We start from the raw sequence: 57,671 nt of genomic DNA on the forward strand, positions 1-57,671 counted from the left end.
ATTTCTCATGATTTATTTATCTATTTCAGGAGAATAAAAACTGGGATGCACCCCACTACCACTGACAGAATCAGGCTGAATCGTTAAGGAACCATCAAGACTAATTCCATCGCCCAAGATTGCTTGCAGTTCTAAGAATAAAATATCTAATCTACTACTCAGACTTTGTAGCGGTTGTGGAATACTTTCCGTTTCCCATCCAAGATCGAGTACAAAGGAATAAAAATTTTCTTCAGAAATTAAGGCATTTTTGAGAGGTAGCAATGCCCTGCCAATTTCGACGAGTATATTTTGAAAGGTATCCATAATATTTTAGACGGGGTTTCCTGGGGGTGATCTAAAAGTTTTATTTTCGGGATATTCTTCATCTAATAAATCCAGTAAGTTAGCATTCACTCGGTTAACAATGAGATACTTACAGAGAAAACAAAACTCTCCTTCTCGTGCTGAACTCTCACCAGATGACCTCATCTTACATTGACCAGCAGCACGGTAGACCTTCCCAGTAAATGTTTGTGCGCCCTCATAAATTCCTAGCAATCTATAGGATTTACAGGGAGGTTTAAAGTCAGGAATGCTAACTGGATAATCTACATCTTTGTTAACAATTGAAACATTAGTATCTTCATTTAAAGGGAGATGAGTAATGCTAAGTTGTTGCCTAACTTCTTTTTCTACTATGGATTTGTAATTTCCCGATGCATCTTTAAACGGAACAAATACTAATGTACCCTTTTTAAAGGTATTTTGCTGAGGAGTTTGATTTCGGCTAATTAGTGTAACAATGCCTGTAGTTTCATCTACTCCATTAATTGGTTCAATAATATCGAGATCGAGAAGATAATGAGCATTGTCTTTTTGGAGGGGGAGTTGAATCCCTGAACTGCTTGGAGTCATGTCTCTCAGAGCAGCTTTGAAATTAAGTTCTTTCGCAACTCGCCAGCCACCCAGTTTATTTTTCTCGATATAAACAGTTATTGTGTTGCCACTTACTTTAGCATCTCTAATCAAAATACTAGATGTCTGTACCCTTAGCAGGTCGAACCATTTGATTTTAGCAATATCTATCCGACGGTTTAATTTATCTTTATAGTTACTGTCAAGATTGATCTGACTTAAAGTGGTAGCGTTATCATAATCAGAGTATGTATCCGGTTGATCGCCTACAAAGTCTTCATACTCATCGGCTAGATTAAAGGAATGTCCAAATTCATGAGCAATAGTATCAATAATATTACTCAAATTTTTTCCTGGATTTGGCATTCTCTGCATAATCTTCTTGGTTGGCGTGAATTGAGGTTGAAAGGCTAATGCTGTTCCTTGATCGACAGAGTTTGCTGTCATCGTCCGCTGATTAAAGTTAGTTCCTCCAATCATTCCATCGTTGGTAATAATGGCGATCAAACCCCTGCTTTTGATAAATCGATTCCCAGTTGAATCTGGCAACCATTCTTGACCAACGCTAGCAGCTACCGCATTAGCATCACGAAGGGCACCAATATATTTCAAAATGCTATTACCTAAGTTTTTCTGATTGTACTGGTGAAGCTCGGGAGGGTGTTTCCGTGGATCGGGCGTTAGGTTACGTGACGGCTCTGCTTTAAACCAGCCATAGATTCTCCTAATCAGTTCATGAAGGCTTTGATTAGAGACATTATCGGCTGAAGGTGGGGTAAAGGTTCCATCTCCACGTACACTCAATCGTTCCGTATCAGCATATCGAGAGCCTAAATAAAGACCAAAGAAGGTATTGCGTTCTTCTAAGATTCCAAGGGAAGTTTGCTTCTTCCAAACCTCAATTACCTTATCCGTTGCCTTAGATGGATCGAGATTCTTTGTCAGATCGTCAGGAGCGAAGGGATCGGGAAGCAACTGGCTCGCCCATAATGTTCTAAGGGCTGCGGGAGAGCGTGATTCACCGCGTAAGGGAAGACCGACTACCTCCACCAAAACTTCTACCGTATAGTTGGTTGATGGTTGCTCTCCTGGTAATTCGCCATTGTAAGGAATTGGAAAACCCTTTTGTAACACCGATTGCGAATTAAAGGAAATGTCTTCATCATTGACTTTAAACCCACAAGTGACTGCCTGCTGTTGGGAAGGTTCAAAAATTTTCCAAACATTAAAACTCTCTTTAAGTAAGTTGTAAGGGCTATGGCGTTTGGCATCAAACAATTTGTTGGTGGCTTCGGTTACAATCTCATCAAATTTACTCTTATCAGCGTTGGTAAATCCTTCTGGCAAAAATAAAATGTTGTGCTTCTCTGTGGCATTTCCTTTGTATCTAACTCGTTCAAGATTTCGTTGTTTACCATAATCTACAACTTTGGCCGGGATCGTTTGCGATCCTCCTCGAAAACTTCCTGTAAGACTAACATCGCCTTCTTTTACCCCTCTTAATCGATAGTCTTTACTATTATCTATAAGCAGTGTGGAGGGGTCACTGGAGGTCAAATCGACATAACCATGTCCTGTAATGTCACCCACGCGATCGCACTTACCGCCAACCGCAGCAATAGGAGGATCGTCGCTAAACTGAGCGTAAATCGTGACTTGTGTATGGGGGATTTGATCGTCTTTGGGAACGGTTAAACCTGGTGTACCAAACCACCAACCTTCAAGGCGATCGTGTACTTGAATTCTTGCAACAATGTATAAAGAGTTGACACTTATATGAATAAAAGTAATGCCTAAATCTGTTGGAGTAATTAAGCCATTGGAGGCAATATTAACAACACTATTCAGCCTAGAGCCAACAGAATTATAGGGAGAGAAGTATGTAAAAATACACTGATTTGTAACATCATTCAGATCGTAGCTTAATTTATTTTGGGCAATTTGTCTTTGATAAACTGTAATCTTCAATTGTTTAGTTGGATCGATATTTCTAACTACATGAAGATCGCAGTGCGGGAATATTATAAGGTCTGACATCTTCGTATTGTTTCTCTATCAACTATTATTGGCTTTAAAATTGGCTTTGATCGAGCTTAAAATTCGCTAAACATTAAATCCTTGTAGCTCCGACTTGCATATGAATGTGATCTTGATGGTGCGATCTTAGATTGTCTCCCAGCACATCAATATAATCTGGATGAATCACGAACCCACCAACATCGCCGATATCTTTCGGCGGACATCGATTTGCCGAACCAATGCCATTACACTCACATTCAAAAGTTCCAAACCGAAACACCGTCTGAAATAAACTATAAGCAAGGGGGTCTGCAACAGGATCTAACCATAAAGAGACACCAGATATGACAGGCTTATTACCCCAATCACGAACAACTTTCCGCTCAAACAAGACCCCATCAACAGTCCCATCAATACCAGAAAAATCGATCGCCCGACCTTGATTGTGAGAATCTGTTGGTGGATCACTCTCACTACCAATACCAAGATGTCGAATTGCCTGTATATCGGGCTTTGAGGCATTTACCCAACGAGCCAATCGATAAAGTGCAATCAGCATCCGTTGGTCCACATTGTTAATTAGGACGGCAGTAGCATCATCCTTATAAATAAAATTGATGCCATTAATATTGGCTCGCTTAACTACAACCCTTGTCGTTGGACTAGGAGACGTAATACCTGTTTTCCAACTTCCCACATAGGGAGTCTGCGTAGCACTGAGTGTAGACTTGCCATTCTCAATCAGATACCCCATCACCGAGTTGGCTTGATTCACTGTCAAATCACGAGCAGCCGTCCATATCCCTGACGGCACAAGATCGAGTACTAACTGGCTTATCAACCCGCTCTCATCCACGCGATCGCTTTCCAGATCGTAGCGTCGGTACTCATCACCCTTAAAAAAGTAAGCTTTCGTTCCACCTTGATAGAGAACCCCATCAAGGTCGGCAGGCCAAACACCATTCCAGTTAGAAGCAATGGCTTTGGGATAGTCAGGATCTGCCCGATCAAACGTAATATCGTACCGCAGATACTCAGGACCGCGAAAGAAGTAAACTTTACCATTCCCCCAGTTCACCGCAGCATCAATTTTTGTCGTAGTCCAATCATTAGGTAAACCTGGCCATCTACCTGCAATTTTTGTCGGTGGATTTGGCGGTAAGTACTCAGGCTCGACCTTATTTAGTCCGATATCAAATTTCACATACTCATCGCCATAGAACAAGTAAACCTTCCCAAAACCCCAATTGATTGCTACATCGGGGGCAGTGGCACGCAAACCAGGCCAATTAGTTGGAGCGATTGGTAGCGCAGCTTGGCCCAACGCACCCGACTGGAAATCGTATCGGATGTAATTCGTTCCCTGAAACAGGTACACTTTACCATTTTGCCACGCGAGGGGAGATTTAATAGGCATCTGTAAAACTCCAGGAAGCAACAAATTAAGGAGTACAACAATTTCAGATCAACAACCATACGGCTGCGCGTCGCCAAATAAGCTTCAGCCGGAGTATCGCCTCGCGATCACCAACCACGAGGGCAAGCAATTTGAGTTTGACGCTGGGACTGCCCAAAATCATCTTCACACGCCCTATTTCCGTTTCCGGTATAAAGCAGGTTCAGTTGAGGTTGAAATCCATTGCGCCCTGGCGGAAGGGCGATAGGAACGGTAAAGTTGCTAGTCCCTATGTGCAAATCAGGTGAAAACTTTTCTTTCATGCCGTGAAGCGATCCACCTCCTTTAGGCAAGGAGATAACTTGGCTTGAGACACCTGATTTACCACTCATAAATACCTCATTGGAGCAGTGCTGTGCAAGTTTTAGCCTAAAAAGGCAACTCAGACATATTTAGCCATGAAAAATTTAGCTTGTATAGCCCGAATTTATTACAGTTCTCAAATCTGTAAATTGCTAAAAGCCCAACTCAGCCTAGTTGTTAAATCAATTGAGGGGTTGCGAAAAATTACAGATTTTCTCCCGATACGATTGCTTGTAATTCAGCCTATATAAGCCTTGTGACAAGCTAATAATATCTGTTACTATAAATCCAAATTATAGTAGTTTATTTAACAACAAAGTTAGCTATTTTTGTCAATTAAGTTCAAAAAACGTAATAAAATCTGTTGCCATTCTACCTAGTCTTAAATTCCATACAGAGGTTAAGAAACTTAATTGATGGCTAAGATTAAATTTTAATAACCGTTAATATAAAATGCTTTAATCTTGCTTCAAAGATAAAAAAAGTTTAATTAGTATACAGTAACCCTCATAAGTATTTTTACTTACGCTATAGCTTTTAATGCACTATAACGATTACTCAAGTTTTAGGGTGCTAGCAAAGAAATTTAGTGAACAAATTAATACTTTCAATACTAGTCAAAAGTAAACTTCATATCAAATTAAACTGACGTGATTGTTAAACAAAAGAGCGTCCCAGTTTCTTGCTGATAACATCAATCTTCTGTACTTAGCAGCCCTTGCAGTAGACCCGTCCTAAAACTTGCAAGCCAATATTTACATGGCTTTGAGACCAATCCTTGCAGATTCTCTTTAAACGTAACAATGAGGGTTTGATATCGTTAGTGATAGTTTAGAGCCGAAAAATGAAGTTATGCATTCAAGGCAATCGGTAATTGTTATTAATGATAATTACCTCGTTAAAACTAAAGTACTAATTCGTAGCCTCACCAACCCGCAAACTGTTAAAATTATTTCTTTATAGATATTTGAGTGCAGCCCAAACCTTTGTGAAGTTATTTTAAAAATTCTCACGAGCCTGATTAAATGTTCTATAAATATACGTTTACTTGAGAGAATTTTATTTTCTGTTTTTTGTTGCTCGGTTAGTTGCTGTTTTCTTTTTTTCTTATGAGGAGTCGTAATATTTTGACCACCTTGATATCCTTTATCTCCTGAGAATTTTTGTTCAGAATCAAATTTTTTCTGTTGTTCCCTAAATAAATTGATGTCTGATGTTGGACCAGGAAATCCTACTGCTACATCAATAATATCTTTGCCATTTGGCAGACCTACTAATTGACTTTTTAAAGTATGTTGTTTTTTCTTTCCTGAATAAAACTTTTTTTGTTCTTCCTTGTCAGATGGTCTATCGATAGGCTGTTCTAGGCTATCAACTAAGAGTTGAAAATTCGTCAATATTTCTTGTACAATCAGAAAATCTCCTTCTTGACCCTCCATCTGTTCTAGTAAACTTGATGGCAGAATTCTGCGGATGATTTTTCTCCAGTAATGAAAAGTAACATGGGCTTCACTTTTAGATACACCAAACAACATCCCTAGTATTTCAAAGGTTGGTATCTGTCTTAAATAAAATAGGCATAGACATATTTGCTCGGAAGTTGATAATATTTCTTGCCGTCCTCCCCCAGGATAATTAATCCTGATTTTTTGCTTTTCTTTTTCCTTCTGGATTTTTATATGTTCTTTTAAAGCTAATTGAAGTAACGCTTGAAACTGTTCGTGACTAATGCCCAAAATCTGTTTTGTTCTCGATGGGTATTTTTGGATATAATCGAAGACAATACACATTTTAAATCAGAGTGGTAGACTTCCAATTTTACTTTCTACCACTTTTTTGTGCCTAGATTATATTTTGGACGGGTCTAGTTCTGCCAGCAAAGATTTCAACTTTTCTTGTTTATCAGGATTAGACCACACCTTAGCCTTTTTGACTTTTTTGTAAGTCTTGTCTAAAAGTTTTTGCAAATCTCCACTTTCAGTAGGCGGTTGTAAGGCTTTTACTTGCTCTCGAATTTGGCTTAATGATAATGAATGCTCGATTGTAGCTTCTCAAAGCTCCATGCGTTCAGAATCTGATGAAACCTTATCTATCTCTCTTACTTTGGTATATTCAATTTGCCCAGAGCGGAGAGCCTCTAATATATCAATGGCTTGAATGCTTATTTCAGATAAAGCCTACGCATTGTCAATTTCAACCAGTTCCTTTCTACCTCAACTGCAAACATAACCACAATGGCAAACATAAAAAATATTACTACTGATTCAGAGTTAAGCAATAAACAATCAAAAGTTTTGTATATTTTTTTACTGCTTAAATTTTGAGGCTAGACTAAACTAAGTCTTTAAAAACTATTTTTCAAGTAAAAATTATATTTTAATGTATAAAAAGTTATATTTATTTTGTAGATAGAAATTAGAAATTTGTTGAATAGATTACCGATAAAAAGAAAGTAAAATTAAACTCTACGGGTATTTTAGTGCCAAAAAGCAAAAATTTATATTGAATTTTATAAGTTTAATTGTTTATATATGACAATTCAAGCTAAACATTTTGACACTAGATTAAATCAATGGATTCATACAGATGGTAATACAAATAATCCAGATTCGCTGTTAAAAGAAGAACTTAATAATACTCTACTAGAATATTTCTTTCCTAGTGTAAACTTTTCGTTCGGGCATATGGACGAAAAGTCTACTGTGGAAGAATTAATTAATCACCCTGAAGGTCATAAATTATTACTATCGTCAAAAACTCGATTGTTATATGGCCTCGAAGAATGTCTAGATACAATTAGGCAATTATGCCCTGATAACAAAGATAGAGGTGCTTACGGGTCTATCTTTCTTGGTTCATGTAGAAATGCTGTCAATAAAGAGTTAAACATCCTAATAGTTGATGATAATAATGGTGAAAATGGCGGTATTATCAGTAATGACCAAGCATATCGGTTAACAGGAGACTGTTACGGACAGATATCAAAAGACCTGTATCATGAATTAACTAAGCATCAAAAAGGTGATAAATATCGAGTAATTCAGCACCGCTTCGGTTGGACTGATCGAGACGGAGATGATCGGAAATACCGTTTTGGTAAAGGTACACTACGCCCTGCTAACCTTGAGCAAATCCTCAATTATCAAAACTCGAATAACTCAACTAAAATCGATCTAATTCTTCCCTTATCTGCGTTCAAGGGAACTGATAAAGACAATCCTAATGGCCCGACTAAGCCTCAAATTCAACCTGGATTGTACCGACAAAATATCTGGCTAGGTGAAAAATCACAATCTGAACTCGGCAAGACAGCTATATCGCAGTTACTCGCTTCATTCCCTAACGGACTGAAAGACTTTACTGAACAGCTAGAACTTGAAGCCAAAAAGCTTAAAGAAGCACAGGATGATCCTCGGCAGCTTGCACAACTTTACTGCGAAAAGTACGAGAAACGGAAAGCTTTTTTAGAAGAACAAGCAACCACACTAGAAGAACAAGCAACAGAAGATCCAACAGTAGCAGAAGAATTAGAAACTTTGCACGATCGCATTGCTACTGACTCGTTTATTTACAAACTTATCAAAGCTGACCTGCAAGGAGAGGGACAACTTCTCGAAACTGAGAAAGTACAGCGCGAACTCGCCCGGTTCGTCCAGAACGAGTGGAAAGAAATCGCCATCGGCAAGACGTTAACGTTTGAGCGAGCAATGGTCATCCCCTCCAAAGACCTGCAAAATGGGGAAATTTCCATACCGCATTATCAAGACGGGGAAGAAGTTCTCAACTTCCGCTCCCCTTTCCTCAACTCAAATGGTCTGTGCGTCTCAACTAACAAAATTGTAGAAGATATCCTGGGGCCTGATGGCCAACCTCTCGCTGGTGCGATCGCTGTCTCGGATGAAACAAGCGATCGCATTTACAACCGCCTCAATGAGCAAATTAAATCTATCCTGCCAGAAGCTCAAGGAAAAAATATCCAGTTAGAAGGTATTGAAAACTACTTAAATCAAAGTATCAGTAAGCTCGAAACTCAAGATAAAATCGAGTTTACTAACAAATTTAATCAGTATATTTTAGAGCTAAAATCAGCTGGTTATGAATTAGAGATTCTGCCTCAAGAGTCCGAACAAGAGCGCCAGGCACGCGATTACGATGGTGATTGTATCGGCTTCGAGCGGGCAACCAAGTATCCCAACCTCACCACCGAAGCAAAGGAGCGTAACCTTCCTGAAAACGCCTACGCTCCAACTGTCAAACTTAAAAAACAATCTTTTTATCAAGAAGATGGCAGCCAGCCAGAATTTGAGGAAATCGCCATCCACATGAGCGATGGCATTAGTGTGGGTGTTATCAACAATCACCTTACCTCAATCGAGGCTTTAGAGTCTGAAATTACGATTCTGAAAAACTTTGGTAGCGAGAAAGACTCAATTGAGTACGTACAGCAGGTAGCCAAACACTACGAAGATTTATTCAAAACAGAAGCCTGGGCAAAATCCAAGGGTATTGAAGGGAAGGAGATTCCGAGCAAGTATCGTAGTTACATGGAAGAGTTCATCAAAACTGTTCGACAAGAACCCGCCAATACACTAGTGGCGATGAACATTAATACCCAAATGTACCGTGAAATGATTGCCGAGGCAGCATTTCAAAATCAAATTGCAGTTGACCTTTTTAAGAGTGCCAAAAAACCTGAAATTGAAATTATTCGCAATAATAGTCGGATTCTTCACCGTGAAGTCAACTATATTAAGGATAAGAAGAAAGATGTCTATATTGACAATATAATTCAACCGACGGGATACTCACCTGTTGAGTTACTAATTGCTCAAACCAATCAGTATTTTGAAAAAGCTCGCCTCGAATCGCGTGAAATCGTTCAATTTCAAGCTTTATTTAAAGGGGTTGAATTTTCTCACGAACAGCGATTAAGAGCTACCCTCATCAAAAAAGAATTCGACAAATCATTCAACCGAGCAAGTGAGCTATCTAAACAAAAAGAAACTGAAAAAGGGCCATCTGCAAATATTACCCTTGCTAATGGTAATCAAGTAAGTATAACTAATCTTCTACAGTATGATAATGAATTTATCTGGAAAGCTAACACAGTTACGATAAAAGTATCAGAAATATCCGAAGATAAGCGCAACAATAACCACCCGCATAAATATTTAGTTTATGCTCAAATTAACGATGAAACTGAGAATGGTAAACCCAAGTTTAGAAAATTAGGAACACTGGCAAGGGAGCAAGAAAATAAACTCGAAGAAATAGGAATTACACTTGGGCAAGAAGTAAAATCTAACAAAATATTGTTCCAGCCTGAATTAAGCGAAGGTCAAATTAAACTTCTTTACCAAAAAGCTTACCAGATAGCAGAGGAATTTTATAATTCGATTCCAGAAGACCAAAAGCTAACAATGGCAGCTGCCACCTGGGCAGTATCAACTACTCGTGAGAATAGTAATGATAAAAGTAGCGATCGCCAAAATAAAGTTTCTAATTTCGCCTTTGCTGCCTTTCCTCAAGAGATTATTAGTCAGTTAGATACACTCAAGTTTACCAAGTTTAGTATCACTGGATTTGACCGGGATAGTGAATTTATTAATGAAAAGCAACCTCAGAGTATTCGATTTAATCTAGCTGAAGATGGAAAAAGTGTAATTGAAATCCAGAATCAAGAGGGTAATTACAAATCATTCGGAAATATTGAACAAAGTAATGCCCGGCTACCAATTGGTACTATTGCTATTGGCAGTGTTGAAAAAGGTGAAGTATACACCACCTCTGTTACAACCAAAGTACCCGGATTACCAGAACTCACTTTCAAAGTAGGCGAAGTTAATAAGTTTGGAAATTCCCAAAGGTTTAATAATGAACCTGCAATGTTAACAATCGAAAAGGTTGACCTGATTCGGGAAGACTATACTATCTATCTTCAAAATGGTAATAAACCTGAAAAACTAGGCAATATTGATAAAGAATCAATCAAAGAAGGTATTGCCCAAGGCTGGCTAGCGGAAAAGCCTGGGAATGGGCAACAGTTACATCTTAAAATTCAAACTATTATCACTGGACAAAATGCCTATGCTATAGCAGAAACATCTCAGAGCTATCTGTTACGAATTAATATTACGAATCCAAAATACAAGAAACAGGAGATTAACAACCAAGCATTTCAAGAAACTTTAGTCAGGGCATTTGATAAAAAGCACGTTTATATTGCTAAAATTGGCGGCCAATCACTCGGTATTATTGGTCAGCATAATGAACGTCTCGAAGCTGATTTAAATAAAGGGAATATACAAAAACAGTGGCAAAGGAAAGAAAGTAGCACTGTACAAAAATTAATTGATACGGGCATTATTCGCCCAAACCAACAACGAACCACTATCCCTGTACAGATTACCAGTAATGAAAGTACCTGTAAAATAATTATTAATCCAGAAACAGTACAATATCCCGACAAATGGGTTAAACGCAGTCAGCTTATAAGTAATGAAAAGCCTGTCAGAGAAGAGCAACAAGAAAAACGCAACTAAATACTAAGTAAAATTAACGAACGCCCTACAATCATTTTCCAAGATAAAGAACAAAAATTAGTAGGGCTTTTAGGATTAGCAGTTGATGAAAATATAACCGAAAAAACTAAAAAGTATCTTGAAAAAGTAGGAGTATCATACGAACAGCTTCCTGTATCACAAGCTCAGTTAGAAGCTAAAAAAGGAATGACTGTATTCGTACTTGATGAAACTACTATCAGCAGCGAATTAAGACAAACCTTTATTAACCGTGCTGGTGGTCATATCAAAAGTGCAGATATACCCTCACAACCCACTCCAATTATTGCCCAACAAACTGTATATTTTTATAATCCAAATCAACAATATAGTTCGCCCGATGGATCGCTCTTAGAAACTAAAGAAGCTATTGGGTTAGTAGTTCCCGCACAAGACGCGATCGCTGTAGTCACTTGGTTAAAATCAAAATCTACTGAAAACGATTATTTTATTGAGAGTAACACAGCTACATTTATTTTTAATAAAAATGAAATTAGTGAGAAAATAAATGAAGAATTTAAGAGTTTACTGGGAGAAGCTATTAATATTGGTGAAATTGATGGATTTGACCGCTACGAACAGCTTAGTGCAGAGTTAAATCAAAAAGTTGCAACTGAAGGTAGTCTTTTAAAATTAAACCAAATTCCAGAAAATAGTGAGTACAAAAAAGCTCTACAAGCACTTCCTAACCGTCCAAAAGAACTCAATCAAGAAGATTCTCCAGTACCAATTGTTCCTGCTAAAGCTTTATCAGAAAAGAATATAACTAATATTCAATTGAATACTAACGTCACAGTTGCAGGAATTTCACAAGTCTATCAAAACGCGGGTGAGATACAAGTAGTAAATAATACACAATCAGAAGCTAAGAATCAACCAATATTACTACCCAACTCGCGTCAAGCCGATCCAACTAAAGCTATCGAAATATTGGGTAAGGTAAGCGAGAAAAAAGTAGACCAGCTGCGATCGCATCTTGAAACCCACCTCAAACCCATACTTGAAAATGACAAATCCAACTATGCACCACTGAGACAAGTTGCCTGGGTCGGTGCAAAATGGGATTTGAAGGATAAAGACTTTAAGCCAGGGGTGCAGGACGACTCTTTGATGGAACTTGTCAAACAAGTATATCCTGACGCTGATATTGTGCTGGTAACTTATTCCGAGAACCCCGGTGCTGGCATAAACTATCACCGCGATGACTCCTACGCCGCGACGGAAGCCCGCAACATTAATATCGGAAATTCTGACTGGGGCTATCGCGCTGCTAAGGAACGAATGGCATGGACTAGGGAAGAGAATCAGGACGCACCATACCAAGAGTTTAAACTTGAGTCAGGTACAGTAACCCGCTTCAACTGCAAGAACGAACACGCTGCACTGAATACTGAGGCTGGCAGATGGTCTATCAACATCTGGTCAATTAAAAATGATCTGGGCAGAGAAAACAGCGTTCGCCAAAAATTTGAGAACTTCCTCACCTCAAATCAACCTCCGCGTGCGGTAGTCCAAAGCAACAGCGACCTCACCATCAGAGCTAACGAGTGGACACCAGGGGGAGAAATTAAAGTAGAGCGCAGTTATCCCAGCCTCAGAGAATTCACCCAAAACATACCCTCACACCCTTCAAACCAACCAACTGTCGAAGAAATTATCGCCATTGGCAATTCCACTGCGGCACGCGCTGCTAATCCTCAAATTCCAGATAAACCGACTATATCTGGCAAACCAGTACCAATGGTATATTCGCTGCATCTGCACGGCGAAGCTGCGGCAGTACCAGTTGATACAACCATCGATGCTATGCGCGGACACGGTAGGATACACACTACTAGAGGTGTAGACTACCAAAAAACTTATGGTATCAATGAGGGAGATATTGCGATCGCCCAAGGTAAAAACGGCGAGCAAGTTGCTTTTCGGGTAGGTAAACAATACGAAATTACCACCCAAATGATTCAAGACCCAAGTTACCAGCAAGCCTGGGCGAGATGGGAGAAGCATTCACCAAAAGAACTTACCCAAACTCAAGCGAGTAAGAGTCAGGTATATGGCTTATTCATGGAGCCGCTAGGAGATTATGTCAATGGCAAAATTGTTCCGTTCCCAACCATCCAAAAACAACCTGCAACACCAGTAAATATCAGCCCCGACTCTAAAGATGGGCTGGGAGTAGCACTCAGCCTTGCCACTGCACTTGCCAAAGAACAAGGCAAGCTGCAAAACGATTACCAAGTTTCAGTCAAAAATAATCCAGAAGCCCCCGCCGGGCAGTATGGAATAGAAACCCATGTCCAAAAACCTCAAGGGGTAGCATACGCATCCGCCGAACACGCATTTAATCACCAAAAGCAGTTACATCCATCAGTTGATGAATACCAGCTAATGGTAGAAGTGCTTCAGGCTAAACTCGAACAACACCCCCGGCTAACTGAGGCGATCGCCAAACGTGGAGGAGTCAATTGGTTAGAGAACTGTACAAGCATTACTAATGCCCAGGATCAACAGTGGCAAGGAAAGGGTAAAGAATCCGCATTTATTCAAGCCCTTAGCGAAGCGTATATATATGTAGTTGCAAAATCACAACAAACTACAGTACAAACCCAGCAGGACAAGTCCCAACAGACTGCTCTGCGGCCCACAAATCCACTGTCTCAACTCGAACCTATAAACGCCGCCGTCGCTGAACACATGAAAAAAGACATTGCGATGGCCCAAATAGCTACCCAGTTTATTGGTAAATCAGCTGCACCCCCCGGTACACCTTCAAGCACACGAAGTTACGAGCAAGCATGGGGGGAACGCGCCAATACAGGAAATTACTCAAAAGAAGACATCATTATGGTGTCTGGATCTGGGCCGTGGCGTGGAGTAACAAGCGAGCAAATTGCCCAAACATTTGAAAATCACTATAAACCCTTACTTGATAAGGCAATAGCAGTAAAAAGCTCTTTTCTAGTTGGAAACGCACAAGGAACTGACCAATTAGTTCAAAATTATCTTCAAGAAAAAGGGTACAAAGTAGAACAAACTTCCCAAGGATACGCAGTATTTAATCCTGTAGAAAACACCAAAGTTAGTAGCGATACTATTTCTGTCGATATACAAGTAACAGATAACTCATTAATTGCTAAAGATAAGCGCATTTTTTCATCACAACAAAGCCAACAACCAAATATTGACCAAGCACTCGCATCACCTGCTCAACCCAAAATGCAGCAGGTTGGAGCGATGGATAGCATTATCGAGCGGATGAAAGCTAATACGGTGCAAAATCTTCAAAACTGGTATATGGCAGCTGAAAAACTCGGTAAATCAGACACATATCTCAATAGAATTCAAGAGATAACTAATTTATACATTCAAGAGAATATTAGTCTTGAGAATGCTTTTAAGGCAATGGAACAAGACATTAAAGAATTAGAAAAAGTTAATAAGATGACCAGTCTTGCTCAACGTGTAGTTAAGACAATTGGACAAGAAGATATTAATGGCATTATGTCAGTCCAAACAGAAAAATATCAGATTGCTACTCAAACTCAAAACCAAACTTATCTAGTTAAAGATAAAAACGATAATGTCTTGTTATATGTCAAACAAGGAAAAACTCAAGTAAGTAATGTTAGTGATGAAACATTACAAGATTTTAAAGTTATGAGCGATCGCATCAATAATGCACTCAAAGATGTCAAAAAAGATTTAGTAGAAAGGTAATTTTACTATGAAAGAACTAATCAAGTTTCCAGTAGAAGGTTTAACTCCAGCAATGCAAGCTTGTCTCCTCAGAGAATTAATCGCACAGCTTAATATACCTGATGAGAAATTTGAAGAATCTGCAAAAAATCCTCCAACTGCTGAGGAACGACAAGAGGCTATGTTAAAGTTAAATTCAGAAATGAATATAATCAGTGAAATAGCACAAGAGGAAGTAAAGTTAAGCTCCACAGAAATTGATCCTATCAATTTTGTTAATCCAGCTAGTCCAGAGTCATCTTTAGAACCCGAAGTAAGCCAGTCGAAAGAAAATATAATTGAGCCAGATGTTCTAAAAAACTTTACAAATAAAAATGACGATAATAATGGCAACCTAGTAGAAGAATGTCAACACGATAAAGTACAATCTATTATCGCTAATTTCCAAATTCAAAAATTTGTTATTCCTGTAATTTTAGACTGCTTAAATATATTCGGTAAACCAGACAAAGAGACAGGAAGTATCATTTATAAAGGTGAGGCATATACTGCAAGCCTAAAATCAGAAGAAGATTCACAAACTCTTAGCCTTGATAGAAATTCGCCTGATTCAGAAGCAAGCCAAGAAGCACTCCTAGCATCTCGTAATAATAGCTCAGAGAATTACTCTATTATCATCAATAACCTTACCCATAATGAATTTGAACGGTTGAAGGCTCTGTTCGATGAGCAACAAGCACGCTGCGAACAGAACCAGCAACAATTCAAAAACCAGGATGCTGTTCAAGAGATAGGTTAAATCAACCCAAAGCACACACCATAAGAAAAAGCTATAAACCCCAAAACTAGCTTGTTATTAAAACTCAAGGGAGTTTTGGGGCAAATAACAACCGCAACAGAAAAATAGTAAAAAGACGCAGTAAAATCAAACAAACTCGTCGGGTTAATAGGTAATCTACCTAATCCGACCAAACATAGCATTCCTATTAAAGACCAAACAACAATATTTTCTATCCATCCTAAAAGTTTGTTGTTATTCATAAAAAATTATTTATTAATCCATAAGTTCTAAAAAATATTAAACCCTAGTTTTACCAATAAATTAATCTAGTAAGTATAATATCTGTGGAAAAACCACCTATATAAAGTTAAATTAATTTGCCTACAACTCACTTCAATCCTGCCTTTTAGCTTGTCATAACGATAAATCTTCACACCGACCTACTTAAACTAATTGCTTAATTGAAACTAAACAAACTACCCAATCAGTTTATAAATTTTTAACAAACAACAATAAAGTTTTTAAATAAAGTAATTATTTTATAGTAAGTATAAAGATTAACTAATAGTTAAAATTAAGTGTTATAAGTATTATAATCAGGGACAATACTAAACCAAACAGTATACAATATGAAACCTATTAATGTTGTCATCATTGAAAATGAGAACATATCTAGGGTTGGCGCAGCGACGATATTATCTGAAACTGGTAAAATCCAGGTATGTGGCCTTGCAAAATCCGGCAAAGAAGGAATAGAAATTGTTGACCAACAAAAGCCAGATATCGTGGTGATAAATATTGATTTACCTGATATCAATGGCACTGATGTTATAAGTTTAATTAAATGCAAACACACGTCAATTAAAATAGTGATTATGACTGCAAATAGCAGCAGAGATACCATTAACGCAGCAATTAGTAATGGCGCAGACTGCTACTACTGTAAAAATAATGCCAGAGAAGAAGTAGGAGAAAGATTCATTGAAGCAGTAATGGCTGCATACAATAATGAATCATGGATTGACCCAACTATTAATCGCATTCTAATTGATAATCTTAGGTCAAATGACACAGCCGATAAAAATTCACTAGATTTGTTAAGTGATTTTTCTAATAAAGAAATTACAGTTCTCAAATTAGCAGCTGGTGGCATGAAAAATAATGAAATTGCCAATGTCATGTATGTTTCCGAAGGTACAGTCAGGTCATATTTACATAATTCATTTATCAAGTTAGGAGTCAAAGATAGATTAAACGCTATCCGGGAAGCTATCCGCCTGGGAATCCTCAGCTTTGCAGACATGAAAATTGAAGAAGAAGTTACTCAAGCAACCCACACAAGAGTCAAAACTAACCAAAATAGTCAAAAGGATACAGCTAAAACGAGTAATAAGGGATACAAAGGCTGGGTTGCCTAAAAAATTAATTAACTGCAATTATGCAGCCACCTGAATACTTCTTCTGCTGACGGCAAGTTTTAATGATGGCAGCGTTTCTAACATAAATACTACGTGCTATCTTACCTTCATTAGATTTGGCCCAATCCAGAAGCTTTTTATCTTCGGGTTGTAAAATAGCAGTTCCAGAAGCCGCCTGCTGAAAAGTTACACTTTCAGCAATAGTTTTGTATGTAAAAACACCAATTGCAGATCCCAAAGCCAGTACAAAACCCAACACTCCCGCTACTTGTGCCAATCGCCAATTACTTACGCCCAAGAGAGGCAATGCACCACCAGCTTGCTTAGTCATCTTAATTAAATCCTTAGCGGCTTGGGCGATCGCATTTTTTTGTTGCTGTATTGCCACCTTAGAAGCACTATTTAACTTATCGTCCACCATGTCAGCCCAACCCACCACAAGCGAGTCAAGCCTACCAGGTAGTTGCTGCAACGCAAATTGGGTTGTACCTAGTTCCGCGTATAGGTTAAATAAGGGGTCATCAGGTCTAACACCCAATTTAAGTATCCAATCAGTGACCTCTGCTTTCTTTTCTTCAGAATATTCTGCAATAACTTTTTCAACAACTTTTGCAATATTGGTCATAAAACCTCACGGTATGCGGGAAACTCAGCTTTTCAAAACTGAGAGGGAAGCGACGCGTGCAGCATCTCCACAGGAGAAACGACTTTAGTTGCAGTGATAATTAGTCCGCTTGAGCGTCGTATCAACCTGATTTTGTTTTTACTGAATTGACCAAGGCGTCTCCAGTTCTGGTCAGATACAGAAACTTGTTTTTCAGTATCGCCACTTACCCAACCGCGATAAGTCTTGTTACTTTGGGTAGCTTCAACGTAATCGCCTTTTCTAAAACCATGCCGCGTCATCGTACCGCCGTACTTCCTTCTCACTCCGCTTTTGGCTGGAACCATGAGATGAAGTTGACGGCGCGATACTGGAGGACGGCGAATTACGGTGAATGGCGCAGGTGTTATTTTCACTTCACCCTTCCATCCCATCGTTTGACGGTCAATCATACCGTACTGGATAAATGTGGAGCAAGCTAAAGCAACGCCGTCTACTGCATGGGTTGCGGGTATCGCGTCACTCTTCGAGTGCTTCTGTTTGTGCAACCCTAATTGTTGTCGGATATTTGCGGTTTGCCAGCCTTGAAGCTGGTTTACCTTGCCGTACCCCTCTACGTTTTCTAGTTGCCATTTCTGACCAACCATTACTGGACTGAACCCTTTATTGCCGCGCGCTTTAACTATTTCGTAAGCGACATCACTAATGGGGTAAATCAACGATAGTTCGCCAAGTACCCGTAATTCAAGTTCACGGTTTGCTCGAATACTTGGCGGTATCTTGCACTGCCTGCGATTGTCAAATCTTTTTTGCCGATGAGCGCGTTGATCATAAGGCAGACTGCGATTAATTCTACGACCTCTGCGACCTCTCCGCATCATGGCGCGTTGCTCCATGCGTCCCCGCACTGTTTTAAACGGCAATTGAAGATGTGCCAACCACAAGGTAAACTTAGCAGATTGTACACCAATACCCGTGTACAACTTGCCTGGGTCAATACCAACCGCTATAGGTTGCGTATTGGTAGTTCTAGGGCATCTGATTAACTGAATTTGGAAGATACCAAGGTCGTTGTATACAACCCGCGCTTTTCCTTCCTTTAACCAACGTCTTGCTCTACTGGCTTTTGTTGGCATTAATGGCTTTCCTGATGGCGATAAAACTGGTACTCGCATGGAGATAATCCTTGAGTAAAGTTATGAGTCCCCTCGACCAACACAGACAGAATGGCTTGCCTTTACGCAACACTGTTGACAAAACAGTTTGTAGATAAACCCGACTAGGGAAGCATCGAGTAGTACGTATCAGCCTGTGTCTCAATGGTCTAGTCAAACACGTAAGATTTGCCTCTTACAAGCTCAGTGGCTTTAACCCTGAGTTATTGACAGGTTGTTTAAACAGTTAATTTAAAATCTTACTGTCAATTTGGTAAAGCTAATACTTACCATTCCTCAGATTCAATATCTTCAGTTACATCAAAATTGGAAGGATTTTGTTAATTTGCACCTACAGAAGCTAGTTCTGTACAGTTCTTACTCAGCCCTAAATAATTAGAAGCAATCGCATTAGAAACAATAGAATTATTAAAATTATCCATCCAGTTGAATACTATCGAACGCTGAATAGTATTAAGAGGGGAGTTAGTTTCAATAAGTTGAGCATAGGGTAAACCAGTATCCTCAAGCAACTGGTAAAAGTCGTTATGCAACCCGCCCAAAACTAGCTCCAAGCCATTTAATTTTTTAATATTAGCTTGGAATTTACTACCTTCATAGTATCGAAATTGCTTGCCAAAGTAATAATTTTTGATAACAACATAGTCAACTTGACCACCAAAATGGTCGTATAAATCCTCAAGATAATCTTCAACACAGTCTTTACGATGTGATATCGGGTGCAAGAAAGTAACACGATATCCGAGATGGTTAAGATTTCCTATCAGTGAAACATCTTTATCAAAAAACTTGAACTCTTGGTGGTTTTGACCTGGCATATCCGTCAAAACTACATCAATATTTGGAAACATTTCTAAGTCAAGTAATAATCTATCCGAATCGCCCCTAGACAATCCCAAATGGTTTATTTCAAAACCTTTTGTTTTATACATCGATAGCTTGTTACGATAACCGTGGTAGAAAACACGCGCATTGCATTTACTTTTCAAGTACAATTCCAGCAAGAGCCGAGAAACTGTGGACTTACCCACACGAGCATCACCCGATGTAATTACAAAACGCTTTCCAAACATAAAAACCAAGCAACCTATTCAATTAAGCAGCTATATCTTCAGATGGTAAATTTGCATCTTGGTTTTTAGCTTTTTCTTTTTCTTCGTTTTCTCTAAGCTCTTTAGATTTTTCCACAACTGCTGGATAGTAACAGTCATCTGGTTGTATATCAAAACCCAATAAATTAAATGCTGGCTTAATTTGCGCTTCAAACTCAGCAACCCAAGATTTAATTCTTGACTTAATTACAATATTTGTTTCTTGATGAGTCTGACCTTCATTAAATGTTAAAGCATGGCGGTCAAGAAAGTCATAAGACTTGTAGAATAAATCTGGCATTACAAGTTCTATCAGACCTTCTGCAAGCATATTCTGACGTAGAGAAGAGTCATTATATCGCTCAAACTTTTCTTCTTCACCATGAAATAGATTTTTGACAACAATATAATCTACTTGGTCTTTACAAAGTTCACGAAGTTTTTCTAAAACATTTATAGAGTCAAGAACTCTACTAATCACTGAAACCATTGTCACTCGACAATTAATTTCAGTTTTTAAAACTTCAAAAAATGCAAGCTCTTTGACATAACTTTCAAAGAAACCTCCAGATTGTGCTGGCAAGTCTAATAATGTGATAGGACAATCACTTTCATCTAAATTAATTAATAAATCGTCAGCACCACCTCTATGAAAAATATCAATATAACGTATTATAGGGCGGTAATCTTTTTGAAAATATCTTTCTATCTGAGGATTCCTTAAGTCAGCTTCATAAGCAACACAGGGTAGATTTTTATTAATATAAAGTTGAAAGATTGCTCTTGCAAAGGTACTTTTACCCACGCCACCTTTATCACCTGTTATAATTATCAGCCGCTTTTGAGGCTTACCATTAGTATTGGAGGAAGTATTATTTGACATGGCTGGTTGTTCTTTATTTTTTCGGGTCATAATATTGTTTACAAAGTGACTAAACTTTGTTGTGTTAGGTTAATGTCAATTTAAATTTTTAAATTTGTAAACAAAAATCAATAAATTAAATTAATGCAATAGGTAAATCAGCGACTATATTGCTCAATAAAATTTTCCTAATTTATTTTGAATAAACTACTTTGAGTATGTAACCTATCGCTTAAAAAGCCAAGCAACAAAATTCCACATTAAACCAACATTTGTTGATATGTAAATTAGTCATAAATTTTATGTCGTTTAAAGTAACTTGACTTTCAAGAAAGGCATTATGATATTTTGATCGAAAATAATCTATGAGTGAAGTACGAGCTGATTATGATGGTGCTTGGAAGGAAGGTGTAGAACAATATTTTGAAGCGTTTCTTGCATTCTTCTTTCCAGAGATTCAAGCAGAAATTGATTGGGAACGAGGCTATGATTTTCTCGATCAAGAATTGCAGCAGTTGATGAGAGAATCTGAAATTGGTAAGCAATTTGTCGATAAGCTAATCAAAGTTTGGCTAAAAGATGGAAAGGAAACTTGGTTGCTGATTCACCTGGAAATCCAAAGCCAAGTAGATACCAACTTCCCTAAACGGATGTTTTCCTATCACTACAGAATCTTTGACCGTTATAACCAAGAAGTTGTTAGCTTGGCAATTCTAGGAGATAATCAAGCCAATTGGCGACCGCAAGAATATAGTTATGGACGTTGGGGATGTCGTTTGAGTCTTCAGTTTCCCATTGTCAAGCTACTGGACTATGAATCTCGTTGGTCAGAATTAGAACAAAGTGATAGTCCTTTTGCTGTACTGGTGATGGCGCACCTGCGGACACAAGCGACAACTCAAGATTTAGCAGGCCGTTTGCAGTGGAAGTTGAGCCTAATTAAACGAATGTATGAGTTAGGCTATAGTAGAGATAAAATCCAGCAAATCTTCCGGTTGCTAGATAGATTAATGACTCTACCACCGGAGTTAGACTTAAATTTTCAAGCCGAATTAGAGCGTTTTGAGGCTGAACAGCAAATGACATACATGACAAGCATAGAACGCATAAGTATAGCAAAAGCTACCCAGAAATATATTGCTCAAATCCTAACAATTCGATTTAAAGATGTTCCTACCGAATTAGTAGAAAAACTAAATGAATTATATGACATTGAGTTATTGAATCAATTGTTAGAAAAAGCCGTAACTATCGGTTCAATATCTGAGTTTGGGCAACAATTAAGTCAAGAAAATACAAATACATAGTTTCAAATTTGCACGGAACGCTGACCGTATAATCATAAATTCTAACTACTAGCTAACTTTTTTTGCTTTCAAATACAAATTAATTCCCCGATCAAATCTGCTGCCAGTTCTCCATATTTTTGTTGAATAGCGTCCCTGTACGGCAAGCAATCTTCACTTAAAAAGTCGCGGATAAATAGAGAAAAATTAAATCCTCTTTTCGAGTCCACGTATTCTGTTAATTCAATATTAAACAACGATTTAAATTCATCCTCTCTTTGTTTGAGTGCTGAATATTTAGTTAAATTGTTGGCTTGGAAGATTGGTTCAACTACTTGATTAAACAGTTTTTCCATTAAGATATATTTCATATTTCCTTCTATATTTTTGTACCCAATTTTACTCACAAATATAATAACTTCTGTAAAGCTGAATCACCTCTTTTTGTGCAGTTAAAATCTAAAATACCAAATATCTTACCGCCTGATGTCCCTCATCTTTTCCAAAATTTTTCGCTTTCCAACTCCAAGGAAAACGGTAGACACCCAGGATTGGCAGTCGCCCACTCCTTAGCTTCTGCAATTAGAGTTTCGTTACCGGAATCGAGGTAGAATTGCATTTTGGCACGTTGCTCTAAGCGATCGCGTTCTTGAGTGCTGAGAATATGTCCCGTAATTACGCAGTATTGGCGCATCTTAACCTTAGCTTGGGTTAAAGCCATTAGCCGTAGTTTTGTCACTCGCTTGAGTTCCTCGATGCGGTAGGAAACATCAGCAGTGTCGTCACCAACAGATGTGCCGTGCAAGCCGTTGTTGGCATTTTGAAGTGGTTGTTCTAGTGGAACCGCAGCAGGTATCGAAACTACACCCAGCCCGTTATCCTCCGTGTTAGATAAGTTTTGATTATCAACTTTTGACAACGTGCCGGAGCTACACAGGTATATAAAATCCTGATCAGAACTGAATTGATTTGATTGTAAAATATTTGTATGAACTGAATTCTCTAATTGATTGCTGGTTTTATTTAAATTAGTTTCAGCAGTATTAGAAGAATTTATGAATTCAAGATTTTCCGCAGACTGGATGACAGCTGAGTCTGACTGAGAAACATCAGGTTGTTCAACTACCTCTGCTGACTCCAGCCCTTGGAGGGCTGTAGCAGCAGGAGGTAAACACTTACAAAAAACCTTCATATAGAAAGAATGAACGTAATTACTTATTCCACAAGGATTTTGAGTATCGTGTTTTACAAACGACCTTTGAAATTCGTAAAGTTGCCCGTTCTCGCTTGATTGATAAGGGTTTAAGCTATTTTCTGCCCAAGGGTCTAAAATGTAGCGTGTGGGATGCCACAAATGTAAGTGCTTTTGTAGTGTCTCTTGAGAGACAGTTTTGTTAAAGCGGCGTTTATACTCAGCACGTATAGCTTTTGCCCGTTCAGTAGCCCCTGCTGGTAATCCACTATTCCACTCTATTGCTGTTACTACTATCTTGATTCGTCTTTGGGCTTTTTGGCTGCGTTCCCAGTTCTGTTGGTGGCGACGGTCAAATGAAATTACGTTATCTTTAGGTTGATCAATGCTGCCAACACCTATTGCTATGGCTTCTGCAAATGTGTTGGCGAATGTACCTAACAGCCGTTCGGGATAACTAACGTAGGCACTGTACCATTTATTACGAATTGTGCATTCTACCCAATGCCGTACTCTAGCTTCGATTTCATGTTGGTGTCGGCAATATTGCTTATAGCCAGGGGCGTTAATTGCGGTAGAAAGGCAAAATTCGACTAATTTATCGCCTCTTAAGTCTAGAAAGACGATTCCATAGCCTGCAAAGATTTGTAGTAGGGTGTTTGTTTGTCCTTGTCCCGTCCAACCGATCGCAATTATTTCTTCCCAGTTGGCACGCCACTGTGCAGCATCAGCAGACTCTTGCTTACGATATCTCTCCTGTGCAATTTGTTTTTTGGCTTTGTTTGCTACCCGTTTTAATTTGGTTAAATCTTGCCGACTGGCCGCGCGATCGCAATAGTCGAGGAAGATAGAAACGGAATCGCTAATTGGTTGTAAGTCATCATCAAGTAAAAATGACCCACTACCCGGTTGCATGGGACAACGGATGGCTTTGTAGTTAGTTATTTGTTTGGCACTATATGGTTTAGTGTTGGGGAAGATTTCTAGGTGTCCTTGGCGCAGGATAAAGCCTGCATTTTTCAAGGTAATTTCTAAGGCGCAGGCTATGGCAAAGGTGGGCAGGGGAGATGCAAAGTTTAAAATCAAGTGATAACCACCACTAAAGCTGGACTGGAGAATGACGATATCGACTATGCCAATGTCCTCTAGTGCGGCTTTGATGCGATTTATAGATTCAATGTTATGGTAGTCGCCACAAAAGTCTAAATCGATTGTGCCGTAACGGGTTATGTTGTCAAAACGCAGACCTACTAATTTTGACTTATCTTGGTGCAGCTTCCACAGTTGCGAGGGTTGCAGGTAATAATCGATAGTGCGCCATGCTGGTTTTGCACCTTCTACTAAAGAAGGGGCAACTATCGCCCCAAATGGATGCCAAAAACGCTCTACGTAGCGTTTACCCAATGATTCTGAGGGTAAATGGGGTTTGATTTTCTTTTTTGCAGGCTGTGAAAGACTTAATTGGGGCCTGTTATCAACATCTGCCCCGAAATCTTCTTGGAACATGAGTGACTGTCCTGATGGTTTTAGTGCATCAGGTAGCCTCGCTGTTGGTCAAAATGTGTTAGCCTAAATTTGAAATTTTTGTTTTACTAAGAAGCGGTTGGTTATCCGCTTGTTGGAGACGACTGGTAATCGTCTCGTGGTTGAAAGCAAACAGAGGTTACACTTGTTTAGGCTTAGACATACGTAGGCTTAGGCTAAGATTTAGTCCAACACGCTTCACCAACAACAATGCGGCTACCCAACTTTTTTTTGAGAGCTATTTAAATACGTAAGTTCTAGCGAAGTTGTGACTAAATCTAGAAAATAGTTTTGGAATAAGAATGCAAAGCTAGTAACACCTAAAAGTGTCACCAAAAATTGGCAGAGGTTAGTACAATGGGTGAAGATGAAATTACACTCCACCAACGAATTTAAAAACAAAAAACAGTCAAATATATCCATACGAGTTCGGCACCCAAAATATGAACTCGTACTGCAATCAGTATTGAGATGCTAATCTATTAGGTAACGTTAAATTGTGGGATAAATTCTCTGCTAGATTAACTGCTCACAGCTACCTATGCAGCACGAATATTATCCTTTTTTCTATTTGTAGACATTTCCATTGCTTGCATTTGGCTCTTGTAGTCCTCCCAAGTTTTTTCAAATACGTCAGATTCATACATCCGCAATAAAACCTCCTCTTTATCAGTTAAATTTGGTAGTTTTAACAACTCAGCTAAAGATACCTGAACTGGAAAAACATCCCTAAACTTTTCCATTAAGTGAAGTATTCTTGCTCTCTGTTCAGCAGATGGTTCATCTTGCAACTCTGCATCAATCTGTCGCGGACGTAGATTCACGATTTCTAGGTTCATATTTACTAAATTCCTCAATCCAAACACAACAAATTCATTAGTTATACCAATAACACGCCCCACGATTTCCAACTCTGTCCGCAGTCTTTCCTTAAATTGATATACTTGACCAATTTGGAAACGCCGAAACGGATTGCGTAGGCGTAGCCCGTCGCAGACATCGCCATTCCGCATCCAAGCGATACCATCACTTATACTACCTATCTCGTCTGCTTCAATCAGGTCTATAACCTGGTTACAGATATCTTGATTGCAAACAAACTTGTAAGCTGCATCAATACTCCGGTTAAATTCCGCCTCCAGTGCAACAACTGCCTTAAATTTTTGCAAATCCCGTAATTGAGAAATATATTCAAAAACTTTTTTACCCTTGTGATAACTGCCAACACTTATCCTTAGATTCTCTGATACCTCCCGAATTACAGGTTTGCCCTTATTTAATTGAGAGTTACTCTCATCTATCGAAGTGTTCAAATTTGAATACTTCGATTCATTCAAACGACGAGCGCTTTCCCGTTGTCTTTCTTTCGCTTGGGGACGAAGTACGCTCTCCCAGTACTGCCCTTCGTGAAATTTTTGGTAATGAGTCTTTCCGCCTTCGCGGTGGAGATTAAAATCAAGCACTAATTTCAAATCTTCTTCAGGCGAACTAGACTCGACAAATTCTACTTTCACAGCAGAAATTCCCAACTGGCGGGCTATCTGCAAACGACACTTACCTGCTAAGACTACATTTACACCAGTGCGTGCAGATACCTTTAAAGATTCCAGAATCCCTTTTTCCGAGATACTTTTTTCTAAAGCGGGACGAACCTCATTTTCACCGTATATTTCTATCAGCTTCGGATGAACAACTAACTCCGCAGGAGAAATATATACAATTGCCGGACTATGCACCTCAGACATATTGATACTCCGGGTCACAAATTGCCTAAAAAAGATAAGTTCAATTTTGAAAAGCCTGAGCAGAAAGCAGGAAAACTCAAGCAGCAGGACTGATGGCACTTTCTACAGTGAAAGTGATATTATTAAAAAATAATTAATTTTTGTAAATAATGAACAATTAATTATCAAACAATCTCCCGAAGAGAATTTTTGCAGTAGAAAACTATTATTATTAACCCATTTAAAACCAATTTCATTGAAGAGATATTTTTTGGTGTTATTTTTGGGAAAAATACATCTACCGAAAGAAAGATTTGTAAAACTGGCTAAACTCATGATATGATGTCTCTAGTTAATTAAATTGACAAAACAATGTTCCGCCTTGTTTTACTAACAGGTGGGCTTGTTTTCTCCTCAAAGCCCTGGTGCAAACAGGGCTTTGGGTGGGTTTTTAGAAAAAATGAACGCTACAAAAAGAGTATATCAGGCTTCATTCCATTTGGCAAAATTGTACAGTAAAGAGGGGTAAATTTTTAGATGCCTCATCTTCAGATATTAAATTCTCTTGAAAAACAAGCACTAGAACACATAGCGGCAACGAGCAGCGATGAAGTTAGCAAAAGAGCGAAAATTCTGCTAGGGCTAAACGAAGGCAAAAAATATGTAGCTTTAGCCCAAGAGATTGGTGTAACCGAAAACTCAATAGCAAAGTGGAAGAAAAGATGGACATCAAGTACCATCTTGTCAGAAACCCAGGAGTCAGCGATCGCAAAAGCTAATGAAGTATTAGGTGTCAACGTAGGCAGACCTAAGAAGTGCAAAAGTACAGAGGCAAGCAAAATTGTCGAAATCAGCGAATGGAGCAAGAACCGAAAACCCAGTCGTTCCAAGCACCACTACCATATGCAGGTAGCAGAGGAAGCCGCTAGGAGAGGTTTACCGACACTATCGCCAAGAAGTATAGGACGTATTTTGGAAGCTCAACCTTAATAGAAAGGGTCATCAAGCAAGTATTATCCTAGCCCAAGGGAGTAGTTTTGCAATCCCAGTTTTTACCGAGGCTTTTCACCAAATTTTAATTCTAAGCAAGCATTTCCACACACTCGACCACTTGAGCAGAGGTCACTTGTTGCGCGATCAGAAAGTCAACGAGTCCATCAAGTTTTTTACGGTTGTAGACGGTAGAATAGCCTTGAATTCGGCGTTCTTTGCAGAACTGTCGCAGTTTCCGCACACCTAAATTCAAAAGCTTCTTCCTTTCTTCCTTAACGTCTACCAGCACAAGCTGTCTAGCTTCATCCGCAACCCCAGTTTCAACAACTGGCGGGGCAGTTTCGATAATCGAAGATTCTGGTTTAGAAAATTCTTCCCGATCGGAAACAGCACCAATACCAGTCAAATCCCCATGAGTTTCCAAAACTGGCAACTCTTCAGAAATCACCCCAACGCTATTACTAACTGGAAGTGATACTGATTGAGCAGGGACAAATATCACATAGAAGATTGGGAAGACCATCAAAAACAACTCGATTGGAAACAAAACATCGTTAACAGATTGCACAAAAGGCGATATTGCAAAAGCAGACATAATGTGGTTCCTCCATGAATTACTGATGGGCGGCGTTATAGCGACTTACCACCCAGTAGCGGGGGAAACCCCCGTACTGAGTGAAAGCTTTTATACGTATCCCAACCGATAGCAGGAGGAAGGAGGGTAAATTGCCTTTTTAAGCAATTAGATGAACTAAGTTTTCCAAAATTTGCAGTTGTTAAATTGGAGAAATTACCAGTTCAAGATACAGAAATTGCAAAAATGCGAAATGCGATTTTTCCGGCTTGTACTCGCAGCTTTTAGAAACTTCCTTATTCATCTCAGCACTCCAGATTTTTTACTCTTAAGGTAGTTAACGTAGCTAACCAAGTTGTAGTTATATCTGAGTTCTTGAGGAACAAAAGTTGAGTAAGGATGCAGCGATACACCATCACGGCGAAAGCGATGACAGGGCGCATATATATCAAAAAAGATAGATATTTCATCTCCATCAAATTCGATTTGAGCTATGCCCTTGAGTTCCTTTGCAAACTCTAAAACTCGTCCTGATGCTACATAGTCAAAGACCACTACATTTCGAGTACGGAAATACTGGATGTAAGAAAGAAGTGTTGCTTCCATACCAAGCTCAAGTAGTCTGTCAGAATGTTTAAGCAAGATACCGGAATAGGAAAAAGAAAACCTACGGTTAGCGTATTCATCCCACAAGATAAGATTGCCGTAAAATTTGTAAATATTCGCTTGATTGGACGATATTTCTCTATTCAAATTTTCGACAACAGCATCATCTTCAAATGGAAACAACGCCTTACGTTCATCCCATTGTTTATCTGGACAGCAACTATGTTCTAAACATCCATATGGATGAATCCCACAAACAATATTATTGGCACCATGCAGTAACTTACACCCAGCACATACTAGCAAATAGCAAGAACTAAATTCTTCGCTATTAACTGCATTAATATAGCGTCGGTGTATATCTAAATGCTCCTCTAAAGCTTCACAAGGTAAAGGTTTATATGAGGAGAATGTTTGTCCAATTAATCTGTCTGGATCTGTTTCATCATAGATTACTGCCAAGTCGTCAATTTGGTGAGAACGTAGTTCTTCGTAAAGTACGAATTTCCGATATGCTTTTTCCTCAAACCTACAAATAACCAAGCACTTTGAATCAGGATGTCCCTCAAAATTCATCACCTTGTAAGTGTAAATTGAAGGCAGACAATCAAAATTTTCAAAGCTCTCAGTTTTTGTTAATACAAGCGGTTTTATGTCAGCTATTTTTGCAGTTTTTCTACTCGAATTAGTTTCCTCCGATTCTTCAACAATGCTGAAGAAAGCACCGCCCAAGGAAGCAAAAATAATTCCGGTAAAGCCCAATACAATAGCACCAGTGCCAATATAGGCAATTTGTTCAGAGCGTTCTTCCTCAACTATTGGGAATCCGCTCCTAGCTAAGTACAATAAGCCCAAACCAGAAAAAGTTGCTACAGTGCCTAAAGCAATAGCAGTCAAAGACACCATTCCAAAAGCAGCATTAAAGTTCCTCAAGCAATTAAACGCAAACTTCTTCAACATAATTTATCCCTCCAAAATGCAGGTCACAAGGTTTTTAATTACTCTCGCCCCGGCACAAATTGGGATTTGCTGAGAACTACACTACTAACCTACCCCTTACTCTATTAACAAATTCCACAACTATTTAATAGATATGTACTCGTTAATTTTCAGTCTCAGTAGTAGTTTCATTCCCAATGGTGATAGCAAGAGTCGAACTTGCTTTGTTGCTTAAAACAACAATCTAACCGAATTGGAATATCACCAAAAAACAATATCGAGAAATCACATATCTACTTTCCAAAAGTCCAAGTATTAGTTTCGTTTAATTCCAATTCTTCAAAACAGTTAGCAAAACCCGTAAAATGAAAACATCTTAGCGGCAGCCGAGATATTAATAGTAAAGAAAAATTTTCTAGTTTAGCCAACTGTTGTAATCTCAATAAATCATTGCTAAAACTATCGCTCACAAAGTGCAACCTATCAAAATTATCAATCACAAGTAGTCTATTTAATCCATCAGATAATTCGCTTATTATATTTTGCCAATCCTGCTGGTAGTACAAATCAAAACTCATAGGAATAACATCAAATAGATGAGCCACACTAAAAGGATATTCAAGATTGAGATAGACAGATTCTAAAGTAATATCTTTAAGTAAACAGTTTTTAACAGTAAAAGTCTTGCCTATATCCTGTTTACCCCATAAATTAACATTCTTGCCTGCATTTAGTTTACCAATCAACCAAGTATATTCTTTATAACGTAACATTACTATTATCCTTTATATAAACTACAATTGGCTTGAGATTAAATGTGTGATTTTTTGATTGTGTCTTTCTAAACTTTTTTTAGAAAATTGGTTAGATATAATAAAATTATCTAATAAAAAATCAGGTGATTGTGAAAGTCTTAACAGTACACCATCATCACCACTACTGCGATGATAGTAATGTACAACAGGTGATTGGATAACTGTCAGGTTATCGTTACGAATTGCTCGCCCTGTAACTAGCCCATCCATAATAAATTTAGCGGCAGCAGCTACATTATCACTATCTCGTGCAAAATTTTTGAGATACCAATGGAACTCAATCCACACTGTACTATCTAAACAAAATTCACATTCTCTAACAAATTCACCAATTAAGTTTGTCCAGTACTTCTTAAGTTCAGCACTTGCTTGCCAACTTGACCGTGCCTGGTTAATAATTTCGTTCATACAAGGGGGTAAAGGCATGGTTAGTTCAAATATCATCTTCACTGCCACCTTTCAAGTTATTTAAAAATTCTTCGACAACGTTTCTAAATTTCTTGTATGACCTACCATCTTGACGGGATAAATTGAATACTGCTTTGACAATTTCATCAAGTTGATAGCCCTTTTGATGCAAATTCATAATTGAATTTCTTGCTTCTTCGTCAAGCTGCACCTTAAAACTAAAACTGCCCTCAAAATCAGTCTTAGATTGCTTAGTTTTAGTAGCAGTAGTGGCTTTAGATTTACCATTATCATTACTCTCGCCATACAAACTAGCGACAAATTCATCAAAGTCTAACCCAGATTTCCATGCTGTATAAGGATCGTTCTGGTTTTTTGCTTCCAAGAGTAATTGCTGGAAGTATTCAGGGTCTTCATCGTCAGCAACATATAAAGCTTGGAGTCGTAAAACTTCAGTCGTCTTGTACAAAAAATCACCGTATCCCAGCAAATAAACTGCACGCTTGTCTTTATCGTCGCCCAGGATAATACAACTATCTTCAGGGCGGGTTGTAACAAAGGCTGTCTTGGCCGGAAAGTTTGAGCGAATCAACGGATCTATCACGTTTTTGTCAGGTCGTTGAGTATATAACAATACATGAATACCCGCACCACCCGCTTTTGCAAGCAACTTCATCAGCGCAGTCTCAATGCGATCGCAATAGTTATCATCGGAAAGTAGATCGAAACACTCGTCAATTAGACAAATCACTCGTGGCATGACGCAATCAGGTGCGAACCGTGAATTGTACTGTGCGATCGTTTCAATACTGCTGTGGCGCTCAAATTCCTGGTAGCGCAATTCCATTTCTTCGACCAAGTAATCGAGTAAGTTAGCGGTAGACTCTGCATCACGCGCAACTGGGGCTACAAGATGGGGAAGCCCATCAAATTTACCAAAGGTCACGCGCTTAACATCTGAAAGTGCCAATCGCACAACAGAAGGGGGATATCGTCGCACTAAGTATAAAATTGCGGCTTTCTCAAACTGCGACTTTCCACCCCGCGTCCGCCCACCACCAAGGATATGAGTCACGTTATCGCTATAAAGGGGAATTTCGACATAAGTGCCATCAACATCAACACCACCGGGGATAGACACCGAATAAATGTCAGGTTCGCCCTCAAAAGTAAAGTAATCACGGAAATAAGCAAATTGTCTGTCTAACCTGGGTATGTCAAATACAACTCCCCCAGGCACTACACTCACCATTGGCGCAACTTTTAAGCCTAATTCTTCACCAAGCTGCTGTACTAAGTCATTACCGATATCTTCTACTTTTTTATAACTAACACCCCGTCCCAGTTTTACCCTAATACGGTTAAAAGTAGGGCCATTTTTGGCATCGACATACTTAGCATTAATATTAAAATCTTCTAACGTATCAACTAATAGTTTTCCTGCTTGTCCCATAGTTAAAACATTTGAGCTAACAATCCCATTATTAGCAATTTCACTATTTAAACATTTAGGTTCTTTTAAAAGTATTGAACCATTAACTGTCACTTTTAAATCTAATGGTTTACCTGTGGCACGCGCAACAAGCACTGCCGTTCGACAGCAATAATTTTTAATAATTTTATCTCTCGATTTATTTGCTAAATCAGTAAAATAACCAGTTTCTTTATTGCTCAAAAATAAATTATAAAGATTCTCTTGAACTACTTCGTATCCAATCTGCTTGAGATAAATATTTTTTATAGATTCAATATATTCAAATAAAGATTCTATTGGCGAGATGCTAACTATCTCAATCATTTTTTGATACACGTTATTTTGCTCCCACTGTGAGGGCATTCGATTGAGATGGATATATTCAAGTGCATAACGTACAAATTCATATTGGTTTAAAGTACAGTGTTCTGCACATACTGATAATATTTCATCATCGTTTGTACCTGCAATTACTGATTCATATATTACCTGAAATAAAAATTCCAAATTAAATTTAACAACTGGACGTGATAATTTTGTTCTAAAGTCAATCTGCTTTAAAACAGTTTCAGCATAAGAAACCATTGCATTAGGTAAAGCTTCCCGTACGTTCTCTATAATCTCTTCATTGTCTAAACCATCTTGTTTGGCCTGTATAATTGCAGTCCAAAGCTGTTGTTTTTGAAATTCAAGATTAGTATTAATGTCATTGTATGGTAGTAACATTATTAAGTTTCACTTTCTAGAAATTTCAAACTTCTGTAATTGCTGCTGATAGTAAGTTCTTAATTGAGCAATTGATTTAGGATTTTGATTGTACGAATTGCAAATAAGACTGGCCCATACCCTACCTACTTTACATACAGCAGTATCAAACCTTCCTGCTTCAACATCATTTAAGGCATTATTACGACGAATATATTCAATTGCCATCTTGTCCTGAGAAGCTGGACTAAAATCTTTTAAGTTTAACTTTGGCTGAAGGTCATACCAACTTATATCCAACATTTGATAAGCACCAGCCGCAGTCGAACAAACATTTTTACCATTAATAGGAGCGCACTGTTTCTTTAACGGATGTGTAGAAAAATTATTAAAAGTTCCGTTAAATACTAACTTGCGATAACTTTCTGGCTCACTGGTTCCTGTTTCTGCCCAACGAATTGTTGCTAGAAAAGCACTCAAACGTGGTGAATAAGAACTTGTATTAACTCTTCTTTTTAAACTATTTGACGACAATGAAGAAACACCAGTACTTTGAGAAATTGAAAAATAAATGCCTAACGTAATTAAAGAAGCAGTTGACAAATGAATGGGTTGAAAGCACGATATAAATTGGCGGCGAGGACTCAAAATCAATCCTACTAAACCACCAACAATAAACCCAAATTTCCAACTATCAACTGCCTTACCGAAACTACGCACTTGGCAAACATTATCTGCACCCTTGGATACCAATCCACATGGCAGTGAAGCTACTCCATAGGAAAATGCAACAGAGCAGGCTGCACCAACCACACCTGATATAAAAATCGGTACAATTTGCATTACTACTGCCAATAGCTAAATGACTTTCAACGATTAGCTAAATACTCGTGTAAATAAGGACGGGGGTTCTGCGCTACACCATCAACGTGAACTTCAAAATGTAAATGCGGCCCCGTCGAAAACCCCGTACTACCTACTGCTGCAATCATCTGCCCACGGACAACTTGTTGTCCCTGCTGCACATACAGCTGACTGGCATGACCGTAGAGAGTAGATAAACTTCCCTGATGCTGAATAACAACTGCTTTGCCGTAACCATCCTTGTCACCTGCAAAAATTACTCGACCAGCATCAACCGCATAAATTGGAGTACCCTTGGCTGCGCCAAAATCAATTCCCCTGTGAAACTTGCGATCGCCTGTAATGGGGTGTGTCCGCCAACCAAATTCACTAGTTACAGGAGTACCAGCCGCAGTAGGAAAAGCAATTCGACCGTTATTTAAAAACTTATTACTAACAACAGTTCTAGGTAGTATTAGATTCTGGAGAGATTTAATTAACAGTTGAGATTCAATCCATCCAGAAACCTGGGGAATGACCATAGCTGCAATGACAACTGAGGTGGCGATCGCATATCTCCAACTTTCACTCGAATTAGTATCGGCTGTCTCATCCAAACTAGTTACAGTCGAATTACTAACCTCCTTTTTACCGTCAGTTTCAAAGATTATTCGCATTGCCTCAACGCCTTTTTGCATTAGCAGGAGAAACCTGCCAACAACCAATCTTTGCAGTACTCAATACTTCCTCAAAATCATTCTGAGCTACACGGCAATCAGGAGAATTTAGTCCATCTCCTGATGTTGCAGATTCCTTAACTTTAGGGGAATAGCGAGTAGAGACAGGATTAGAAGATATATTCACACTAGGTGCAGCAGTTGAAACAGCAGCTGGCGATAAAAATTGAAGCTTTTGTGCTAATGCCATAGCATTACGCCAGTTATAAAACTGCAAATACCCCGGTTGCAAGATATCTGTAATCCACACCAGCAGTACGAACCAAAAAATTGCCTTTACCCACATTAATCCAATTGCTTAACCACAGGCAGGGCAAAAGAAGGAACTTCTTTGGGTACAACTTCAATCTTCTTCCCAGCTGCATATCCTGGCCCGGTGTAACTGCCATTAAGGAGAAAATTCAACAGCATTATTAATAACCACACTCCTACAGCAGCGACACCCACAGGAGATTTAATTACATCAGATAAAAAATATACTGGATACCAGCCAAATCTCCAGGGATTTTGCGGGTGTAGCCGATGTGCTTTCCAAGTCTCAATATAGGGAATTTCTATCTGAGGAACTCTCGGCTTATAGGCAGTAGGTGCATTAACATACCTAACTTCTACGGGTTGAGTATCATAAGTGGTCATAGGAGAAACGCTAGGTTGCTGATTTACCATTCCTCCTTGCTGTACCTGCTGTAACATATTTTGCAACCGATTGGCAGGCACAATTGCTCTACCTTCAGAATAATCAACATCAAAATTACGGCGTTGATTTCTACTCATAATATGACCTCAAATTAACTAACTAGCTGGCGGGTTTATTATTTATTTGGGAGTTAGTATCTTCCCAAAAATCTTCATCTTGAAGTTGGGCGTAAAACTCTTCTGGAGATAACATTTCAGGTTGATTTTGCACTCCATCTTCAACAAACTGACTACTATCTACTCGCCCTAATCCAGAAACAGCAGAACGAGGAGAAAATTGAACAACATTTTTAGCAGAAAACTCGTTATTAAATCTCATCCCAGGAGGCGAAACTGGGGGAGGTAAGGAAGGCTGAATATCAGTATTAGAAACACCAACATGAAGTTGTTGATTGCCAGAATTGCCGAAGTTATCAGACACTGCATCTGTTTCTTCAACTGCATTGTTATAGTCAGAAATTCCCCAACCCAAAAAACAAGCAAATCCAGCCAAAAATATAACTGCACTCATCCAATGCACCTCTGAATTGGGAGATGGCATCATCTCAATCGTTGTCCGAGTTGAACCTTCCAGGGTAGTACGAATAGGGGTACGTTTGACTGCCGCTACAACATTGAGCGAACACAAAGCTATGCAAATTATCGCAGCAGCAAACTTGACATACATGACATCACTCCCCTGATTTATTAACAGGCTTTCTATTAGGAATTGGATTAGGTAATTGCTTCTTCATTTGTTGGAGATATATTCGCCTTTCCTCCTCCTTCTGGCGTATTTTCTCGCGGATGTCTGCCACCTGTGCCATCTGCTCTACTGGGTCTAAATACCCCCGCGCCCGTAACAGCTGCGCCTGTGCAAGCGAGTATGGTTCTTGAGCATTCCTAATCTGAATTAGCATTTGATTCAGATCGACCGATGGTTGAGATTCCAAATTCTGGGCGTAATCAATCGCCTCTAATTTACCCAAGATCAAAACAGCAGCAGCCCCGGTTGGTATCTTCTCCTCAACTTTCGTACCATCGGTTTTGCGGTATCCCCAATAAAAACTATTATTTCCAGAAGCCGCTTCTAGTAAAACATCCAGCGAGTTGAACTTAACTATCTCCAGTGCTGGCATATAGTGAAGGCGGTAAAATCCAGATTTCTCATTAGCCTGCATTCTGGATATTTCACCCCGCAATTGCTGTCCCCACAATGCCGCCGCTAACTGTCGCCAGCCTGTAAGAGTAGGCGCACCTTCTACCGAGGAGTAACTGGATAGATGGTCTATATTGTAGTCAGTACGGGAAAGCTTTTCTAAGTACACTTCTCGAATTTGGGCAACTTGCGCCTTTACTTGCTGTACCTCCGATATCTGATTACCTGGAATTTGTTGCTTCCATCCAACCATTAATGCAACCGCCCCTATAACAGACAACGCACTAACAGTCGAACAAACCGTCCACAGGGTGACATTTACCTTTTGTCTTCTTCGATTTGGTTGTTTATTTCGCACAGGTGTAGGAGTAAACATAATTTACCCCTCACGTATTATCAACAACCAACTGCAACTGAGGGCGCTTGTTTAACTCGCGGGCGATCGCAATTCCTGCACCACCCACAACTATCCCGGTTAGTAGTAACAGAGGGTGCAAGGCAAGCGTGGCCCCCACTCCCAATAGTTGTCCTACCATCCCAGAAACACCCAAGTTCATTAACAAACCACCCGCAGTGTTAACCAAAAAGTCAAATGCTGCACTCATACCTACTCCCTGGTAAACCAAATAACTACTAGTGCCAGAATCAAACCAACTAATTCACCTATGCCTACACCTACCAAAATTGGCTGTATGCTGTAAATCTCCTGTTTATCCTGCGTTGGGGGAATCGCTACCCATGTCCCAACCACAGTACCAGTTACTATTGAGAGTAAATTTATACCAACTGCTTGGGTAGATGTTTTTCTCAAATTAAGTAAACTCTCATCCCGTATTCGATAGCAGATGGGTAGCATCTGGCTAACTATTTCTTCGGAGATTGCCCGGTTTTCGGCTGCGAGGACTTCAACTGTCTCGGCTGCGGTGTCGATGTACTGACCAACAGTGGATGAGTCTCTTCCCCCCAGTTCACCTTGCCGAAAAAATCGTTATCAATACGCGAATTGATTCGCTCTTGCGCCTGGTCGTAACCAGATGGAACAGAAGTATTACCTTCAGCCAGCGAACTACTGCCATGAAAAACAAATTCTTCTAGAGCAAGTGTGGAAGATTCAAGCACCACTTTATGGCGTAATTCTCCTAACTGAATTCCCCTATCAGCATCCCGGTAAAGTATTCCTACAAAACTATCAGGGGAAGCTTGTTCTGGATCTACGCCAAATCGCTGTTTAATATACTCGCGCTTGTCGAACTTATGTTCGCCTACTTCTGATTTGCGATCGCGCATTGCAATCAAGTGCTGGGCAGCTTCTTCCAAGGACATACCTTCACGAGAAGCTATCTCTTTAAGTTGAACTAATTGCTGTTCGATTGTTTCGTCAAGCGTATCATTTGGCTGTAAAGCTAAATCTAACAACCGACAGCAGGTACGTACTACATCAGGCGACACCTGCAAAGTCTCTGCTACTTTGTTGATATGCTTCATTGCGCTCAATTCTCCTAATTACTGATTGCACAATTGGGTTGTTTTTTTCTTCATCAGATATATGCTTGGTCAAAAAGTTATAAAGGGTTAAGCCATTAACTTTTTGTAAATAAGCATCTAAACCACCAGCAGGAATTACTTGCTGTAAATATTCCTTATACGTCAACCGCCGAATTTTGGTAGCAACATAGAAAACATCAGCAATCTCAACTGTTGCTGCATCAAAATATCCTCCCCGCTTTCGCGGTTTTACTATACCGGCATAGGGATACCACTTTTGTAAAGCAGAGATTGAAATCCCGTACCTTTCGGCAAGTGTTTTTTGGGTGTAGATAACGTTTTCACATACCATCAAACTCAATTCCAAGTAAAAGACAACATCAATGAGAAGCGAATTAAACTAGCAAATTACTAAACTGTTTGTAAATTAGAAAATAATTTACCAAATATGCCAGTTTAGTACAGGTATAGCTCAACTCAAATACACCTATATTTCAACCTATCTCCAAATAAACTGCACACTAGCCAAGTTACATACTGCCTGTTGATAATGCAAGCACGTTTGTATATATGAGTAAATAAATAGAAAAAATAACTGTTTAGGTAAGAAATTCTTCTTATAGAAACTTATAGCCACTAATAGATTTTATTCCGTACACTTATACCAATAAATAATTAAAAATTCGTAATTTTGTGGCATCAAAGTTGCTAAAATATCTTGTTCATATGGGTAAAGTGGGAGGATAAGCTTTCTAACTTTTGAGAATGCTAAGACTGAAAAAACATGACTGGACGAGTTAAATGGACTACTGATGATAAAATTTCTGCTGCCTGTTCGATTTCAAAGCAATTTGTAAATTTACCTATGCCAATACGCAGTGCCCCTTCAATAACTTCTATTGGTAAACCCATAGCTTGAAGAACATGAGAAGGTGTTTCTACACCAGATGAGCAAGCGGAACCTGTAGAGATAGCTAGTTTATTACGGACTCTAGCAATGATTACACTGTTAGGAACATCAGGAATGGAGATATGGAGGTTGCCAGATAAGCGAGAGCTAACATCACTATTGATGATTAAACCAGGGATTTTACTTAGTAACAGGCTTTGTAATTTATCTCTCAGTTCAGCGATCACTTTTTCATCTTCTTCCATTTCTAGCAGTCGTAAGCGACAGGCTTCTCCCAACCCAACAATACCAGGAACATTGAGAGTACCTGACCTGAGTCCTTTTTGATGTCCACCACCAAATAAAATGGGATTAAGTTGATATCCTTTTCTTACAACCAAAGCTCCTGAGCCTTTTGGCCCGTAGAGTTTATGAGCAGAAATCGCTAGGTAGGTGATGCCCCATTCTTCAAAATTTATGGGGATTTTTCCTACAGCTTGGGAAGCATCACATAAAAAAGGAATTTTATATTTTTGAGCTATTTTTCCAACTTCTTGGATAGGATAAATGTTGCCTATTTCATTGTTGGCTGCCATCACAGATAGCAGTGACAGCCCTGATGCACAAACTTTTTCTACATTGTCTAAGTCTAATCTGCCTTTTGAATCAATTTGCAAATTTATAACTTCAGCTAGTTTTTTTTTCGATAACGCATAACAAGTATCCAAAACAGCTTTGTGTTCAACTGGTAAGACAGCGATACGAGGTGTAGTTTTAGTAGTAGCATCAAAAGCTATGCTGCCTTGAATGGCTAGGTTGATACTTTCCGTAGCTCCTGATGTAAAAATTACTTCTTTAGGTGAAGCTCTTATTAATTTAGCAATGTATTTTGCGGCTTGAGATACAGCTTCTTCTGCCTCATCTCCGTAAGTATGGTCTATGCTGCTAGCATTACCAAATGCTGTGGTCATATAATACAGCATTTGGTCAGCTACTCTAGGGTCTACCGGAGTAGTTGAATGATAATCTAGATATATTATGTCCATGCTTGATAATCACTTGACCTCAACGTAAATTTCTCTACCAAATTGCTTAAATTCATCATCGAGATGGTACAGTGAATTACGAATTGCTTGTCTAAGTTTTAGGGCTGGTTCCAAGCAATCACGCTGATAATCCATTAATGTCAACTTCAAATGCGGATATAGAATTTTTAGAAAGCCTGAAGCTGCCTTCAAAATAGCATTTTGGTCACGAATAGTCGTATTTTTATCAAATTGTGTATGCTGTTGTGCATAGGACATAAAGCGACCTTCTTGGCGTAAAGATAGTAAAGCTTCACCAAAGAAATCCATTTTTAAACCTACTTGAGAAGCTACCATTTCTCTTTTAAACTTGGGAATTTCCCAACCGGGAATGATGCCAGTAAAACGGTCTAGTAATGCAGTTTCTGCAAAGAAATTGGGTAGGTTAATGATTAAATTATCTTCATTACGTGGTTGTAATTGTCCATTTATTTCTAGTAATTCTATATTTGCCAACATAACCAGAGAGCAGTCACTAGCAATATCAGCAAAGCCAGAGCGATTATAGCGACCACTGGCGAGATAATTTTTTAGTGGTCCAATAACTTCGTCAGGGTTATCGAAAGTTAAGCTTTGAACTTCATCTAAAACTACAACATCATGACGACCAAGTAATCCGACTTCTTTAGTTCTGCCATTGATAAAAAGTTGGGCTGGAGTAACTTTACCTCCGCTAACTAAGGCAATTTTACTACTAATATTTTCAAAAACGAAACTTTTACCTGTACCTTTAGGAGCTAGTTCCATGATGTGAAAATTAGATTCCACTAATGGCAGTAATCTTGCTAGTATCCATGTTTTTGCTTGCTGGTCATAACTTGGATGTTCTGGGTTAAAACCCATCGAGCAAAATATTAGGTCGCGCCATTGTTGCGTGTTGAATTCATCTCGACAATCAGCATAAGCTTGTAAATCAACTTGAGAACATTGAAATGGTTCAAAACCAATGACTTCTACTTTGCCATCAGAAAGCATGGATAAGCTGATTTTGCCCCATATCCCTTGTCGCAATAGCATTTTGTAGCGTTCGACAACCTGTGCGGCAATTTTACACTCTGTTAAATTTAGTGCAGGAATTTGGGCTGAAGGTTCAGGAATTAATTTTGGTTTTGATTTTGTTTGTTCTTCCAATCTGACACGTACTAACATTAAGGCGATGAGTTTTTGTACTTCTCCCTGAGTTAGATTGAAAATAATTTCATTGCGGTCATCTTTACGGGGAAATGCTTTCTTGATAAAACTATTGACTTTTTCTAATTCTGTGAAAGTAAGTGTTCCCTCTCCTGGCACAATTTTATCAAGTAACCACTCGGCCACAAAACTTGGTATACCAATAGTACTTAATCCACTTGATGGCAATCTTGTTTTATCAATACAAAGATTGCCAAAAACATGACGAACTAAGTTATTATTATAAGCAAGTGCTTCACAAGAATTCATCTATATTAATCCCACCACTACTAAAAATTTGATTGACGATAATTGTAGAGTCAGGGGTAAGGTTAGTGCTTCCAGTTTCAGCACTGGCAAAGCGGAAGGTTAATTTTCCGGAGACAGATAAATGATTACTTTCATAAGTAGGTGGTAATTCAGGTACATCAGGAATTACGATTTTAAAACTTATCCGATCATTTGCTGCTATTTTTCTATCTATGGGTTGTCCGGTACAAAAAACAGGTAATTCTTTAATGTATAAGCGAAGTTCTGTAAGCGGCAACGAGTTAGGATTATCAATGGTAATTATCAATTCTCCAGATTGTCTGGGTTTACCCTCACCATAGCAAGAAATTATCACTGGAAGCCGTTGCTGCGATTTTCGTAGGACAGATACCCCAACAACAACTTCTTCAGGAAAAAGTCCACCGTGACACCCGATGACTTGTTTATCTAGATTGTAGTTAAAAGCACTTAAAGTTGCCGAACTCTTCACAATACTGATATCATAGGGCAGACCGTAGCGATCATGTTCCAAAACCACAAAGCGAGGGTCGTCAGTTTTACCAATGGCCATTCTCCCCTTGGGTTCCAACTCTGGGGGGTAGTGAGTAATTTTTTCAGATGTACCCATTATCTGACCGTGATCGCTGGCAATTACAATTCTCAGGTTTTCTGAGTCTGGATATTGCTGCAAACAGTAATTAATTTTTTTAGCGATGCCTTCCAAAGCGTGGGGACGTTCTATTTGATAAAGACTTTGCCAGTCTCTTTGGCTATGATAAAGGCTATCGAATACGTCAGTATCCCAGCAATACAGTTTATGCGTATTTTTCTTCAAAGCTGCGTAAAGTTTATCAAGTTGTCCGTCCGTGTAACGTTTGCCTATCTTCATTTTGGGAAAAGCTTTACTGGCATCAGCAACCCAAGAAGAATCATTGGGTAAAAGTTGAGCATACAAGCTCCATTTTGCATACTCTGTTTTAGTGGGTAAAATGCTAAATCTTGGCTCAATTTCCGCTTCTGGCGCTAGTTTATAATCCTCAATCAGCAAGGAGATAAGTTCTTGATGGTCTAACCATCCTAGTCCATCAACTACTACCCACAGCACAGGACTTTCTTGACAAAGATTTTGCACTAGAGATGCCACATTGTAGTTAAGGCAAGAATTTGCTACTGAGTCTACTATCATTGCTGGATAGTTTCTTCTCGTCCATTCGACAAAACTATCCGCTAATCTGTCACTAATTCTTTGGGCTGAAGAGGTTTGCTCAATAACTGTTTCCCAGCGACGGAAGGGGAGATAATTTTCAATCGTCCAGCTAAGAACTTCTTGGGGAGTAGCATCTAAAGCCAAAGGTTGAGGTTGGGGTGGAGGTTGGCGTTGACTTAGCTCTACTTTTTGCTGATAGCTGAGATATGTATTCAGCGTTGTTTCTCTTACCTGATTAAGCCAGGTTGGTCGATTATTAAAGACATTATAGGCAAGAGTTTTAATCCGCTCGATACCTGGTTGTTCATTGAGGATGAGATTATCTAATATTTTGCCTTGAGTATGGAGTAACTCTTGCTCCCAATATCTATCAAATTCTTCATTAATAAAATTGGGAATTGGTAAAGGATACTTACCAAGTTCTTCAATTACGGGTTCGGCAATATGAAGCCAACGGCTGAGTAGGGACAATTTATTTTCTGTTTTGTAATAAATTGCTAAGTCATGTTCTGGAAACTTTTGCTGCCACACTCGCTCTAAAGGTTCGCATTCTTTTGGTACTAAAATTGCTAACCAAGCAGCTAAATTTTCAATAGAAGGTTCTGCCAACCATATTTGTTGGTCACTATTTGTAATGTCTGCTAAAAGATAGGCAATCGGGTTATCTTGGGGATAAGAGTCTAATTTAGTAGCTAAAATCAATAATTGCTCGTCAGTCCAATCGCTAGATAAAGGTAAAGGCTGAAATAAAGATGCCAATTTTGCACGTGGGTGTATTTTTATTTCTGCGATTTGGGCAGTCCTATTTCTTATCCTTAACCAAGCTTCTGCCCACTCACACAATCGCTTACCTTTAACCCAGCAGGGAGAGTTAGTCACACCAAAAAACTTGAACCACTCTACGTCTGTTGTAATCTGAATATAGCCAGGGGGAATACCGTATAACTCGGTAGGGTCAAGTACAATAGGTTTATCTGGATTTTGCTGGTGATTGGAGGTTGTAACTGGAGGAGTAAACAGACTGAAAGTTATGTTTTTAATCATGTAATTCCTCCGTGTCATCTGAGAGATATGGCTCTAACCTTTCGTACAAATTTCGTCGCTGTAAACGAGGAAGTTGTCGAAATAATACCAAAATTTGATTGGCTTTGTTTTTACTCTGCTCTTCAAGACATTGGCTTTCTATATAATTTAAAGATTGTTGATGGAGAGAATTTAATAGCCCAATATACTGATATCTTTTATTTTGAATTTGTTGCAGAATATCGTTGGCTGTGAGCAATTTTTCTTCATCATCAAGCAATCGATACATTTGACTACATTGATTACCTAGTTCTTTCAGCCACTCTTCGGCAGCAATTTTTTGTTGTTGTGTAATTTCTGCTTTTTTTTCTTCGATTTCTGCACATAATGATTCAAGGCGATCGCGTAGGTTAACTGACAAACCTTCAGTAATACTTTGCCACTCTCTTAGCCTGTATAATTTTTCTTGACAAGAATCCAAAGTGTTGGTGTGTATTGATTCTGCTATTTGCAAAAGCTCTATCAGTAGTTTTAGTTCTAACTTAATTGCTTCGTACTGTTCTTCGACATCAGAATTTATGTACTGTGAGGATTTTCTCAGTAAATCTTCCTGAAATCGTTGCGCGTCTCGCACTGTTGTTAAATACTCCAAGTTATACTCAAATTCTTGCAGTTCAGAGATAAAATCTTGGATTTTTTTACGTACAGTTTCTTCTAAATTAAGAAGTCGTCCTCGAAAACGTTCTAAATTATGGAAAATTAATTGCTCGTTATTAATTATCCGACTTATTATTTCTAATACATCTTTGCAGCTACTAATATCATTACATTTCTGAAAACGAGCTTCTAAATTTTGTATTTGCGTTATGTCATCGCTTAAAATTTGAATTTGTTGCTGTAAATCTTGATAAGCAGGATAATCAGCAGAACCTTGAAAAACCAGTTCTAGTCTAGCGTATTCTGTGCTAATACGAGATAAATCAGTGAGACTATCTACCCTGGACAAACGATTATTTATACTTGATAAACTCTGCCTATGAACAGTTAATTTATCTCTAATAGAGTTGAGTATTTGTTCAATTTCAGCAGTCAAATGTTCTGGATTATTCAAGCGATTCCTTAAATTCTCAATTTCACTAATAGCTTGCTCACCAATATGGATAGTGTTAATTTTGTTAGCAGGTTGATACTTATAAATTTCTTGGATGATTTGCTTGTCTTCAGTCTGCTTTTGTTGTTCCTGTAAATGCCTTTGCAGTTCTTGGCGCTGTAATTCCAAATTTTGGAGAGCCTGTTCAATATTTGTCCTAACTTCAACAAAATCTTCAGCATCAGCCAGAATTTTTTGACCTCTTTGCAACTGCTCTTGCAAGGACTCACAATCCTCTAAGCGATTAGGTCTTTTGTTATAAATGCGAGCAAACTTGTCAGTAATAACAGTGCGTCCCTGAGCCTTAAATCCATCTAATTTTTTATGATATTCCTCTAAGGCAACAGCTTGTTCTGCCGATGGCAAACTACTATTAATTAATTCTTGATAAACCTGAAAAGCTTCGCTTAATTTGTCCAAAGACAAGTCACGAATACGCTGTAATTTATATTGAGCGCTTGATAGTTCAGCCCTAACTAGCTTTTCTGTATCATCCCTACTTTGTATTTTAAGTAGTTCTTGTTTAAGTTGTTCTTGCAGTGCTGTTAACCTTTGCTTACTGGCTTCTTCTGTAAAACGACGGTCTTGTCTGCTGATTTCTTCAAACAAATCAAGGATTTGACTTTTAGAAGTTACCCCAGAAGAACGTTCTTCCCAAATTTCTATTTGTTGCGATAATTCTCGATAGCGCTGTTCTAAATTTTGTAATATTTGTTGAACCTCTACAGCTTCTTGTGAGCTATTAGGAATACTTTGAGCAAAAGTTTTAATTTGAGCACGGATGCTAATGTAATCCTGTTGAGTTGCATCGTCATTTAGGCTTTTATTGAAACTTTGAATTTGAAACAGACAATTCTTAACTTGAGCCTCTTCCCTAATTTCTGTTAGTTTCAAATCTGTAACTCGGATGGCATTTTGTAAAATTTCAAGTAAATGGGAAGGTAAATTTGTAATCGGGTTTAGTTGGTTAATAGTCCCTTGAATTTCGAGTTTATAAGCATTACAAGCTTCTTCTGTTGAAAGTAACTCAGAACGTCTACTTATAGTTTCTATAAATTCTGTAATTTTTTGGCTGACATTTTGCAGTGCTTGAGTTTGGCGATCGCGCTGTTGTTGTGTTGGCTGGACTGAAATAGCATCAGGTATAAGGTTGATGGCTGGAGGACGTTCCATCAGTCGAGGATAAAGTTGCAGCAGTACGTCCAACGGAATCTCGGCAGCTAGTGTCTCTACTTCTACAACTGGCTGCAACCAATTGTCAATTTGCTCAACGCCAGCGCTTACAGATTCTCTATTTTTATTTACTTCGTCCACTTCGACTGGATCTGGCTCATTTGTTTCCAAAAATGGTGCGACTGCTGCTAAATATTGCAGTGCTTGATCATAGTTCATTCGCGTTGCAGGAAGCGTTGGCATTTCTGCTTTTTGACGGCGAATGAGTTTAGCTTTCCCTTTAATTATCCAGTCGGTAACAAATGCTGCTGGTTTTTGCAAGACATCAGTATCAGAGTTTGCCCAATCTTTTAGTGATTTCTGCTGTATAGATACTAATTCTCCCTTCTTAGTAGACAGCTTAATTGGTCCGCGTAAAGAAACTTCTTTGCTGTGATAAGATAGCCATCCTGCTAATAAAATTGTAAAGTTGTACTCACTGTAACCATAAGGATGAGCAGAAAGAACTTTCCAAATTTTTTCCAAGTCAATAATTTTTTCAGGAAGTCCATCTAGTTCAGTAATTTCAGAAATTTTCTCCCAAGCTGCTCGTATTTTTTCATTGGTAGGCTCTTGAAGTATATATTTCTGAGATGCACTTTTAAGTAAACCCCAACTAGTAACAAAAATTCTTTCAATAACATCTTTGTAAGCTTTATCAGGTGGTAGAGTGTGGGGAGTAAGGCTATCAATAAAAAGTTGCCGAGAAACAAAACCAACAACTTTTGAACCTGTAGCATGTCCTTGTCGCATTTTTTCACTTTCAGCTACAGGTGGTACTAAAGGGTAAAGTTCTTGCAAAAGAACACTGATTACCCGTTGTGCTTTCCCTTGTTCGCTTGATGGTAATCTCTCTAAACCAACACAGTGATAAGTACAAGATTTCAATAGCCTTTCTAACTGTGTATTTACTTGGTCTTGCCAACGCTGAAGAAGCTGTTTGTATGCTGCTCCAAAAAACTGTTTTTCCGCAGCATCTTTTTGTTCAAGAGTTTTTATTTTCAAAAGTACACGAGCTAAATCTCCGGTTTCCTCCGTAGGAATAGCAATAGCAATTTTATTTTTAATCGCAGATTTAGATAAGTAACTATCTACATTACGACGAAACTCTTGTAAATCTTCTTGAGTTTCTGCCAGCACATATGCCAATATACCTCTTTCTTTTATATTTTTAAGAGTTTGGTCGCTTTCTAGCGCCTTAATTAATCTATCAATACTGTATATTTTGTACTCAAACTGCCAATCTTCGCCAACCAATTTGTTATCTTGAACGAATTGAGTAGCAGTAATTGTTTGATTGCCTAAATAAGCGTTAATTTTTGACTGGCAGTGGACAACTACATCATAAATTGATGTAGATTGATTTTTGATTTTATCCTCTATTTCTTCTTCAATACCTGTGGGGCTAATGCCTTCCCAGAAGCGGTAAAGTTTAGTTTCGGGTCGATAATAGATGATATCTCGGTTTTTTTCTAATTTATCTAGCGCCACCTTCAGCCTAGATTTTGGTAAACCTGTTAAAGCAACCAAAATTTCTTGATGTTCTTCTCTATCTGGTTTTGTCAGCTTCTCACCACAAGCATAGAATAGGAACAAGGCTTTGAGAACAGTTAATTCGTCTGTGTCATCAGAACCAGCTACTAAACCTAAAGCTTTTTTGTAGTGGGTATATACCGATTCGTTCGAGAAGTTTTCAACAAAAGTATCGACTAATGCAATAGGATAAATGTAGTTGAGTTGACCTACTTTTTCGACAGATTCATCTTGAATAAATTTTTTCACATAGCCCTTGATAAACTGAATTGCAGTTCTATCTTGGGTAAAATCGAGATTACATAAAAGATATGCTGTCATTGGGTGGAGAGGAAAACAACCTTTACCAAGACGACGGTAAAATTCCTCTTGAGTCCAACCTTGTTCTCGATAAATTTTAATTCTTTGTTCGTAAGCTGTTCTAGCTTCACGAACTAAAGAGTCAAACCAACGTGAATGAAATTCTCCCCAATTAAGAGAATTTTCTTTTTGAATTAGTAGATTATCCAGCACCAATTCTAAACTGGAAGCTGGGTTATCATATGTACTGTCTTTAGGTGCAAGGCGGGTTGCAATCTTTTGATAGCTTTGGATTGTATTAGCAGAAATTCCGATAGCTCTGGAGGGATGAAATTGTGCAAAACTAATCAGGGCAATTTTACCCCTGTAATTTTCACAGATATTAGTAATATTTTGTAGTGCTGTTCCACCAGCACCAATTTGGTCAACTGACCAAGATTGCAGGTAATAGTTTAGTTCATCAAAAAGAATTAAAACACCTTGGAATTTCTTATTTTCTCCAGTGCAGTAATTCGTCAGTATGTCTTGGAGAATTGCTTCGATATCTATATTTGCAGAGAAATCAGGAGTAAATCCTGTAACGTGATAAGCGAGTTCTTTTACAGTAGGAATAATACTAGGGTTATTATCCCGGAGTTGGCGGATGATGCTATTTAAATCTCCATCAGAGTAGTTGATACTTCGCAAATATTGTTCAGCTTTTGCTCTATCCTCTTCATCCAAACTTTCCAAGTAGTGCAGTGGTTCACTACAAGTATTTTGCGCTAGAGAGTCTGTGATACCTTCTGCTTCCAAATTTTTAACAAGTGCCTGAAGAAACTGCTTTCTTATATCGCCACCTCTATCACCACTCAAACAAATAACTAAATGATTGTACTGTTGGTTTTGTTTATGTAGTTTTAATCCTTCTGCAATTCCCTTATTTTTATTAAGCGTCGCTATCTCCACCTGGTGCAGAATCCCCTGTACTTCAGGATTGTTAAAAGAATTTTTAAAATAGTTAGATATAACAACGGCAAAATGCGACTTACCCTTGCCGTAATCCTGAATCATCAGGTGAATATTTGGCTCATTTGGGCTATGGTAGCTACGTCGTAACCCATCTAAAATCCCAACTGTCGATAGTTCAGGTTTCTTTTGGTCGTAGTTGAAAATAAATCCTTCACAGAGATGCAAATTTGTCTCTGGATTGTCCATCATACCAAAGTTAACAGAACTGGCGATGCTACCTTTTTCATTGATTTCGACAAGTTGGCTGAGAAGCATAGAATTTTAATTAAGCAAGTGATTTAAAATCAAAATTGATATAGCGTACAAATTATCCTGATAAAATAAGCTGAATTCGCTCTTCAGGCCAGTTTTTCGGTGCTAGTTGGTGTGGAAGTAGTATCCATAAAAGTTTTTCTAGCTTGCGAGTTTTTTCTAGGTTGTTCCAGAACAATGTAATGTGACTGCGAGATTGAACTTGCAAGTAAGTAATCAGACAGTCTAAGTTTTCCAGTAAAACAACCTGTTGACTAATCCCACAACACATTGACTTAATGGCTTCTAGTTCCCGATCTAAGTCATGGTGGAGAGCGAGAAAGCTTTCATCTGGATGTATTCTTTGTAGCAAATTTTCTCGGTAGTTGACTCTAAGAGCATTATCACGCAGAGTTATGCGTACAAGTTCGTTTTCATCGGGTGTATCCCACAGCAGTAAATGAACTTTGTCGTCAGGTCTTGCATTTCGTAGGGAGATATTAGAGATCGTACTCATACGCTTTCTCCAACAATGCAAGCGGGTCATCCCAGCGTGGAATTATCTGGAAGGGGGGTACTGTTCGCCGTTGTTCAATAATTCCGTATGCTTCTAGTGCATTTAATTGTTCCTGTAGTGCTTCTGTTTTTATTCCCAGCACGGGAGCAAGTCCCATTTTTTGGTTCAAAATAGATTCAGTCAAAACGGAACCTTCGCCTTTGAAGTCACGTTCCCATAATTTTGCCAGAAAATATCCGACCAAGTAAGGATTTGGTAAGCGGCTATATCCAGCCTTATATTGGTTTTCTTCTAAAACCAAAAACTTGCAGGATGATAAAGCTTGGGATTCAGTGTATGCTCGTAGAACAATTTTAAAATTTTTAACAATATTTTTAGGATTTTCTTGGTCAAAAATCAGCGCACTATAATGCTGTAATTCATCAATCGTAAAACTCTTGTTTTGTAGTAAAAAATCATACACTAAGTAAGACCAACCACCCCATTCAGCTGGCTTATCCGGTAGTGACTGTAAACCTTTATCCCCAAAGCTAAGATAAAAATGTATTACCCAGTCTGTAACATTTGATTCCAAGCAATTATCTAGCCGCCACACAATTTCTCCCTCTGAAGTTAGACGCTTCTCGCTAATTAAACCTGCACGAGTTCCCCAGCTAATCATAGGAGTAACTTTTTTGTTTCCTAGGCCAGTTCGCTGCATTAAACCATCCAGAGAATCATTTAAACCTTTTTCTTCCGCCGCAGCCCGAATAATTTTAAATAAATCTTCCTTTTTTAGAGCAAAAGTAGTATGAAAACTGAGTTGTAGTTTAGGCATAGCTTTGTGATTGATACAAAATTTTTTACTAACAAGTAGAACTAACTAAGCCATTCATACATTCGCATCCAAAGAATGTCACATATTCGCTCAGTTCTTTTTTCTACAAAAGCTTTATCCCATTTACTATTTCCACCTAACTGTACAATTGGCTCAATATGATGTTTATACGAAGTATTTTGTAATAACTTAATTGTATTTATATTTAATTTAATTCCAAATTCTTCTGTTTCTTGACTCAGCTTTGATAATCTATCAGGGTCTGTTTCTGCTAGATATTGATAGTAAATATATTTTTCTATCCAACCTTTATTGCCAGCAGAACTATTAATTTCTACAGGGAGAAGAGTCAAATTTCCAATTTGTTCGCTATCACTGTTTTCATACAAAGCTACATCCCAATCTGCACTTGTTTCTGGTTTCTGCGGTGCTACATGTTCAATACTTTTAAAATCTTCAGTAAGCCATTTACTTGGTTCTAAGTATGAATAAGATCCTGGTCTACTAATTTTCATTAGCCCTGGTTCTGTGGGATCTGGAATCGTATCATGTGCAGCTACAAATAATGCAAATCTACAAACTTGTTTAGCGTTATTATATTTCAGATAATGAAGTGCTTTTTTCTTCCATTCTTCGTTAGTTCCTACCCCTCTTTTTGTGAGTTCACTCATTAATTCTATTTTCAGTGCGTCAACTGTCAATGCAGAATTACCTTGCTTCCATGAGATTTTGTCACGAAGCAATACTCGGTAGACATCATCAAGACCAGTATTTGTTAAAGCGGAACGCCACAGAGTAAAAAATGCAGCTACTGCTTTACAAGCTAGAGCAAACTCTTTATCTGCATTTGGTTCGTTACGAAGAACAAGACTATAGAAGCGACTTAATATTGTATTTGCCATTCTGTGGTTTGCATCCTGAAGGTAAAGAATGCAAAGTATAGCTTGTTGTCTATCTGCTTCAGGTACTCCATCTATTTCTGGTAACGATTTCGGTAAATTCTCCTTTTTAGGGTAATAAATTAACTTACTGCAATAAGTCGCAGTATCGCCCATCTGACGAATAAATTCTTCTCTATCGCTGATATGTTCGTATTCCGTATATACGTCAACTAACCATTTTCTTTGGGCGCTGAACTGCTTGGACAATTTCTTGCCATCGTATGCTAATGCAAAGAGGTTGAGATACTCATTTGTTCGTTTTGTTTTACTAGAAGCACTACGCAAGGGACTCGTAAGTTTTTCTACGTGTGTAAAATACTCTTCAAATTTTGAGCCTTGAAATCCATCGCCTTTTGCATCTGCATCATTAACTACTAGTGGCTTAAATGTTTCTAGCGCAGTTAAGGGAGAACCGGTTGCGTTCAGAGATTGGAACATATCAAATGCTCTAACCTGCGACACTGGCTGGATTAATGTTAGACAGCAGCGTTCTAGCAAGAAATAACAGAAAGCAAAAAGCTGTACAAGAGAACAAACTTTTTCATCGTGATTTTGAACCAAGCTAACTAATTCTGGTCGCTGGTAACTCCACAAATCAACTTGGCTGACCTTTTCCAGAATTTGCCAAGCAGGAGGAAAGTCTTCACTATCCTTATGAGCATTTTCTACTCTATTCAACCAAGATTTTATAGCTTTTAAGTTATCAGCAACTAGCGAATTTTTTCTAGCATCAGGGAATGAAGATTTCTTGTCAATTGCACGGATAAAGCTGGCAATAAAAGATGAAACATCAGATTTGTAGTGTTGATTATCTTCTCCACTCAGCGTCCATCCATCGATTGACCCTCTAATAATAATCGGTTTACGTTTAGGTTTACCACGCATCAGGTCAATCGAAAAGAAGTCCATCAAAGTATTTAAATAAGCTTCGCTGGCTTCCTTTAATTCTTCATATGTATCTTTCTCTGGTAATTTATTGGTTATTTCATATATTTTTTCGTAGAGGCAACAAGCCAGTAAAGTAGTAGTTGATAATCGCTGTTGCCCATCTATAACATTATCTATACGAGAAGGAAGCGCACGAGGGTCTTGTGGTTTGATATTACTTTCAGTATCATTTTCGGTGACAAGGATGATAGTTCCCATAAAATGAAGGGTATCTGGAGAATCGAGAAGGTCTCTAACTCCAGAGCAGATATCATCCATCAATTGTTCTATATTTTCTTCATCCCAACTATATTCTCTTTGATACAAGGGAATGTAATATCCAATGCCTGGTCTTCTAAAAAAGTAGGCTACTGACTCACTTATCGTACTGAATGCTCTTGATATTTCCATATTTAACCATTGTTATCTGAGATTTATCATATGATTTAAGCTTGCGAATTTATTTATGGAACATTTACAAACTATAAATGACAAGCCAAGCAAGGCAAATCATCATCTTCCTCGTCTAAAACAGAAGCTAAAACATCTGCTAATGGTCGATTTGGCGCTTCTTTTTCCTTCTTAGCCATTGCCTTTTCATGTTCGTTAATAATTTCATCTTTACGCTCCAAAAGTTCTAGTAAAGTTTCACCTTGAGTCCAAGTGTATTCCCTACCGTCTTTATGTTCTTGCTCGTATTTAACTGCTTTTTCAAACAAATCTCGGTGGTTCTCTGCAAGCATCACCCATTCATATTTGCGTTGGAAAAAGCAAAAGAAGCAACCGGAACGGCTTCGCCAATTATAGTATTTTGGTAGCCCAATCCCACTTTCTTCTAATATGCGGATAATGTCTGCTTTTACCAGCCCATGTTCTTTGAAGGGAAAAACTGGTTTAATATTAGGTTTAGTAGAAATATACCCTTCTCGATTTTCATCAGCACGAATGCCGATGTAGCTAATGGCTTCGTCGTCGCCAATAAACTTTTCTAGAGGAAGTATTTTCATCTGCTTGGTACACCAGCGCATCTTTGGCGAGGGAAGTACCCCGCCGTAGACATCAAGCCAGTGGTCAAATCCACGCTCTGCTTCGAGTTTTTCGATTTTAATACCCAAACGGGCTTTGATGCGGTCTAGATACTCGTATGTTTCTGGAAGTTCCTTGTGGGTGTCACAGAAGAAGTATTCCATTTGTATTTCCGGATACTTTTGACGCATCAAAACTGCTAAAGCGGTGCTATCTTTACCCCCTGATAAACCCAAAATATGCCTAACTGGTTTTTTGTTCATGTTCTTGCCCGTGACGTTTACCCCTAATTTGAGAAAGATTATCACTAACGGTAAGTTCCAGCACGCGCTCCGTCAATTTAGCGACAACAGCCTGACGTATTTGCGGATTATCGTACTTATCTAATATTCCCAAAAGTTCGTCTACTACGTTATCAATTTGAACTTGATTTTCATGGTTAAACCAAACCAGAGATTTAGTTTCTTGTCCATCAGGGCGCGTTACAGTAATTTTACGTGCCTCAAAACCCTCATTGCTACGGCTTTGAACATCTTTCTGCAAAGCTTCCAGATTTATAAAGCGTCGAGCAACTTCCGAAAGTTTTAGTTCAAAATTTGTTACATCCTCATCCGTCCATACCGAAGCTGGTTTATCAGCAACAATCATTACTAGGGCTTCTAACCATTCGGAGTCAGTTGCGGTTTCGTCTGCCGCCCCCATAACAAAACTTTTCATGCGGCGTTCTAAAACTTGACCTGTTAAATAACTCGCTCTCACCCGCAAATCTTGCCGCAGTTTTTCCTCACTACTCCGTATAGAAAAAGCATTATGAAGAAGCTTTTGACAGTCACTCAACAAACGGTCGTAGGCAGTTTGAATCTCGCTAAGTGCTGAAATCAGCTTTTTTGTTAAGGTTTTTGCAATTGTGCCATCATCTTCTACTCCTACAACAATTGGCGATAATCCGCAGGCTATGGGTAACGAATTGAACAGCAACTCATCTGGTTCCTGTGCTTGCTGTAAAGTTTGCAATACAGCGAATGCTTCACTGCTGAGGCGCTTAGTTTTAGTGGTGTAAGCTGGTAATTTTTTGACGAATTGAAACAATGGCTTCACCACCATTAACAAGGTGGTATTTCGCACTCCAGGGGTAACAGTCGCATTTTTCTTGCGTAATATCAATTCGAGTTCTTTGAAAACTTGCGATCGCAACCCAACCACTTCAAAATATTTAACCGCAAACCGGGAAGGGTCTTTCACTAACAACTCAAAATGTTCGCTTCCCAAAACCGGGATAAACGTTCCATCCTTATACACACCAACATCATCAGCGTGGTACAATAAAACCGCCGCCAACAGTACCGGAATTACCCCTCGTTTAACCCCGTAAGGAGGCGCTTCTAAAAGTTGGTATAGTTTATCTAAAGTCTGCGGTTTCTCCTTGGCTTGCAAGCAAAAATCATCGATGGCTTGCCAAATTGTCTGCACACCTGACGTTTCATTTGGTGGATAAAATCCAAAATCTCCGCTTTCTTGACGATGAATTCCCGTTTGACCCAGTACAGAATAATATATGCAGACTTCGGGCCCGTAACCTTGCAAACCTAGTTTTTCTGCTTCTGGGTGTTGTAACATCGCCTCGATCAGTTCCCGTCTGGCCTTAGCACCTTGAGAAGTTAACTCCCGACGATTGATTAACTCATTCCAAAGGGTTATCCCTTGGTTGTAAACTTCATTGCAGACATCTGATAATTTGGCATTAAAATCTGTTGTGCGGGTGATATTTTCTTGTTTACCTTGAACCCAACAACCGTGAGAATTTACGGTAACGTCAAAAGTTTGCGATAGAGTTTCGTCTAAAAATTGCTCCGCCTGTACCAGTCGAAAGCGTACTTCCTTTCTAGCTACGCCATCGGTTTGTAACTCAGGTGCGCTAGTTTGAATTTTTTTCAGTGCTGCAAATTCCCGCGCTCGAATTCGTAATATATCTAAGTTGGCGGCAGATAATATAATTAAAGGCTTACCGTCAGATGTGCTTGCAGGGACTTCGGTTAGTTTTGCCTCATCCACCCAGTAACCAACCAAACCATCACAGTCGTTGCTTAAACAACGCAACTTAGTTAAATCTTGTAGAGTATCGAGATAGCGGCGCTCAAAATAACGTATTGTACCTGTTTGATAACTATGACGTTGGGCGACTATTGGCGTGAGGGGACGTATGGTAGATAGAAGTTCGGATAAATGCGTTCGCTCTAGAGCGATGTAATTCGCTAGTTCGCTATCAACATTAAAATCAGATCCTTGCCAAATTCGCAACTCATCTAATTGGCGACGATGGTTAATTATATTTTTTTGCAGCAGCCGATCAATTATTTGTTCCCACTGATTTTTATTACTATCTGTGGGACTGTCGCACATCGCCAAGGTTACTAATGTGCGCGTGGCTCGCATTGCACCTGTGGTCGTCACGAGGTTTAAAATACCAATAGCTTTTAAAACTCTAAGACTATCAACATCTAGGCGTTTCGCATCATCGATTAGGTTTTGAATTTCTACCCAGCGCTGGAGATTTGGTCGAGATGCTAAACCTGTTCCCACAGCTTCAATAAAATAATCGTAAACCCAATCCAGCTTTAAAGTTGGTAAAGCATTCGTTTCAACCTTAGTTTCTACAAGAAAGTTTTTAAATGAAAAGGGTTCTGCACTGGTAAGAAAAGTAAACAAAGAACGGTCATTTTGAGCATACCGCGTGCATAACATCGGTAAGACAAACGCTGTAATTGGATGTAATGGGTAGGTATCTTCTACCAGTTCTTGTGTATAATCATCTTTAATATCTTTTGGCAGACTCTCCAACCATTCTGCTGCTAGATTATTGACTGAACAACTAATTTTTTCTGCTTTTGAACGGTCAATTACTTGACCAATCAAGCGCGTCATTTGTGTTGGAGAATCTTGAAACGGAATATCTTCAAATCTTCCTTGAATCTTTGCCCACTCGTTGCGTTGTAAAGAAGCTAATCTTTCTCCATATTCAGCAAATGCTTGGTGTAATATCCCGACAATATATATGTTTAATTCTTTTCTCTTAGGTAACTCAGCTAATTGCTGTAGTAGATATAAATCTTCGACACCTCGATTTTGGACTGCAAATTCTAAATTCTTACCTAGCTCATCAATAATTAATAAAATATCAGTTTTAGCAGCTTTTCCTAATTCCTTGATTAAGCTAGGAATTTCTCGACTATCTACAGCTCCTCCCGTTGCAACTTGTGTATCAAGGTCTAAAAGTTTTTGAGCAATACTAATTTTATTTAACTGTGCTGGCGACCAAAAAACTTCTGCACCTCGGAGTAATGCTCGCACAATTGTATTACTTAACGGCTCTCTTTGGGCGGTAGCTACAGCACGAAACAAACCTTGCTTTGGTATCTTTTCTTGAAGAGTTAGATATTCAAAACTGTCAGAGCCAAAATTATGTGATGCTATTTCCATAGCCTTTTGACGTATCTCGCTGTTTGAAGGCGCACACAACGAGACGAAAAAATGGGCAAAAGCAGATTTACCTGTACCATATACGCCGGTCATTGTCCAAGCTCGGTGGCTAGAGACTCCTCCCATACCTGCTAATATGCGTTTGATAGCATTGACTGACCTTTCCGTAGGGATATACCCAAGCATTGCATCAATTTTTTCTAAATCTCGCTCAACATTGATGGAACGAAAATAGCGACGCTGGAGACTAAAATATTCTGATAAAGATTTATTTGTCATTTTGTTCCACCAACTGCCCCTTGGTAATACTTGTCTAAGATATCTAGAGCTAAAGCCGATGGCTCCTCTATATATGAAAATTGAATTAAACCAGCAGCATCAGAAAGCATTATTGAATTACAACTTCTTGTTACTTGTTCGATAGCGTTGTATACAGCATTTTCTGCAAGCTTAAATACCATTCCTGGACTGCCAATATCGTAAATTAAACGAGCAACGGAAATAGTTCTTTGTTCGCGCCCAACCAAACTAGCATACTCAAGACAAGCTGCCACAATCATTTCTGCTGGTAAATTTCCTTTCTCACCAACACGGAATATATAATGTCTTGAGTCGCCTGCTCGATAAATAATTCCCAAACCAGTAAAAGGGCAGTCTAAACTATCTTCACTCACACCTGTTTTTGTACTTCCTTGCTCAACATACATTCGTAAAATACAAGTGATATCTTTCTTTAAAGAAGACTCAGCAATGCGAGGTGCAATGCTATCTCTGTAGTCGCATAAACCATTGAATAACTCTTCTTGGGTAAATTCATTTTGTCGAAAAAGATTAAAGGCGAAATACCAAGCCGCAGCATTACAGCTTGGCTTCAATAAGTTCCA

Annotated in this window: 42 protein-coding genes and 1 pseudogene (1 of these 43 running past the window's edge); 5 read left to right on the top strand and 38 right to left on the bottom strand. The window is 38.7% G+C overall.

Annotated elements, in window-relative coordinates:
- Nucleotides 1–12 precede the first annotated feature (12 nt).
- The 5 genes from BV375_RS09510 to BV375_RS09530 all read right to left on the bottom strand — a co-directional run bounded on the left by BV375_RS09510 (nt 13) and on the right by BV375_RS09530 (nt 6,411).
- Nucleotides 13–306: a hypothetical protein gene (locus BV375_RS09510; RefSeq protein ID WP_086759783.1), complete on the bottom strand. Its 294-nt coding sequence runs from the start codon at nt 304–306 to the stop codon at nt 13–15.
- Between the two features lie 6 nt (nt 307–312).
- Complete coding sequence (locus BV375_RS09515; RefSeq protein ID WP_086759784.1) at nt 313–2,934, bottom strand: M64 family metallopeptidase; 2,622 nt, start codon at nt 2,932–2,934, stop codon at nt 313–315.
- Nucleotides 2,935–3,007: 73 nt separating this feature from the next.
- Entirely contained in the window at nt 3,008–4,333 is a 1,326-nt protein-coding gene (locus BV375_RS09520; protein ID WP_086759786.1) for a hemopexin repeat-containing protein, read from the bottom strand.
- Nucleotides 4,334–4,440: 107 nt separating this feature from the next.
- Nucleotides 4,441–4,704, bottom strand: a complete 264-nt coding sequence (locus tag BV375_RS09525; RefSeq protein ID WP_086759788.1) for a hypothetical protein — start codon at nt 4,702–4,704, stop codon at nt 4,441–4,443.
- 861 nt (nt 4,705–5,565) lie between these two features.
- On the bottom strand, nt 5,566–6,411 hold the full coding sequence (locus BV375_RS09530; RefSeq protein ID WP_243713890.1) for a transposase: 846 nt from the start codon (nt 6,409–6,411) through the stop codon (nt 5,566–5,568).
- 795 nt (nt 6,412–7,206) lie between these two features.
- Here BV375_RS09530 and BV375_RS09540 point away from each other — a divergent pair.
- Together BV375_RS09540 and BV375_RS09545 are read left to right on the top strand one after the other, a co-directional pair.
- Nucleotides 7,207–14,952: pseudogene (locus BV375_RS09540) on the top strand (hypothetical protein).
- A 7-nt stretch (nt 14,953–14,959) separates the two neighbouring features.
- Nucleotides 14,960–15,730: a hypothetical protein gene (locus BV375_RS09545; RefSeq protein WP_086759792.1), complete on the top strand. Its 771-nt coding sequence runs from the start codon at nt 14,960–14,962 to the stop codon at nt 15,728–15,730.
- On the opposite strand, the gene BV375_RS09550 is transcribed toward BV375_RS09545, so the two are convergent.
- On the bottom strand, nt 15,727–15,972 hold the full coding sequence (locus BV375_RS09550; protein ID WP_086759794.1) for a hypothetical protein: 246 nt from the start codon (nt 15,970–15,972) through the stop codon (nt 15,727–15,729). The two genes, BV375_RS09545 and BV375_RS09550, sit on opposite strands and share 4 nt — an antisense overlap.
- Nucleotides 15,973–16,341: 369 nt before the next feature.
- Here BV375_RS09550 and BV375_RS09555 point away from each other — a divergent pair, with 369 nt between their 5' ends.
- Entirely contained in the window at nt 16,342–17,130 is a 789-nt protein-coding gene (locus BV375_RS09555) for a response regulator transcription factor (protein ID WP_086759796.1), read from the top strand.
- Between the two features lie 4 nt (nt 17,131–17,134).
- Here BV375_RS09555 and BV375_RS09560 read toward each other — a convergent pair whose 3' ends face one another.
- The 4 genes from BV375_RS09560 to BV375_RS09575 form a co-directional block, all read right to left on the bottom strand.
- A complete protein-coding gene (locus BV375_RS09560) occupies nt 17,135–17,755 on the bottom strand; it encodes a DUF6753 family protein (RefSeq protein WP_086759798.1) in 621 nt (206 codons plus the stop codon).
- A 32-nt stretch (nt 17,756–17,787) separates the two neighbouring features.
- On the bottom strand, nt 17,788–18,909 hold the full coding sequence (locus BV375_RS09565) for an RRXRR domain-containing protein (protein ID WP_086759800.1): 1,122 nt from the start codon (nt 18,907–18,909) through the stop codon (nt 17,788–17,790).
- 320 nt (nt 18,910–19,229) lie between these two features.
- Complete coding sequence (locus BV375_RS09570) at nt 19,230–19,982, bottom strand: hypothetical protein (RefSeq protein WP_086759802.1); 753 nt, start codon at nt 19,980–19,982, stop codon at nt 19,230–19,232.
- A 22-nt stretch (nt 19,983–20,004) separates the two neighbouring features.
- Complete coding sequence (locus BV375_RS09575; protein ID WP_086759804.1) at nt 20,005–20,913, bottom strand: chromosome partitioning protein ParA; 909 nt, start codon at nt 20,911–20,913, stop codon at nt 20,005–20,007.
- Between the two features lie 314 nt (nt 20,914–21,227).
- On the opposite strand from BV375_RS09575, the gene BV375_RS09580 reads away from it, so the two are divergent.
- Entirely contained in the window at nt 21,228–22,169 is a 942-nt protein-coding gene (locus BV375_RS09580; RefSeq protein ID WP_086759806.1) for an Rpn family recombination-promoting nuclease/putative transposase, read from the top strand.
- Nucleotides 22,170–22,237: 68 nt separating this feature from the next.
- Here the strand turns inward: BV375_RS09580 and BV375_RS09585 are convergent, their stop codons facing one another.
- The 3 genes from BV375_RS09585 to BV375_RS09595 all read right to left on the bottom strand — a co-directional run bounded on the left by BV375_RS09585 (nt 22,238) and on the right by BV375_RS09595 (nt 26,609).
- Nucleotides 22,238–22,555, bottom strand: a complete 318-nt coding sequence (locus tag BV375_RS09585) for a hypothetical protein (RefSeq protein WP_243713891.1) — start codon at nt 22,553–22,555, stop codon at nt 22,238–22,240.
- Between the two features lie 86 nt (nt 22,556–22,641).
- Nucleotides 22,642–24,846 carry a hypothetical protein gene (locus BV375_RS09590; RefSeq protein ID WP_086759808.1) on the bottom strand — a complete coding sequence of 735 codons (2,205 nt, stop codon included), beginning with the start codon at nt 24,844–24,846 and terminating at the stop codon, nt 22,642–22,644.
- Nucleotides 24,847–25,403: 557 nt separating this feature from the next.
- Complete coding sequence (locus BV375_RS09595) at nt 25,404–26,609, bottom strand: hypothetical protein (RefSeq protein ID WP_086759810.1); 1,206 nt, start codon at nt 26,607–26,609, stop codon at nt 25,404–25,406.
- 516 nt (nt 26,610–27,125) lie between these two features.
- Between BV375_RS09595 and BV375_RS09600 the strand changes: the two genes are divergently transcribed.
- Entirely contained in the window at nt 27,126–27,578 is a 453-nt protein-coding gene (locus BV375_RS09600; protein ID WP_045873776.1) for a helix-turn-helix domain-containing protein, read from the top strand.
- Between the two features lie 91 nt (nt 27,579–27,669).
- Here the strand turns inward: BV375_RS09600 and BV375_RS09605 are convergent, their stop codons facing one another.
- From BV375_RS09605 to BV375_RS09725, 25 genes are all read right to left on the bottom strand, one after another.
- Complete coding sequence (locus BV375_RS09605) at nt 27,670–28,176, bottom strand: hypothetical protein (protein ID WP_086759812.1); 507 nt, start codon at nt 28,174–28,176, stop codon at nt 27,670–27,672.
- Nucleotides 28,177–28,455: 279 nt separating this feature from the next.
- The gene (locus BV375_RS09610) at nt 28,456–29,721 is read right to left on the bottom strand and encodes a hypothetical protein (RefSeq protein WP_086759814.1); all 1,266 of its coding nucleotides are present in this window, start codon (nt 29,719–29,721) and stop codon (nt 28,456–28,458) included.
- Nucleotides 29,722–29,993: 272 nt separating this feature from the next.
- A complete protein-coding gene (locus BV375_RS09615) occupies nt 29,994–30,473 on the bottom strand; it encodes a hypothetical protein (RefSeq protein ID WP_086759816.1) in 480 nt (159 codons plus the stop codon).
- Between the two features lie 21 nt (nt 30,474–30,494).
- Complete coding sequence (locus tag BV375_RS09620; RefSeq protein ID WP_086759818.1) at nt 30,495–30,959, bottom strand: hypothetical protein; 465 nt, start codon at nt 30,957–30,959, stop codon at nt 30,495–30,497.
- Nucleotides 30,949–33,123 carry a DNA translocase FtsK gene (locus BV375_RS09625; RefSeq protein WP_086759819.1) on the bottom strand — a complete coding sequence of 725 codons (2,175 nt, stop codon included), beginning with the start codon at nt 33,121–33,123 and terminating at the stop codon, nt 30,949–30,951. Before BV375_RS09625 ends, BV375_RS09620 begins: the two co-directional genes overlap by 11 nt.
- 9 nt (nt 33,124–33,132) lie before the next feature.
- A complete protein-coding gene (locus BV375_RS09630; protein ID WP_086759820.1) occupies nt 33,133–33,945 on the bottom strand; it encodes a lysozyme in 813 nt (270 codons plus the stop codon).
- 26 nt (nt 33,946–33,971) lie between these two features.
- Nucleotides 33,972–34,622: a M23 family metallopeptidase gene (locus tag BV375_RS09635; RefSeq protein WP_086759929.1), complete on the bottom strand. Its 651-nt coding sequence runs from the start codon at nt 34,620–34,622 to the stop codon at nt 33,972–33,974.
- A 4-nt stretch (nt 34,623–34,626) separates the two neighbouring features.
- The gene (locus BV375_RS09640; RefSeq protein WP_086759821.1) at nt 34,627–34,968 is read right to left on the bottom strand and encodes a hypothetical protein; all 342 of its coding nucleotides are present in this window, start codon (nt 34,966–34,968) and stop codon (nt 34,627–34,629) included.
- A complete protein-coding gene (locus BV375_RS09645) occupies nt 34,968–35,456 on the bottom strand; it encodes a hypothetical protein (RefSeq protein WP_086759822.1) in 489 nt (162 codons plus the stop codon). Before BV375_RS09645 ends, BV375_RS09640 begins: the two co-directional genes overlap by 1 nt.
- A 22-nt stretch (nt 35,457–35,478) precedes the next feature.
- Nucleotides 35,479–36,045 (bottom strand): hypothetical protein, encoded by a 567-nt coding sequence (locus tag BV375_RS09650; RefSeq protein WP_086759823.1) that lies wholly within the window; start codon nt 36,043–36,045, stop codon nt 35,479–35,481.
- A gap of 4 nt (nt 36,046–36,049) precedes the next feature.
- On the bottom strand, nt 36,050–36,892 hold the full coding sequence (locus BV375_RS09655) for a phage terminase large subunit family protein (RefSeq protein WP_086759824.1): 843 nt from the start codon (nt 36,890–36,892) through the stop codon (nt 36,050–36,052).
- 10 nt (nt 36,893–36,902) lie between these two features.
- A complete protein-coding gene (locus BV375_RS09660; RefSeq protein ID WP_011316696.1) occupies nt 36,903–37,121 on the bottom strand; it encodes a hypothetical protein in 219 nt (72 codons plus the stop codon).
- Nucleotides 37,122–37,123: 2 nt separating this feature from the next.
- Nucleotides 37,124–37,372 (bottom strand): hypothetical protein, encoded by a 249-nt coding sequence (locus BV375_RS09665; RefSeq protein ID WP_086759825.1) that lies wholly within the window; start codon nt 37,370–37,372, stop codon nt 37,124–37,126.
- 8 nt (nt 37,373–37,380) lie between these two features.
- On the bottom strand, nt 37,381–37,932 hold the full coding sequence (locus BV375_RS09670; protein WP_086759826.1) for a hypothetical protein: 552 nt from the start codon (nt 37,930–37,932) through the stop codon (nt 37,381–37,383).
- Nucleotides 37,933–37,954: 22 nt separating this feature from the next.
- Nucleotides 37,955–38,353, bottom strand: a complete 399-nt coding sequence (locus BV375_RS09675) for a hypothetical protein (protein WP_086759827.1) — start codon at nt 38,351–38,353, stop codon at nt 37,955–37,957.
- A 416-nt stretch (nt 38,354–38,769) separates the two neighbouring features.
- The gene (locus BV375_RS09680; RefSeq protein WP_086759829.1) at nt 38,770–39,936 is read right to left on the bottom strand and encodes a cysteine desulfurase family protein; all 1,167 of its coding nucleotides are present in this window, start codon (nt 39,934–39,936) and stop codon (nt 38,770–38,772) included.
- Between the two features lie 9 nt (nt 39,937–39,945).
- The gene (gene brxL / locus BV375_RS09685) at nt 39,946–41,415 is read right to left on the bottom strand and encodes a BREX system Lon protease-like protein BrxL (RefSeq protein WP_086759831.1); all 1,470 of its coding nucleotides are present in this window, start codon (nt 41,413–41,415) and stop codon (nt 39,946–39,948) included.
- Nucleotides 41,402–43,666: a hypothetical protein gene (locus BV375_RS09690; protein ID WP_243713892.1), complete on the bottom strand. Its 2,265-nt coding sequence runs from the start codon at nt 43,664–43,666 to the stop codon at nt 41,402–41,404. The genes brxL and BV375_RS09690 overlap by 14 nt, the downstream gene beginning before the upstream one ends.
- Nucleotides 43,659–49,106 (bottom strand): hypothetical protein, encoded by a 5,448-nt coding sequence (locus BV375_RS09695; protein ID WP_086759833.1) that lies wholly within the window; start codon nt 49,104–49,106, stop codon nt 43,659–43,661. The genes BV375_RS09690 and BV375_RS09695 overlap by 8 nt, the downstream gene beginning before the upstream one ends.
- A 52-nt stretch (nt 49,107–49,158) precedes the next feature.
- Nucleotides 49,159–49,599, bottom strand: coding sequence for a hypothetical protein (locus tag BV375_RS09700; RefSeq protein ID WP_086759835.1), 441 nt, complete (start codon nt 49,597–49,599; stop codon nt 49,159–49,161).
- Nucleotides 49,583–50,416, bottom strand: a complete 834-nt coding sequence (locus tag BV375_RS09705; protein WP_086759837.1) for a DUF4007 family protein — start codon at nt 50,414–50,416, stop codon at nt 49,583–49,585. The genes BV375_RS09700 and BV375_RS09705 overlap by 17 nt, the downstream gene beginning before the upstream one ends.
- A 41-nt stretch (nt 50,417–50,457) precedes the next feature.
- Nucleotides 50,458–52,695 carry a DUF262 domain-containing HNH endonuclease family protein gene (locus BV375_RS09710; protein ID WP_086759839.1) on the bottom strand — a complete coding sequence of 746 codons (2,238 nt, stop codon included), beginning with the start codon at nt 52,693–52,695 and terminating at the stop codon, nt 50,458–50,460.
- Nucleotides 52,696–52,766: 71 nt separating this feature from the next.
- Nucleotides 52,767–53,573, bottom strand: coding sequence for a phosphoadenosine phosphosulfate reductase family protein (locus tag BV375_RS09715; RefSeq protein WP_086759841.1), 807 nt, complete (start codon nt 53,571–53,573; stop codon nt 52,767–52,769).
- Entirely contained in the window at nt 53,554–57,066 is a 3,513-nt protein-coding gene (locus tag BV375_RS09720) for a hypothetical protein (RefSeq protein WP_086759843.1), read from the bottom strand. The genes BV375_RS09715 and BV375_RS09720 overlap by 20 nt, the downstream gene beginning before the upstream one ends.
- Nucleotides 57,063–57,671, bottom strand: the 3' portion of a protein-coding gene (locus BV375_RS09725; RefSeq protein ID WP_086759844.1) for a DUF4007 family protein. The gene runs 333 nt beyond the window's last position; 609 of the gene's 942 nt are visible here — the last part of the coding sequence; its start codon lies off the right edge, out of view; its stop codon occupies nt 57,063–57,065. The genes BV375_RS09720 and BV375_RS09725 overlap by 4 nt, the downstream gene beginning before the upstream one ends.

Origin of the sequence: Nostoc sp. 106C (genome assembly GCF_002154725.1) — a bacterium.
Taxonomy (GTDB): domain Bacteria; phylum Cyanobacteriota; class Cyanobacteriia; order Cyanobacteriales; family Nostocaceae; genus Aulosira.

What these genes read in the sequence shown, in the direction of transcription:
- BV375_RS09510 (WP_086759783.1), bottom strand. Translation starts at nt 306, where the DNA reads ATGGATACCTTTCAAAATATACTCGTCGAAATTGGCAGGGCATTGCTA.
- BV375_RS09515 (WP_086759784.1), bottom strand. Translation starts at nt 2,934, where the DNA reads ATGTCAGACCTTATAATATTCCCGCACTGCGATCTTCATGTAGTTAGA.
- BV375_RS09520 (WP_086759786.1), bottom strand. Translation starts at nt 4,333, where the DNA reads ATGCCTATTAAATCTCCCCTCGCGTGGCAAAATGGTAAAGTGTACCTG.
- BV375_RS09525 (WP_086759788.1), bottom strand. Translation starts at nt 4,704, where the DNA reads ATGAGTGGTAAATCAGGTGTCTCAAGCCAAGTTATCTCCTTGCCTAAA.
- BV375_RS09545 (WP_086759792.1), top strand. Translation starts at nt 14,960, where the DNA reads ATGAAAGAACTAATCAAGTTTCCAGTAGAAGGTTTAACTCCAGCAATG.
- BV375_RS09550 (WP_086759794.1), bottom strand. Translation starts at nt 15,972, where the DNA reads ATGAATAACAACAAACTTTTAGGATGGATAGAAAATATTGTTGTTTGG.
- BV375_RS09555 (WP_086759796.1), top strand. Translation starts at nt 16,342, where the DNA reads ATGAAACCTATTAATGTTGTCATCATTGAAAATGAGAACATATCTAGG.
- BV375_RS09560 (WP_086759798.1), bottom strand. Translation starts at nt 17,755, where the DNA reads ATGACCAATATTGCAAAAGTTGTTGAAAAAGTTATTGCAGAATATTCT.
- BV375_RS09565 (WP_086759800.1), bottom strand. Translation starts at nt 18,909, where the DNA reads ATGCGAGTACCAGTTTTATCGCCATCAGGAAAGCCATTAATGCCAACA.
- BV375_RS09570 (WP_086759802.1), bottom strand. Translation starts at nt 19,982, where the DNA reads ATGTTTGGAAAGCGTTTTGTAATTACATCGGGTGATGCTCGTGTGGGT.
- BV375_RS09575 (WP_086759804.1), bottom strand. Translation starts at nt 20,913, where the DNA reads ATGACCCGAAAAAATAAAGAACAACCAGCCATGTCAAATAATACTTCC.
- BV375_RS09580 (WP_086759806.1), top strand. Translation starts at nt 21,228, where the DNA reads ATGAGTGAAGTACGAGCTGATTATGATGGTGCTTGGAAGGAAGGTGTA.
- BV375_RS09590 (WP_086759808.1), bottom strand. Translation starts at nt 24,846, where the DNA reads ATGTTCCAAGAAGATTTCGGGGCAGATGTTGATAACAGGCCCCAATTA.
- BV375_RS09595 (WP_086759810.1), bottom strand. Translation starts at nt 26,609, where the DNA reads ATGTCTGAGGTGCATAGTCCGGCAATTGTATATATTTCTCCTGCGGAG.
- BV375_RS09600 (WP_045873776.1), top strand. Translation starts at nt 27,126, where the DNA reads ATGCCTCATCTTCAGATATTAAATTCTCTTGAAAAACAAGCACTAGAA.
- BV375_RS09605 (WP_086759812.1), bottom strand. Translation starts at nt 28,176, where the DNA reads ATGTCTGCTTTTGCAATATCGCCTTTTGTGCAATCTGTTAACGATGTT.
- BV375_RS09610 (WP_086759814.1), bottom strand. Translation starts at nt 29,721, where the DNA reads ATGTTGAAGAAGTTTGCGTTTAATTGCTTGAGGAACTTTAATGCTGCT.
- BV375_RS09615 (WP_086759816.1), bottom strand. Translation starts at nt 30,473, where the DNA reads ATGTTACGTTATAAAGAATATACTTGGTTGATTGGTAAACTAAATGCA.
- BV375_RS09620 (WP_086759818.1), bottom strand. Translation starts at nt 30,959, where the DNA reads ATGATATTTGAACTAACCATGCCTTTACCCCCTTGTATGAACGAAATT.
- BV375_RS09625 (WP_086759819.1), bottom strand. Translation starts at nt 33,123, where the DNA reads ATGTTACTACCATACAATGACATTAATACTAATCTTGAATTTCAAAAA.
- BV375_RS09630 (WP_086759820.1), bottom strand. Translation starts at nt 33,945, where the DNA reads ATGCAAATTGTACCGATTTTTATATCAGGTGTGGTTGGTGCAGCCTGC.
- BV375_RS09635 (WP_086759929.1), bottom strand. Translation starts at nt 34,622, where the DNA reads ATGCGAATAATCTTTGAAACTGACGGTAAAAAGGAGGTTAGTAATTCG.
- BV375_RS09640 (WP_086759821.1), bottom strand. Translation starts at nt 34,968, where the DNA reads ATGTGGGTAAAGGCAATTTTTTGGTTCGTACTGCTGGTGTGGATTACA.
- BV375_RS09645 (WP_086759822.1), bottom strand. Translation starts at nt 35,456, where the DNA reads ATGAGTAGAAATCAACGCCGTAATTTTGATGTTGATTATTCTGAAGGT.
- BV375_RS09650 (WP_086759823.1), bottom strand. Translation starts at nt 36,045, where the DNA reads ATGTATGTCAAGTTTGCTGCTGCGATAATTTGCATAGCTTTGTGTTCG.
- BV375_RS09655 (WP_086759824.1), bottom strand. Translation starts at nt 36,892, where the DNA reads ATGTTTACTCCTACACCTGTGCGAAATAAACAACCAAATCGAAGAAGA.
- BV375_RS09660 (WP_011316696.1), bottom strand. Translation starts at nt 37,121, where the DNA reads ATGAGTGCAGCATTTGACTTTTTGGTTAACACTGCGGGTGGTTTGTTA.
- BV375_RS09665 (WP_086759825.1), bottom strand. Translation starts at nt 37,372, where the DNA reads ATGCTACCCATCTGCTATCGAATACGGGATGAGAGTTTACTTAATTTG.
- BV375_RS09675 (WP_086759827.1), bottom strand. Translation starts at nt 38,353, where the DNA reads ATGGTATGTGAAAACGTTATCTACACCCAAAAAACACTTGCCGAAAGG.
- BV375_RS09680 (WP_086759829.1), bottom strand. Translation starts at nt 39,936, where the DNA reads ATGGACATAATATATCTAGATTATCATTCAACTACTCCGGTAGACCCT.
- brxL (WP_086759831.1), bottom strand. Translation starts at nt 41,415, where the DNA reads ATGAATTCTTGTGAAGCACTTGCTTATAATAATAACTTAGTTCGTCAT.
- BV375_RS09690 (WP_243713892.1), bottom strand. Translation starts at nt 43,666, where the DNA reads ATGATTAAAAACATAACTTTCAGTCTGTTTACTCCTCCAGTTACAACC.
- BV375_RS09695 (WP_086759833.1), bottom strand. Translation starts at nt 49,106, where the DNA reads ATGCTTCTCAGCCAACTTGTCGAAATCAATGAAAAAGGTAGCATCGCC.
- BV375_RS09700 (WP_086759835.1), bottom strand. Translation starts at nt 49,599, where the DNA reads ATGAGTACGATCTCTAATATCTCCCTACGAAATGCAAGACCTGACGAC.
- BV375_RS09705 (WP_086759837.1), bottom strand. Translation starts at nt 50,416, where the DNA reads ATGCCTAAACTACAACTCAGTTTTCATACTACTTTTGCTCTAAAAAAG.
- BV375_RS09710 (WP_086759839.1), bottom strand. Translation starts at nt 52,695, where the DNA reads ATGGAAATATCAAGAGCATTCAGTACGATAAGTGAGTCAGTAGCCTAC.
- BV375_RS09715 (WP_086759841.1), bottom strand. Translation starts at nt 53,573, where the DNA reads ATGAACAAAAAACCAGTTAGGCATATTTTGGGTTTATCAGGGGGTAAA.
- BV375_RS09720 (WP_086759843.1), bottom strand. Translation starts at nt 57,066, where the DNA reads ATGACAAATAAATCTTTATCAGAATATTTTAGTCTCCAGCGTCGCTAT.